The following is a 57,671-nucleotide window of genomic DNA, read 5'->3' on the forward strand; positions in this document are numbered from 1 at the left end:
GCGTCCGTGGTGGCGCTGCGTTTTTCCGATGTGTTTGGCCAATTCAAGATGGCGATGGAGTTGCCGATTCTATTCGCCGCTCCGTTTTGGGTGGGCATGTATTGGCGACGGGCAACGCGAACGGCGGTTTGGGCAACGATGGCTTTTTCGATCCTGTTCTTTTTTGTGCTGCCGCCGATCGTCCCAAACCTAATGCCAAGCTTGGCACAACAAGAATCACTTGCCGCGACAACCGAGGTAGTCCGGACGACGATTCGTCGAAAAGCCACTGAATCCGACGTTGCCCGCCACGAAGCGTTCATCGCAGCCAAAAAATCTATCGAAGAATCCGGTGGCGACATCACTGTCCTTGGTTCAGAACCTGCCAACGCGAGCGTTGGCCAACCCATCACAGTAGTCTCCCAAACGGGCGGCAAATCCATTTTCTGGACCGACAGTGGCTCGCTAAATCTCGACTTTCTGGTCTACGACGCGATCGGAATTGATTTATCGGGTGCCTCCAAAGCGACGCTGGAAACGTTGCGTTTGCCGTCGCGAGTACTATTACCGTTTGCGATCTTGGTGTTAGTCAGCTTGGTGACGCGGCGAGGAACCGACCAGACTCTGCACCGATACTTTGCCAAGATGAATACGCCGGTGCTTGCCGACCCGATCGCCGATCGCGAGCGACTCGAAGCGGCCTACGCGGGTGAGCAATCGATTCGCAAAGTTTTCCCCAACAGCGATCTAGAATTTACCTGGCCGACGATCAAGGACGTGATTGGATTCACTGCCTGCTGCGGCATTTGCGCCATCATCATCGGACTGCTCGTTTGGTTGGCCAGCATCGGTGCAACAACCGTTTAAAACATCTTTATTCGTACTGGCAGGCGAAGGCCCGACGGCATTTCCGATCGGCAATCTTTTGGCCAACCATTTCTGTTCAACGCTTTTTCTCACTCACCCAAGGTCTCGCCATGCGTTCCGCTCTCATTTGTTTCTTCGCCCTGTTCGCGACCTTGGCCATCGCCGATTCGCCTTCGTTTCCACTCGCTGCACAACGCATTCTGGTTCTTGGTGACTCGATAACGTATTCCGGGCACTACATTGACGTGATCGACGCGACGGTGCATGCCAACGGTTACTCGCCCGAGATCATCAACTTGGGATTGCCCAGCGAAACCTGCAACGGATTGACGGAACCCGACCACCCCTTCCCACGCCCCAACGTTCAAGAACGTATCGATCGAGCACTCGCAAAGATCAAGCCGGACGTTGTCGTGGCTTGCTACGGAATGAACGATGGCATCTATCATCCGTTCAGCGAAGACCGTTTCGAGGCCTACAAAAGAGGCATCGGCCAAATCATCGACAAGGTTCACGCCAGCGGCGCCAAGCTGGTCTTGCTGACGCCGCCACCTTTTGATGCGGTGCCAGTTCGTGCCAAAGGAAAACTTGCACCGATCACCGCCGACGAGTTTGGCTTCAAGACGGTCTACGAGAACTACGACCATGAGGTCATCAAGAAATACGCCGAATGGATCATGCAGCAATCTGACCGCGTTGAAATGGTGATCGACTTACACAGCCCGATCACGTCGTATCTAGAAGCCAATCGGGCTATCGACCCTAATTACACGGTCGCCCCCGATGGAGTCCACGCGTCGACCGAAGGTCACCAAATCATCGCCGACGCGATCCTGGATGCCTGGGGGCTAGCGGATCGTGAAACGGCGGACGAGACAGACGTCAAAAACAGAGCCAAGCGTCAAGCAATCATGAAGGCAGCTTGGTTGACCGAGGTCGGCCATGATCGCCCCGGCATCAAAGCCGGCCTGCCAATCGCCGAAGCACAAAAACAGGCGGATCAGATCAAGTGATTTTTTCCAGTGCCACCGCGACGTCAGTGCCCATCGAAACTCTTGAGGACGTTACGAACTAGCGCTGCGGTAACTCAGCAGCGCCCGCCGGAATACCCATCGGCTAACAACGAGGCTCAAGACCGTTGCGACCAAGGCCCAGGCCAGCAACATCCATTCTTCGTTTGTTCTAGGACTGATCGGCTTTGCGATCAAACGCGCTGGTACGTTGACGACCAACAACACGGGAATCACAAACGTGAAGAACCCATACATCGGCGTCCCCCATCCACGGTTGTACATTTCCATCGGATAGCGACTGAAGTTGGTGATGTAGAACCAAAAATTGTAGAGCGTCTGGTTTCGTCCTAACCAAATACTCGTTGCACTTAAACAGATCATCAAGCTGTACATCATCGCGACACCGCAACCTAAAAAAATGACGTACAACACCAACGACAATACTGTCGGAACCATCGGATCAATCTCTCGGGTCGCCAACTGGTAAAGCGAAACGCCTGCGATCAACAGGCCCGCAAAGAAGTTCGAAAGTGCACTCCAGTCGATTCGCCGAAACGAGATCAAAAACTGCGTATCGATCGGTTTCAAAAGTGCAAAGTCCAAACCGCCCGTACGAATCAGCTCGCTGAATTCTTCGGCATTGGGCATGAAGAATGCCTGGACCAGACTGTTGATGAACCAAGTCGTGGCAATGAACAAAAAGAACTTTGGTTCATCCCAACCGCTGTCTTGGCCAATCGTTTTGGTGTGCTGAAACAGGATCAAATAGAACCCGACGTTCATCGCTGTCCATCCGATACTGCTGACGCACTGCAGTACAAAGTTAGTCCGAAACGTCATGTCGCGAACCATGCTGTTGCGAGCGAACGTTAAAAAGACTTTCCGATAGCTGGGGTTTACGTTGCTCAACCGATCAGCCTCCGTATCCGCTGTAACGTCGGATGCCACGCACATAGGCAACCCGACAAATGATGATGAAGAACGCCAACCAAGCCGCCTCGATGGCCAATTCCATCGGCAACTCGTCTTCGGGAATTTTCCCCAAGAAAACAGCCGCCGGAAAATACGCCAAGTACTTGAATGGCAAAAAATTGACGAATGACTCAATCCCGGGCGGCAACATCGAGAGCGGAAACATGTGCCCCGACAAAAAGAAGCTGAACAACATGTAGACAAACAACAGCGACGAGACTTCCAAGAACCAGAAACCAATCATCCCGATCGCGGCTTCCAGGAAGAAGCCAATCAGGAATCCCATCACCAGCGAACCAGCAAACGCGACAACGATCGCCGGCGAAGGCCATCCGGCCACGAAGTAACTGCGGCATAGATAAAACACCAACGCAAACGGCAACGTGGCAACGGCATAGTACGCCAACTTGTGGGCGATCCGTGTCAGCAACAAGAATCCGATCAGATCGATCGGCTGGATCAGATACCGTTTGATCTCGCCTTCGCGGATCTCTTTGGCGATTCCCGACGCGAGTCCTGGCATGCTTGAAAAAGCACGGCTGATCATCGTCAACAAGTAGTACGCCACGATCTCGCGAAATCCGAAACCGCCAATCGATGCCGCGTCTTCACCTTCGGCTTCACCGATTGAATCAAAGACGGCGTACCACAAAAAGATCTGAGTAATGATTGGCAGAAACCGCATCAACGTGCCGAGCGCAAAGTCACCGCGATAGACCAGACGCTCACCTAGCGCTGTTGAGAGTATCGTTCGCCAAAGCGAAAGACGCTGCTGCACCCCAAATCGCTGCGGAACAGATGCAATGGCAGAAAACAGCATGGCAAGAAGAATGAAGGTTAGAAAGGTGCGCTACAATGTTGTCAACGATACGCTGTTGATACTCGTTTGCCGACCTTTATGCGATCCCCAACCAGGCCTCCTTCGCACACAGAGTGGCTCCACCCAAGCAACAAATCACGTCTGCATCAGATAAACTGAGGGTTCGACGCGTGACGAACAAACGCCGCCAAGCAAGGTCTCACGCGACCGTTTCCCATCTGTGTCGTCCTGAATCGCGGCGCATTCCCCGCCCTACCCTCCGAAGAAACTCACCATGAAATTCAATTTGGCTTCTATCCGCATTCTGTTTTTTTGTCTGTGCATGGCGTCCGTTGGAACAGCCGCCGAACCAGTGACGCTGCGGCTTTGGGCGAACGGTGCTCCCGATGTCACCGCCGACCAGGATGGCGATACGCCTGACTTGATCATCACCAAAGTCGAATCCGACGTGCCGACGGCGGGCGTGATCATTTTACCGGGCGGCGGCTATGGCGGTCATGCGATGGACCACGAGGGGCATCAGTTCGCCGCTTGGTTCGAATCGCTTGGCGTGTCATCGGCAATTTGCACCTACCGGCTTCGCGGCAAAGGAAACGACGGCAAGGGATACGGTCACCCAGCGCCGATGCTGGACGCCCAGCGGGCCATTCAAACCATGCGAACCAACGCACAGCAGTGGAACATCGACCCGAACCGTATCGGAGTGATTGGATTCTCGGCCGGCGGGCATTTGTGCTCGACAGTATCCACGCAATTCCATGACGCGAATGCCGATGCGAACGATCCCATTGACCGAGTGTCCTCGCGTCCCGACTTTTCCATTTTGTGCTATCCGGTGATCACGATGGATCCGTCATTCACCCACGGCGGAAGCCGCCGAAACTTGCTAGGCAAAAATCCTGACTCCGATCTGGCCAAGTCATTGTCCAACGAGACTCGCGTGACCTCGCAAACGCCACCGACGTTCCTGTTTCACACGGTCGAAGACAAAGCCGTTCCGGTCCAGAATAGTCTGCGATACTTTGACGCCCTGATCGAGCATGGCGTAGCATCGGAGCTACACGTCTTTCCGCACGGCCACCACGGATTGGGGCTAGCCGCCAACACACCAGGCGCGTCCCAGTGGCCAACACTTTGTGAAAATTGGCTTCGAGAATTGGGTGTAGTTACCGTCAAGTAGTCCGGCGGCCGCATCGCGACGAGACGCTATGCGGTTGTCGAAAACAAACGGCCTCGCGAACGAGGCGTTTCAGCCGCAGGCGTTTGGAACGACTGCGGCTCGCTGGTAAAACCTGGTGTGGCAGGTTCTTTTTCGATCGACTGCAAGGTGCTGGCAAAGTTGCGTTTGGAATCGCCCAAACACGCAGCCGTCAATCGGCGAACTTCCTCGGGATCGGTAATTTCCGATAGCTGACGGACTTCGGTGGCCGTTTGCGACAGCACCAAAATTCGGCTGCCACATCGAATCATGGTCAAGCGAGTCCGCGCGTCGATCGGCGAACTTCCAAGATGTTCGACAACGTCACGAGGAATCGCGCCCGGCGCGATCGAACGCGACCCGAACTTCCGAGTCAACCAAACCATTGCGGCGAACAACCCCAGCACAACGGCCAGACTCGACGTCACGGTCACCGCAGGAATGGCAAAATGATTCTTGGGCTCGTCAGCCGATTCGCCCTCCGCTTTGGTCAATTCCGATTGCGGATGGAACGCGGGAAACTTGGTGGGCTTTCCATCGAGCATTCGCGTTGGCGGATCAGCTGAAATTGGCCCTCTGGTCGAGCCAGAGTTTGAAACAGTCATCGCGCTGCCACGAGCGTAGACCGATGCGGTCCCCATTTCCTGGGCACTGACTGTCCGATGGCTGATCCCGATCGAAATCGCGACCAGCAGAAACAGCAACGGAAATCGAGAGGAATTAGACATCATGGACACGACTGGGTAGAGGCACAACGTCGGTCAAGAACGCGAGATTTCGGATCAGGCGCCGACCAGTTCAGTGACTCGTATACAGAAATTGTCGTTCATCACCAAGACTTCTCCGCGAGCGATCAATCGGCCGTTGACAAAGATGTCGACCGGATCACCCGCTAATTTGTCCAACGCAACCACACTGCCGCTACGAAGCTGAAGAACTTCTTCCAGACGCATTTGCGTGCGGCCAAGCTCAATGCGCAGATCCATCTCGACTTCGCCGAGCAATTCGATTGGCGCACGTTCAGCCGGTGAAGAATCGGCAGCGAGATCATTGAAACTGAACGGTGACGGCTTGGCTTCGGTCGAAACATTTCCGCCGACCGCTTCATCGAGCGACTCGGAAGCTTGATTGAGCAGTTTTTCGATATCGTCGGTGTTGAGATGTTTCTTATCGTCGGCATCAATGGGTTTGGGCGCATCGGCGACGTCGGCTTTTGCTTCGCTAGCGGTGGGTTCACCAGCTTGGAGTGCGCCGTCTTTAGGCTCGTCGGTCGGATCAGCCATGTTCATACCCTTCCTTGGACGATTGATTCATCGAAAGTGAGGCTGCAGTTTCACGCGTGAAACGGCAGCAATCGACTTCCGTTACTGTTCGATCAGTTGATAGGACTTAAACCCGACGCCTAGCAACAGGTCTTCTTCGAGTAAGTGGTTACATTTCGTCAAAATCCCACGTTCGAGCAAGCCCAAATTGTTTTCGCCCAGTTCTTCCATCGAGCTGTTTCGAATTTTCATACGAATGACGTTGCGAAGCCGGCCCTCTTTGGTTCCGAACTCTTCTTTCATCGTATCTTCGTTCTTTTTGCGGATCAGTCCGTACAAATCCAGTTCGACCCGGTAGGTTCGTTCCGTATCGTGCGGGCTGAAGATTTCGCCGTACATTCCCAATTGAAATTCAACGACTTTATTCTCGTCGGACGCTTGTTCTTCCGCTTCGACCTCACCTTCTTGGACCGATTTGATCAGCTTTGCTTCGGCCAGAGCGCTAACATCTTCGGCGCTTGGAACGAAGAAAAAGAACATTGCGGTTTCTAACAAGATCACGACCGCGACGAACGCAATGATCAGCGTTCGGCCACCGCCACCGCTCGCCGGTGCACCAGCTTCCGATTCGGTTGCTTCTTCGGTTACGTTTGCTTCATCTGCCATTACTGTTTCTCCTGGCTTGAATCGCCAACTTTGATGGTCGCGGCGTTACGCTCATCTGCGGTCCCGGCCAAGTCGTCCACGGTCTCATCGAGCATGAAGACTTCGACCCGAGCATTTTTGGAAATCGACTTACCTTGTCCACCGCGACTCATCGGTTCGCTATCGGCGGCGGAAGAAATTCGAAATCGGTGCGGGTTGATTCCCGCCTGATTGATCAAGTAACGCTGCACAACTGAAGCTCGTCGGATGCCCAGCATCACCGCCTCGTCCGATCCCTCGGTACGTGCGGCGAACTCAGCCGAAACGTGACCGCGAACTTCAATTTTTTGTGGTTTGCCGCGCAACTGCGAGGCGAGGTCTACGAGTACCGCTTCGGCAGATCGGGAGATCGTGTCCGAACCGATTTCGAAAAACACAACCGATCCCACGGCGGTGACTTGCCCTGGACGGATAATGCGAACGAGTGGTTCTTCGCCTGTGGGTGCCTTTTCAGGAACACCACCGTTGGCGGTGTCCTTTTTCTTGGCTCGACCGGTCGTTGCCAGCGGCTTGAATGCGGTACTGCGTGGCCGTGCATCGCCAGGCGCTAGAGCGTCAAGCGTTTTCGCATAGCCGAATTGTTGCTGCATTGAATCGACAAGCGCCTGGTACGTTTCCTCTTCCTTGATCTCGCTAAGCGACACCAACATGATGAAGAACGTCAACAACAGACTCATCATGTCGCCGAACGTCACAACCCATTCCGGGATGCCGATGACATCTTCTTCTTGGTCCATGATTTACTCGGCTTCGCGTTGTTTAGGAGGCAGGAATGTGCGCAGTTTTTGGTCGATCGCTCGTGGACTTTCGCCCGACTGGATCGCCATGACTCCACGAATCGCGATTTCAAGACTGATGACTTCGTTGCGGCTGATCAGTCCTAGCTTTTCGGCAAATGGACAACAAACCACGTTGGCGACGATAGCGCCGTAGAGCGTCGTGATCAACGCGACCGCCATACCAGCACCGATCCCCGAGGGGTCCGACATGTCTTGAAGCATCATGATCAGCCCCATCAGAGTCCCGATCATCCCGTAGGCAGGTGCAAACCGGCCAAGTTGGTCCATGATGCCTTTACCTTCGCGGTGGCGACACTGGATTGCCTCGACTTCGGTCCGCAGCACCTCTTCGACAATCTCAGGCGTGCTGCCGTCGACAGCCATTTGGATGCCGGTTTTTACCAAAGGATTTGAAATATCAGCAACCTTGGACTCCAGTGCCAACAATCCGTCGCGACGAGCCGTTTCGGCAAGTTCGACGATCTGCTTGATCAGGGCCAACCGGTCTTCGCCTTTGTTGAGCAAGACCTTCAACATGATCATCGGCGACTTCAACATGCTGCCCAGCGGGAATGCGATCAGCGCGGCTGCGACTGCACCACCACACACCACCAAGAACGATGGAATGTCAATGAACGCAGAAAATGGTGCGTTACCCATTGCAATCGATCCGACGATCAATCCGACGGCAAGCAGCACGCCGACGAGGCTAGCGATATCCATGGTTCGTTATCTATCTGTTCGCGAAATACGTCTTAGAGGGATGATGTTTCAACGCTGTGATGCATATTTGGCATCGGCATGAAGTGTTTTTTCTGCTGATAGTCGACGGCTCGTTCAATCACGTCGTCCATCGATTCCTTCACGACAATTCGATCGCCCGATGTCAACGTAATGAACGTGTCGGGGCGGCGTTCGACGTATCGAATCAGTTCGGCATTGAGCACGAAAGGTTCGTCATCGAGTCGAGTGAGCTTGATCATCAAAATACCCCGGTGCTTCGACGCAAACGCTTGTTTGCGTGGCAGCCACCGATCACTTGACAACGTGTCAACGAACGGTCCGCCAATGAATGCTAGGACACGTTGCGCGACGGAGACGGATGAGGCGAAAAAGAAACACCATCTTCCCTGTTTGTCCGGACCGGGCGATCCGTTACAGACCGCACAACCAAATCAACCCGTATCAAAGCTGAGATGATCAGCGACGAAAGACTCGATTGCACTGCAGAACCAACACGATTAACCTCGCGATGGCCGGTACAGATCAAGACTCGATCGGCCCGCCAGGCTGGCGTAGATGGCAACGATCTCTTTCAATCCCAGCAAAAATGACTTCTCCGTCATTGGCTCGCCAGCAGACGATGTTCCGATCGCAAAGTAATAGTCCGCTGGAATCCCGAACGCCAATTCGATTTCCGACAAATCGTCTGTCGCAACGATGACTGCTTCGACATCGACGGTTTGCGTTTCGCCATACGGGGTCGCGTAGGTGATTCGAAAATCGGGGGGGATGTCACTGGTGTCTTCATCCGGTTCGTCAGCCTGAACATCCACCGTTTCGATGCGAGTCACTTTGGCGGGACAACGCAAGCGGTCTCGAAGCAAATCAGTCTGCATCAACGGTTCCAGCGCACCGCCGATCCATTCCTTGTATGTCATCGGCAGTGTCGAGATTGTGTCGGACTGCTGAGCAGCGAGCGCTGAAACCGCCAAGGGTGACAACGATCGATCGGGCAGCATCGGCAGCGGATCTTCGTCGTGCCCGCGATGCGAATTCGCGATCGAGGTGGCTTCGATGATCGTGACGTCATACCCCATGAAACGACCATACAACGCAGCTTCGATCCCCAGCGGTCCTGCGCCGATGACCGCAATCGAACCCGGCGGATCTAATGTCGCAGCATCGTCATCAAGTTCTTCATCAGGCATCGGTTCAGCGTCGTTCGTCATAAAAATGGACAGCAAAGAGTAAAAGTGTCGTAGAAGAATATCGTTTTAATTCGGTTGCGTCTGCTGTTTGCCGACGCGAAAGGCATCCAAGTTGATCGCGGGTTCTTTACCCGTGATTAAGTCGGCAATCACCACCGCAGTACCGGGCGACAAGTGGATGCCGCTGCGAAAGTGACCGGCCGCGACGTACACGTTTGTGGTATCGGGAACTCGTCCGATCATTGGGAAACCGTCAAAGGTCAGCGGCCGCAATCCGGACCACTGAGCGAGACGATCAGCTGACTTCAATTCAGGAATCAACGAAACGGCAAAATCCGACAACGAATCTAGCATCGCTTCGTCAGTCCCCAACTGGAACCCGACCTCTTCTTCGCAAGATCCAACCAAAGTCGCCCCGTCGTCGCGGCACATCACATACCGATGCCCGACGTTCACAACGCTTCGCACCAATGGCTTGTCCGTTTTCAGCAACAGGACTTGTCCGCGAATCGGCACGATCGACTGCTGCAGTTGCAAGGCGTCAGCAATTTGCCCAGTCCATGTTCCTCCGCACATCACAACCGCATCCGCTTCGAACCAATGATCGCCGCTGCGTACCGCGGGCGGTGACGCCAGCACCGCATTTACCGGTGACATTCGAATCTTGTCGACAGGTGCATCTTCAATCACAGAGACTCCGGCGCTACGGCACGCCACCGCAAGAGCCTGCAAGAAACGCGGTGTTCGAATTTGGTACTCGTCTGGCACCCACCATGCCGACGCCATCTGTTTTCCAGTGGCATCAACACGGCCAACCCAATCTCTGATCGCCGGCTCGCGCCGCGCAACCTCATTAACATCCACCGATTCGCACACGATCCCCAGTTCGTCCCAGTAACCTGTCATCCCGACCATCGCAGCACGCTCGCCAGGCGTATCGGCCAAATACCATCCGCCGCAACGGTGAAAACCGATGTCGATCGACGAGATATTGTTTAGCTTTGCGATCCAATCTGGAAACAATCGATGCGACAGCCCGCGTAGTTGATCGATAGGGTCGGTCGCCGAATCAAAATTTGCCGGCGGCAAGATCCCAGCTGCGGCCCATGATGTACCACGACCGAGCTTGTCGCGATCGATGACCGTGACTCGCAAGCCACGGTTTGCCAATTCCCACGCGATACTCAATCCGACCGCGCCGCCGCCGACGATTAGAATGTGCTGAGTCATCGCTTGTTTCCGAGTCTGTCGAGCGGGATTTGAGGATACGATTCGCCGCGAAGGATGCGTTCGACTTGGTCGCCTAGACCGCTGGTCGCGAACTCGCCGATAGAAGCCTTGCTGACTGAGCCACTTCCAATGCCGGACGGCGTCTGGTCACCTGCCAACGACTGACGCAGCCGATTGAGCTCAACGATGGTGTCGATGTCCTCGCGTTGGTCCACCAGCGCCAGTTTCAAACCGGCCCTGGCGACTCGATCGACCGTGATCGACAACACGTCAGCGGTGCTCCAAGGCATGTCGCAAAAGATTTTACCCAGTTGATTTGAGGCGGCGTGATGCCTGCGCATCCCGATTAAATAGTATCCGCCATCGGCCGCCGGTCCCAACACCACGTCATGATCCAACATCGCCAGTGCAGCTTGTTCGACGTCGGCCTGCGTCAATGTGGGACAGTCCGCGCCGATCAAAATCACGCTGCCGGCCTTCGATTCCTTAGCTTCCTTGTCCTGGGCACCCAATGAACGCTCGCCCATGTCGCGAAACCAGTGATTCATCCGGTCTCCCAAATCACCGTGACATTGAACTGAATAAGACCAATCGTCTTGAATTCCCCACGACGCCAACTCGTCTAGCAGCAACCTTTCAGCGTTCGGGGGTGAGAAAACCAGCGACCGCGAATCACCGGCATGACGAAGCGAGAGACAAAGCTGTTGAACGAACAAACGATGTATGCGTGCTGCTTGATCTTCGCCAATTGATGCCGCCAAGCGTGTCTTGACGTCACCGGGACGCCAATACTTCATCATCACTCCCAGATGAAAACGAGCTTCGTTCGATTCGGATTGTACGGCTTGCAACGAGAGGTCATGCAAAGGAACGCCAGCTAGCCACAGAGAAAACAAAGGATCGGGAAATACGTCGCAAGATTCGGCGTAGACGATTAAACTAGAGGCTCAAGCAAAATGAATTGGTGGGTTCCAAGGGCGGAATTTTCCTTATTCGCTTAACTCGTCCCTTTAAACTTGTTATCTTCTCACAACTCCAACCTACTCTCCATGGGGTCACGGCCGGCAGCCCATGACACAGCAACAGCTAACCTCGCAACGATTCCTCGAGATCGTCGCCAAGAGCGGCCTCGTTGACGCGAAAGCTACGGACCGGTTGGTCGCGAAGGTCAAGGAAAAGCTAGACGGAGCGCTGCCGTCTAACCCCAAAAAGTTGGCGGGGCTGTTCAAAAAAGAAGGTCTGTTGACGAGCTGGCACATCGAAAAGTTGCTGGCCGGCAAATACAAGGGATTCTTCCTGGGCAAGTACAAATTGCTCGGGCACATCGGCACTGGCGGAATGAGCAGTGTTTATCTGGCCGAACACGTCCGCATGGGCGATAAGCGGGCAATCAAAGTGTTGCCCAAGAGTCGCGTTCGTGACGCGACTTATCTGGCCAGATTTCAGTTAGAAGCCAAAGCGATCGCGTCTCTCAATCACCCAAACATTGTGATGGCGTATGACATCGACAACGAGGGCGACGTTCACTACATCGTGATGGAGTATGTCGACGGGCTGGACCTGCAACAGTTGGTCAAGCGAGACGGCGCCATGGACTTTTCGACAGCCGCCAGCGTGCTTGGGCAAGCAGCACGCGGGCTCGAACACGCTCATCAGAATGGCGTCATCCATCGAGACGTCAAACCGGCAAACCTGTTGATCGATCCCCATGGCATCGTGCGGCTGTTGGACATGGGACTGGCCCTGGTTGCCGCCAGCGACGACGAATCGTTAACGGTCGCTAACAACGAAAACGTGTTAGGCACAGCCGACTATCTAGCGCCCGAACAGGCTCTCAACAGCCACAAAGTCGATCACCGCGCCGACATCTATGGACTCGGCTGTACACTATACTTCTTACTGACTGGCAAGGCACCGTTTAGCGACGGAACTCTTGCCCAACGTATCGCTAAACATCAAACCGAAATGCCAACTTCGATCCGCCAACTGAGGCCCGATTGCCCCGGCGAACTCGAAGGTATCTGCGTCAAGATGATCCAAAAGGATCCAAAGTACCGATACCAGACCGCCGCAGATGTTGCCGAAGTCTTAGAAAAGTTTGCAGTCGCCGTTCCCAAGGGAACGGCAGTTATCGCTGGACTCGGTTCGCGTCCCGGATTTGACGATACCGGTTCATCATCAATCTCGCTGGACGATCTTAATCGTTCATCTATCGGGCATGGTGACACGATCAGCAACAAGAACGACGACACATTGACCAGCGCTCGCAGCAAACTGATCCGCGAAGGGATTAGTTCCGGTGACAGCGGTCGCTTGGTCGATGTCAAACAGCGACACGACATTGTCGACGGTAGTTTTCTGGATCTGCAACTAGAATCTGGCTATCGCCCGAATTCCGAAGTGGGATCAAGAGGGAACCACGATGGTTCATCCGGTGGACGATCGTCTGGCTCTTCGTTGAGTGGAATTTCAGGGGCCTCGGATGTCCACGACCAGCGACATCAATTCTCGAACTCTCGCCCGCCAAGCGACCGACAGCGCGGTGGAAAAGACAGTCATGGCAAGGACAAGAAAGGCATCGACCCCATGTTGATCGGCGCTCTGGTGACTGCGCTGTTCATCGTCGCCTTATCGATCGGCTTCTTCTTGGCTCGCGTGACGAGCTAGCCGCCCATGACCGTGGTCCTTGACCGACCCTACCAGTTCATTCCGCCTCACCGCGGCAACTGGTGGCCATCCTTTATCCAGACATTTCGACTGGTCGACTTCTATTTAAAAAAGAAGGAGGGCGTTGTCGATTACGAGTGTCGTGGACTCCATCACTGGGAAGCCTCGCTGAAACGTGGCGACGGTATCCTTTTAGCGCCCAACCATTGCCGTACTGCCGATCCGTTGGCACTAGGTTGGCCAGCACGCGAATTAAAGCATCACGTGCACGCAGTTGCATCATGGCACTTGTTCAACACCGGACGTTTCGATTCCTTCGCCATCCAGAAAATGGGCGGCTTTAGTCTCAATCGCGAGGGGACCGATCGCGCGTCCCTTGAAATCGCAATTAGCATCCTTGTTGATGCGAATCGACCTCTGATCTTGTTTCCCGAAGGCACGACCAACCGCACCAACGATGTTCTTAAACCGCTACTCGACGGCGTCGCCTTCATTGCCAGAACCGCCGCCCGACGCCGCGCCAAAGACTCGGGTGGACAAGTCGTGATGCACCCGATTGCCCTAAAGTACTTGTGCGTTGGCGACACGCGTGACTGGTGCGATCAACAACTTTCCGAGTTAGAAAATCGCTTAGGCTGGGCACGCAGCACGACCTTCTCAATCCTGCAGCGGACAACTCGTTTGGCCGAAGCATTGTTGTCGCTCAAAGAGATCCAGCACATCGGCACTGTTCAACCAGGTAGCCTGCCAAGCCGACGCGATCACTTGATCGAAAGAGTGCTCGACGTAAGTGAAATTCGGTTAGGAGTCTCGCGCGATGCCGATGGAATTCGCGGCCGGGTTAGAGCGATTCGCACCGAAATCGTCGCCCAGCATTTCGCAGCTATTAAAAACGGCAAAGAACCGCTTGCTAGCCGAGATCGACTTGCCCGTGACGTAGATGCATCCGACTTAGCCCAGGATTTGATGTCATACCCCAACTGCTACATGCAACCTGACCAAGCGACCGACACGCGTATCGTCGAAACGATTCAACGGATGCAAGAAAGTTTCCTCGGCCGCTCGGATATTGGCGTTCCATTAAAAGTAGTGATTCAGTGCGATGAGCCAATTCTGATTCCTGCTGAGAAAGCACCTCGAGGAGAAAGAGACCCACTGATGAACCGGCTCCAAGAAAGACTGACCATCATGCTGGAAAGTCTTTCAGCCGAAGCTCGAAATGCGGCCGACGCAGGCCTTTCCTAACCACGATTGGTCTCCATTGGACGCCTTGCAACATAGTTTCATCACGGAAGCTCACCAACCGACCGTTTCCCGATTTCATATTGTCATCAACCAGCAAGACCAACATGATCATTGGCGTCCCGCGTGAAGTGAAAATCGACGAGTACCGTGTCGCGATGCTGCCTGTCGCGGTCGAAATGCTTACTCAAAAAGGTCACAAAGTCTTAATCGAATCGGGTGCCGGTTTAGGCAGCGGACTTGCCGACCATGACTACCTTTGCGCAGGCGCTGAAATGGTTGCCACGGGTGCCGACGTTTTCGCCCAAGCAGATTTAATTGTCAAAGTCAAAGAACCGCAGGCTGCTGAATACGAGCACATTCGGCCCGGCCAAATGCTATTCACCTATTTTCATTTTGCCGCAAACCGAACGCTGACCGATGCGATGGTCAGCAGCGGCTCAACCTGCTTGGCATACGAGACATTGCGTGATGAAAAAGGTCGGCTGCCGCTGCTAACACCGATGAGCGAAGTGGCGGGGCGAATGAGCATCCAAGAGGGTGCCAAGTACCTTGAAAAGCCACAAATGGGACGCGGCATCTTGTTGGGCGGCGTCCCCGGCGTCGCACCCGCGCACATCACCATCCTCGGTGGCGGGATAGTCGGTGCGAACGCTGCAAGAATCGCAGCGGGATTTCAAGCTGACGTAGCAATCCTGGACGTCGATCTCGATCGACTTCGCTACCTCGACGACGTGATGCCGGCCAACGTCAACACTCTGTACAGCGACCGCCACAACATTCTTGAACAGATCGAACGAGCCGACTTGGTGATCGGAGCAGTGTTAATTCCCGGTGCCAAGGCGCCGCAATTGGTTCGCGCCGAAGATTTGAAACGAATGAAACCTGGCAGCGTCATCATCGATGTTGCCGTCGATCAAGGTGGCTGTATCGAAACCAGTCACCCGACCACGCACAGCGAACCGACCTACGTGATCGATGAAGTGGTCCACTACTGTGTCGCCAACATGCCGGGTGCCGTCGGTCGCACCAGCACCTTTGCACTCTGCAATGCAACGTTGCCATGGGTGCTACGCTTAGCCGAAATGGGTGCATCCGAAGTCATCAATTCAACCAATCCGTTACGCAGCGCGATCAACATTCACGCCGGCAAGATCGTCCACTCCGGCGTCGCGTCTGCGTTTAATCAAGCGGCGTCACCACTTATCTAATCGCGGGCAAGGGACGTAAGTTGTCGCTCGCCAACGACCTACACCGGCCAGGGTCTGCCAACCCACAGCAACTTGCCCCAACTCGTTTCACACTGCTGCGTCTCAAAGTGCTTTTCAAAACTTTGCATCAAGACATCCGGCATCCCTAGCCACTGGTAATACGTTTCCGCTTCATGCTCGGTCATCGTCGCCAACGCATCACCCTTCGGATAAAGTCGGCGAACGATCGGCTGATTGGTGATCGCATGAGCCAACTGCAGGAATGTGGTCATCCAAGGCTCGACCACATACAGTCGGCCCTCTGGCTTCAATATTCGACGCATCTCAGATAACGACTCATCCAAGTCGGCGGGCAAGGTTGGCAAGTGATGCAGACCACCTTGCACGATCGCAATGTCATAAACAGAATCGTCCATCGGCAGCGATCGACAATCCGCTAAATGAAGCTGGGCTGGTCCGTCGTATCGCTCCAACAACGTATCCGACAAGTCAACGCCTTCGACGTTCGTGAACCCCAATCGCTGTAGCGCAACCAAACCGCCGCCGCGACCGCAAAAAAGTTCAATCACGGACGACTTCTTGTCCGCCTTGTCCAATCCAAACCTGCGAAGCCGTTTCAGAAATTTCTCGATTTCTTCCTCCGGCGTTTCAAATCGTTCATACGCAGCTTCCCATTGCGGGTCACAGCACAACTGCCCCGCAGCGACATGACGAACGATGTTCGCCGTTGATTGAGCGTCACTCATGCGCGTGCTCCCTGGTTTTCGCTAGCCGGGTGGCGATTCGCAAAGTTACGACGGTGCATTTTCAACACTCCCGCCATCAATGCCGCCATCGCTGTTTGAAATCCGATCGCGACCAAGGTCACCCCCGGAACGACCAATCGCATCGTCTGCGGATAATCAAGACGTCCGAAATCCACGCGATACCACTGCACGATAACCGCCGCGATCAAGACAACGCCGATTGCCGCAGCCACCAAACCGAACACCAAGCCGCGTTCGACGGTTAGCTTTTCCAATCGATCGTGAGGCGGCATCATGCCTTCGCGTGCGGCAAAAATTCGAGCCAAAGTGGCAAGCAACACACATTGCCAACCCAACAATCCCGCCAGACTTGCCACCAACAGTGTGTGAACGTCCAGCGCCGCACCGCCAATTCGAACTTGCGGAATCGCCAGCGCGTAGCCGATCAGAGCAATCGCAATCAAAACCAAGCCGGGTCTAAAAAAGGTCCATTTCGGGCTGAAGACCAAGAACAATCGCAGCGTCCGCCAACCATCACGAAACGTTCGCAGATGGGGACCATGTATCTTGCGTCCATCCGGATGAAGCGTGATCGGCACCTGTGACATCGTCGCGTGATGCAATCCGCTTTTGATGATCATCTCGGTCGCGAATTCCATTCCCGGCGATCGCAAATCCAATCGATCGTAAAGGTCGCGAGTAAATCCTCGCATACCACAGTACACATCGTTGATCGGAATCCGGAACATCAAACGCACTAACCAAGACAGCGCTGGATTTCCAAACCAGCGGTGCAGAAACGGCATCGCCCCAGGCATCACTCGACCACCCCCGCGAGGCAACCGACAACCTTGCACCAAGTCAAACCCTTCACGCAGCCGTTCGACGAACGCCGGTATTTCAAGAAAGTCATAGCTGTCATCGGCGTCACCCATGATCACGTACTTGCCGTGCGCCGCCTCGATGCCGTGCATCAGCGCCGCGCCATAACCTCGCTCGACAACGTCAACCGTTCTTGCGCCCAAGCCTTCGGCGATTGACTTTGATGCATCCGTACTGCCATTGTCCGCGATCACGACTTCGCCGCGGATCCCAGCTTCGTCCATCGCCCGGATTGCTTTCTCGATGCAAATGCCGAGCGTGTCAGCTTCGTTGAGACATGGCATAACGACCGAAAGTTCTAAGTTGTCGATCAATGCCCTGCCTTCGTATCAACGGTTCGGTGACAATGAAAAATAGTCGCTTTAAGCAATCATCGATTTGATTCGAAACTCAAAATCGCTCAACTGAAGCTCTCGCTTGATATCGACTATTTTATATAGCGGCTTCCCACCGTAAAACGCCGACCATTCCGTGAATGAACTGGGCGGACCAATCAAACAATCACAACCCGCTAGAGTATACATGTCAACTTGAGGCGATTCTTGACTGATCCGAACGTTGACACCACTAAATTCATCGGCGGAAAATTTTGCATCAGAGCAAACGACAAACTCGATCGTTTGGTCCGGATAGAGTCTCGTGACTTGACGCATGATAGCCAAGTAGGCAGACGCAGGGTAAAAGTATTTGCCATCGAGATACGTTCTATAGTCACCATGGCGAATGTGGACCCCTACCACCATCGAAGCCCGTGACCGCGCGGACTCAAGAACCGAATCAACTCGCTGTTGGTCCGACAACGTAGGTTGAAAGAAGTCGCGGACTTTCTCGACATGCTTGACGACTAATTCCGAACAGCGATAGCGGTACCCGCGAACCCATACATTTCTCTGTTGCGCAAGCGTTAAAAAGGGATCCTTGTTGATCTGGCACGATTGCCCCAGGTCAATCGAATGAATCGTCATCGGCCAGTGTTTCAGCCCAACCGTCGTTGACGTTTCCAGCAAGGCGTGCAACGATTGATACAGAACTCCCCTGCTCCACTGCGGTATCGCCAGCCGACGCATACCCTGGCTGGTGGCATCAATCTTATCCGATACTCCTGGTAAATACCGACACCACAAATCGCTGTGCTGCGTGCCACGAAATAGGTGTGCGTACTTATAGAACGATGGGTTCGCGATTGGTATTTGGTGTTCAACCGAAAACGCGATGAAGTGTGAAAACAGCTTCAGTCGGTTTCCCAACCGACCTGTTTTCCGAGCGATGATAATCATGTTCGTTAATCGCAACCATCAAGAATGATGAACCCGGCATCCAAACCGGTGCCTTCAACTGATCGGTCGAGCAGCTCGAGTCCGCTTTGACAACACAATTGCGAGACCGGCGCCGACGACCAGGGCAGCAACGGGCTCCAGCACCATTCGATACCGATACGCTGGAATCTCGAAACTGCCTGTGATGACTGTGAAGTAACCGAAACACATGGCAAGCCACAAACCCTGCAACCGGGTGGGCCTGTGAACCACCATCGATAGTGTGGCTATTGCGATCAGGATCATCAATCCCGTATTCGCCCAAAGCAAATTGCTAGCTCGATAACGCAGAATCCCGTCGACCAACGGGATCGATTTTTGCCACTTGGTCTGGCCAAAAAACTGTCCAGTGTCTCCCTGTGTCGGCAAATCAGTCGCGCGTGTTCGCCAGACGTTGACGTAACGACGCACCGCCTTTGCCGCGAACACTCGCGGCGACTTCTTGATCGCTTCAATCGCGACTGCTTTCATCAACTGATCCGCTTGTGGATCACTAAGTCCCGATCGAGTTAACCCATCCGAAACCAACCAAGTCGCATCGCGTCCCTCAACCACTCCCACTCGATCGAGCCGAGCCTTCAGCGACCGGCCGGAAACCGAATCGGGAATGGCCAGCCCCGCCCCCGACCCGTCTTGAAACGTGACGACCCACAGGTTCCGACCGACAAACTCCGTCAGAAACGGTTTTCCAAACATCACCTGATTTCGCGCTAGCCAAGGCATCACCATCGCAGCGATCACGCCGCCGGCGATCAAGACATGTAGCACTCGGCTACGCATCTTCAACCCGTATGACTTCAACCCCAAAGCCGCCGAAGGGCGACGCATCGATCGGCGACGAAGATGAACCATCCCCAAAAAGATCACGTGAGGAATCCAAAGCAACAAGACGATCGGACGAGTCAACAACATCAGCGCAAACGTTACTCCCACCCAAACAGCTGACGTATTGGTCTCTCGTTCAAAGTAAGATTGAGTTGCCGATAAGTTCAGCATCAGCGCAAACACGAACAGCGACTCGGACAGCAACGTGGCGCTAAAGACAATCGCAGAAACCGCCGGCAATGAAACCAACAGCGTCAGCGGCAATGCCAACGGCAAACGAGTGATCCGCTTCGCCAACCGGGCAGCGATCCACAACGATGCCACCCAAAGCAGCCCTTGGATGACCACGATCCAAAGCAGAGCTTGCGAACCGGCGACCGACCGCACCGTCGCGACGAACCACGGATACACCGGCGTCCGATAAGCGATCGGCTGATCCATCAACAACAGATCCCCGCCCATCACGCTGGTGCTCAGTCGCCAATAGCCGGCCGCATCCATTTCAATAGAAACCGGCCCACGCGCAAGCACCGCTGCCGTCTTCACCGCGATCAGTACCAGCAACAAGACAACAACGAATTTACGCAAATGACGACTCAAACTAGGAGGGCAATTAAAACAACCATCCTAGCGGATCATCTGACCCAATACCGATAGCGGCAATCGTCACGAACGAAATCCCGAAAGACGACTGAAGTCTTTAGTTTGCAAGCTTCGGCAGGTAACTACTTCGCCTTGCCGAGGGTCGATCCAGTCGGCGGACCGTGTCGATGTGGGTTGGATTTTCAACATGCAAGATAAATTCTTCGACGAACAACTGTCGCGCGTACAAGACACGCTCGAATTGACCGATCAAATCGTGGTGCGGCGTGTATTTACCAAAAATCGCCGCCTCGGCTTGCGCTTCCAATTTCGAAACCGCTTGCCATTGGTGAAATAGCCGATTGAAGTGCCGAGGGTTCTTGGCAGCCAACGAAAGCCTCGCCGTTTCGTCGTCCCAGCGATCGACCAGACGTTCGTCAAAACGATCGATACCACGGATCTGAATTACAGTTTTTTCAAATGCCTTCACTTCACCGTGATACTGTGCCGCCAAACGGGCAAGCGGTGTTGAGTCAGCGGCCTGGGAAACGACCGGCATGCACACGACGATGAACAAAAACGCAGTAACGTAACGTGACATATTGGCGAGCCCAAATGAGTGGTTGGTAATCCGGGATTAGGTGCTGCATGGATCATGCCAATCGTGACAAAACTAGCAGGCTGTGCTTTTCGGCGGTTTTTATTCGTGCCTGCGGTCGTTCCGACCACCACTGCAACCGTATGGTGATCATTCGACGATCATCCGATCGACGACACCAATGTCGTCTCAACGATTCTTGCGTTTCTTTTTACCGCGCCGTTCCGCCTGCCTTTTCGCCTTGTATTTCGGTTTCGAAGAACTCGTCTTGGCCAGCGGTTTCGACTCACCACGGGCTGTCTGGTTCTTGATCACTTCGAGGTACAGTTGCCGATCCTGCAAATCGACCTTGGCAATTCGAACGGTCAGCAGATCTCCCAGACGGTATCGATTGCCTTCCTTGTGACCCTGCAAAATGTTGCCACGACGTTCGAACCGATACTTGTCGTCCGGCAATGTCGTAATCGGCACAAAACCGTCGACGGGCAACTTGATGCATCTTGCGTGAATGCCGTCGGCAAAGACTCGGCTGATCACCGCTTCCATCGTTTCGCCGATGTGCTTTTTCAAGAAGTGCAGCAACTTCAATTCGATCAAATCACGTTCGGCTTGGGCCGCATTGCGTTCCATATCGCTGCAGTGGAACCCGAGTTTTACCAGCGATGTGAACGGATCGTCCGGTGTCTTCACGCCATCGAGCAACTTCTGAACCAAGCGGTGAACCGTCAAGTCAGGATAGCGGCGAATTGGGCTGGTGAAGTGACAATAATGTTCCATGTCGAGCGCGTAGTGCCCATCGGTTTGCGGGCCATACACGGCCTTGTTCATGCTCTTGAGCACTGCAAAGTTAACCGCGTCTTCAAGTGGCGTCCCCGCAACCATGTCCAAGACGGCTTGAATCTCGAAACGACTTTCGACGTTATCGACTTTCAATCCCAAGTCTTTACAGAACATGCTCAATTGTCGCAGCTTGCGACGCTCGGGCGATGGGTGAATTCGATGAAGGTATCCAAGTCCAAGTCCATCCAGCCATGTCGCAACAGCTTGGTTGCCAGCCAACATGAACTCTTCGATGATCTGATGGCTTTCAGTATTCTCGGTTCGAAACGCGCCTTTGACTTTGCCGGAACGATCAAATTCCAATTTGATTTCGGGCATGTCCATCGATAGCGCGCCACGTTTGAAACGGGCCTTTCGCATTTGCATGGCAAGCTTGTGCATCCGCAGCAACAAGTCGCAAACCGGTTCGCCCCATTTCTCAGGAAACGTTTCGGGCGCCGCCAAGAACTGATCAACTTGTTCATAGTTCAAACGCATGTCGCTGTGGATGGCGGCGTTATGAACCTCGATGTGCGTGATCGTCAAATCATCGAGCATTTCGATCTCGACCGTTTTGACCAACCGAATTTTATCGGGCTGCAAACTGGCTAAGTGATTGCTGATGATTTCCGGAATCATCGGTATCACACGGTCGGGCAAGTAGACACTGGTCGCTCGGTGCTTGGCTTCTTCATCAAGCGCGCCGCCGATCGGAACAAAGTGGCTGACGTCGGCAATGTGGACCCACAACCGCCAACGGTTTTCTTCGCGTTCTAACGAAATCGCATCATCAAAGTCGCGCGCATCAAATGGATCAATTGTAATCGTAAGTAGCTTGGTTAAGTCCTTACGTCCGTCTGGGACAACACCGTCTTCGAATGCGTCGGCTTGCTTGCGAGCATCATCCAGCACCGCTTCGGGGAACTCATCCGGCAGCGCGTACTGACGCATGATGGTCAGAGTATCGATCGCCGGATTGCTGCTGCTGCCCAGTCGTTCCAAGATCACCGCTTCGCCGCCCGATCCATCGTCGAGCGGGTACTCGACCATTTCGACGAACACCTTGTCATCGTTTTCAAGTGGCAACCCACGAACGTCACCGACCGACACAGGTTGTTCGTAGGGTGTCCCATCAAGGAACACGAAAGGCTTTCCGCTGATCAACCGAAACGTACCGGTGAACTGCCGGCGTGCACGCTGCAGCACCTCGGTGACCGCCGCTTCGTTGCCGCCTTTGCGACTCGGGCGGACTTTGGCTTGGACCAAATCACCTTCCAACGCCCCACCAGTCGAACCGGGTGGCACAAAGAGGTCTTCAACCAAATCGGATCCGGCATCACCGGAATGATTCGGACGCAGAAATCCAAATCCGCCGCCCATCGCACGGCGAAATGTTCCGCGGACGGTGTCCTGGGGACCGCCAATACTGCCGGTGCTGAAAACCAGATGATTCGATCCGTAGACGAGACGGCCCTCGAGGACCAATTGTTTGACCACACGCCTGAGTTCACGATAGCCATCGCCATCGAGATTCATCAAAGCCGCGATTTGTTTGGGTTTGCTCGGCTTGTAGTCTGCCGAGACGACCAATCGCATCAAGCGATCGGCCAATTCATTTGAGATATCCATTGCTGAAGGATATCCGATTTCGCAGCAAGCCCTAACGGGCCATCCTATCCACGACGGCCGTAGGACAGGAATCTCCCACAAGAATCTGGCTGCAACCCGAAGTTTTTTGCGTTTCGAGCGCCTCTAGGAGCTAAGTTTCGGTGCCCGTAGATCCGGGGGGTGTTCCTCTAGAGTTTCTTTCGTAGTGCTAGAAAGCGATCAAATGTCGGTAAATTTCGATAACTCCAGTCAAGCTGAGGCGTTGCGGCGACTGCGACGAGCCGGCAGTTTTGGCGCCATTGCCCTGGTCGGGATCGGCGGATTAGTGGGACTGACCCTTTGGGTTTTCATGTTCTGCCAGATCGAAGTCCCCAGCGGAAAGATCGCAGTCTTGACCAAAAAGACCGGTCAAGAGATTTCCAACGAAATGGAAATCGTGCCCGAAGAACAATCCGGCAAGTTCAAAGGCATCGAAGAGAAGGTGCTGACCGAAGGCCGCTATTTCTATAACCCCTGGAATTGGGACTGGGACGTCGTTAGCCAGGTCGAAGTCCCCGAAAACCGCCTTGGCGTTCGCATTCGACTTTACGGTGACGACCTAGGCTATGGCAATTTGATCGCCGAAAAGCAAACCGAAAAAGGCATCTTCGGCGAAGTCCTTCGACCTGGACGCTACCCGCTTAATGCGATCGTTTACGAAGCCAACACTCAGCCGAAACCGAACCGCAACAACTTCATCGAACTGGTCGAACTGCATCAACCCGTTGTGATCCCTGCCGGGTTCATCGGTGTGGTGACGCTGCTGTCGGGACCGCCCGCTGATGACCCCAATCAATTGATCGTCGAAGCCGGCAAGCGAGGTGTTCAGAAAGAAACACTCGATCCGGGCGTTTACTACATCAACCCCTACGTCAAACGAGTCAACCTGGTCGATTGCCGGAGCCAACGATTCAATTTGTCCACCGGCGGCGAAATGGGCTTCCCAAGCCGCGACGGTTTCTGGGTCAAACTTGATGGTCGAATCGAATTCCGAGTCGACCCGGTTCGCGCCGCAGAAGTCTTCGTGACCTACAACGATGGGTTCAATGACCGCGGGAACGATGCCGTCGTCGAAGAAGAGATCATCCAAAAAATCATTCTGCCCAACGCCCGTTCATTCTGTCGTTTGCGTGGCAGTGACAACTCGGGACGTGACTTCATCCTGGGCGAAAAACGACTGGAATTCCAACAAGACTTTCAAAAAACGCTGGAAGAGCTTTGCGAAACTCAAGGTATCGAAATTATCCAAGCTTTGATCACGCGAATTTCGCCGCCGCAACAAATCGCACTGCCCGTTCGCCAACGTCAAATCGCTGCGCAACAATCGGAACAGTACGTAAAAGAAATCGAGCAACAGCTTAGCGAGCAAAACTTGAAAGTTGAGCAAGAACTGGTCAAGCAAAAGCAAGTCTTGATCGCCGTTGAACAAGAAGTCGTCAAACTGACCGTCGAAGCACAACGCCAACAGGAAGTCGCTGTCATTGGCGCCGAACAACGCCGGAAGGTTGCCGAAGTCGAACTGTCTGCGGCAAAAGATCAGGCCGATGCAATCACCGCACGCGGGAACGCAGCGGCAGAAGTCATCAACTTTGAAAACGAAGCAGAGGCGGCCGGATGGAAAAAGTCAGTCGAAGCCTACGGCGATAGCGGCGACGAGTTCGCGCGATGGGTCCTGCTGAAGAAGCTGGCGCCAAGCTACCGCCAACTGATGGTCAACACAGCCGACAGTCCTTTGATGGACATTTTTAGCGAATTCAATCCTGAGGTTGAGACGGCAGACAAGCTTGAAATCAAACCAGAAACGAAGCCAACTGAAGACAAAAACGCACGATCCGACAACCAAGATTCGGGAGCCCAGGAATGAGTTTGACACGAAACAAATCGCTCGCCGGACTGATATTCAGCTTCGTTTGGGTCGCCGTCTTTATGTATCTCGGATTCCTGTGGTTCCTCTGCCGCGTTTACGTGCCAGACGGTCACAGCCTGTTGCTGCGTTACAAAGGACCGCTGGTCATCCACACCGCAGGCGAACCCGAACCGGGACGTCTTGCACGCAAAGGTGAAATCGGCGTCATGGAAGAGATGCGCGGCCCCGGACGACATTTCTACAACCCGATCTACTGGGAACGCACAATCGTGCCGGACCAAATCGTCTATCCGGGCCAGATCGCAGTCGTGACCAGCAAGGTAGGTACTCCGTTGCCTGCCGGCGAGTTTCTGGTTGACGGTGACCTAGACGGTGATAACCGAGCCAACCAAAAAGGAATCTTGCGCAAGGTGTTTGGTCCCGGCCGATACCGTGCCAATCCCTATGCGTTTGAATTCAAAATTGTCGGTCGCGAAGTGACCACGATCGGTCGTCAAGAAAAGACCAGCGGCTGGGTCGAAATCCCGACCGGATATGTGGGCGTCGTGACGATGCAAACCGACAATCGGGCAATCGGTGTAAAAGCAGGTATCCAAGACAAGGTCATGCAGCCAGGCTTGTATCCGGTCAATCCCAAAGAGCAACAAATCGACATCATCAACGTCGGCTATCGCGAAACGAGTATCCAAGTCTCGGAAATGGTCGACAGCATGAAAAAGCCGATGTACGACGAACAGGGTGAACCGCTTGCCGTTGCCGGAACGGGGATTAACTTCCCGAGCAACGACGGTTTCGACATCCAGTTGGACTTCTCGACCATTTGGGGCGTGATGCCCATTCACGCCGCGGACATTGTACGGACGTTTGGAAACATCGACGCCGTCGAAGAAAAAGTGATCGAGCCGCAAAGCGAAAGTATCTGTCGCAACAACGGATCGAAGATGGGCGCCGTTGAACTCTTGATCGGCGAATCGCGAGAAGAGTTTCAGACATCAGTCAGTGACGAATTCAAATCCGTGCTAGCCAGCAAGAACATCTCGCTGCTGTACGGTTTGGTTCGCCACATCTACATTCCCAAAGAAGTCCGCGAACCGATTCAAAAGGGCTATGTCGCTGACGAACTGCGTCTGACACGCGACGAAGAAACGAAAACAGCACGGATTGAAGCTAAGCTTCGGGAAGCCGAAAGCAAGGTTCTGCTAGAAGCCGAACGGACTCGCGTCGATACCGATCGAATGCGAGCAGGTGTTGCAGCCGAAGGCGAAAAGAAAGCGAAAGAAATCGAAGCATCGACGACGCAACTGATTGCCGCAATCGATCGCGAAACCGCCGAACTTGATGCCCAAAAGACGGTTTTGCTTGGACGGGCCGAATCATCGGCTAAACAGGTCGCCGCGGAAGCCACCGCGGACATGTTTCGCTTGGCAGTGGAAGCGTTCGGATCACCCGCCGCTTTCAACAAGTGGGAATTTGCCGAACAATTGCCTAGCGACCTAGAACTAAAACTGTTTTACGCCGGCGAAGGCACCCTGTGGACGGACCTGAACAACATCCAACCGACCCTACCCCTGAAAAAGTAGTGTTTGTTCGAGGTTACGAAAAACGCCGCGTGTTTCGTCCCACGCGGCGTTTTCTTTTCAAATTCTCGGTGACTAAGTTGCCTTAGAACTGGGTTTGATACTGGAAGTAGAAGAAGTCAGCATCGTTGCTGCTTGCTACGCCCGGTGTCGTCTTGTAGTAGTCGCCCGCATTGAAGTGCGAGTAGCCGACCAACACGTTGTTCCGAGCGTTCAAGTTCACGTTGAACAACACGTCGATTTCTTGGCCAAGTTCTTTGTCACCCGCCGCATTGGCTGCGTTGTACGGCGCCATGGTAACACCGTACGGGGTGGTCGATTGGTCCAAGAAGAAGTGGTGGTACCACAACAGCAACGACACTTTTTTGCTGAACAACGGTGTGATGAACTGAGCATTGATGTCGTGCAAGTTGCGACGACCAAACAAGTCCATGAAACCGTTGTACTTGTGCGCAAGTGGGAACAAGTGATCAAAGCTGTCGTCACCGCGAGCTGCTGGGACGTCATCGCCACCCGATGCGTAGTCATACCAGAACCAAACGGTTGGCTTCCAATCGCCGAAGTCTAGCTTACGTCCCAAACCGCCCGTGATGAACTCGGCGCTGTGATCGCCAAATCCAGGACTGTTCGATCCAAATTGGACGCCGCCTTCGAACTCGTACAACAGTCCACCATCGGTATCACCCGCTACTCGAGTACCAATCGTGTGGTAGTCGAAGTCGGCATCATCGTTGTTGTAACCAAGGTAATAGGCGTCAACCGTTCCGATATCCAAACCCTTGCGAGTTGCGTAGACACCATAGAACTGTTGATTTTCGTTGGCATCGTCGATTTTGTCTTCGGTCGACGCGTTTCGGTTGACCGGGTTGGTCCAAAATCCGTCGACGTCCCAGTTATCGCCGATGTAAGTTCCGCGCACACCTTGGAACGTGCGGCGGGTATTAGCCCAATCGAGTGGAGAAACTAAGCGCTGAGCCCCAAGCAACAATTCTTGACGTCCAACACGAAGCGTTAAGTCTTCGGTCAACTTGGTGTCCAAGAACAAGTTCTGGATCTCACCACGGTTCTCTTCGATCGGGCGATTGTTAAAAATCTCGCCGCCCGAGTCGGCGTACAAATACTCACCGTAAAGTCGGAAGTATTCATTGACCCGATAGTTGGCAAAGAACCGCAAACGGGTCAGCCAAAAATCATCATCGCGGCCCGTCAAACCGAGGCCGCGCATGTTGTTTTCATCGTGGTAACGCACACGCGCTTCGCCACCAATGTCGAGCTTGCCGTCGTACATTCCCTTCAAAGAATCGCCCAGCATCGGCTTGCCGTCGTAGCAGGGGTCATTTAGATAGCTGAAGTCGTTCGCATAGAAGACGCCCTTGTAGGCACCCTTCATCTTGGCGGCAGCGGCCTCTTTCTTTTCCTTGGTGCAGCATGGCGTGTTGCAGCAGTTGCAAGGGGCCGCATCCATCAGAATCGGTTGCGAGTAGGTTTCGCTAGGGCTCGCGATGGGCGCGGGCATCACGTCGATCGATTCCTCGACCGGAGCGTCGATCGCAATCGGCTCGGGAATGGCAACCGACTCACCGCCATCCTGTAGCGGCGAGTAGACGGTGACTTGTTGGACTGATTCGCCCAGCGATAAGTCAACGATATCGGAAGGCGAGTCGGCGAAAGCCGCTTGCCCTGTCATGAGGCCGCTCAGCAGTAATCCTGCGAGCGCACGCCGGCGCGAATGGTAGAAAGTTTGCATAGGGACGAGGTTCCTTCCTCTAGTGAGATTGGTCGGGTCTGATGGCGAATAAACGAGACTGGGGCGATGGATTAAAGCCAAGTCGTTGCGATCCGCCTGAATCAACAACCTTTTGCCAACCGATCCATGGCGGCAACGCGACACTCTCCAACTCCGGCGTGCTGGTGTGCATCTTGGATCAGATATCGGCGTTCACGATTGAAATACGTGACGTCGTTTCGACTGACACAACATCCGAAACATTTGCTGCAATCCGAACAACCGATCAACTCGAAGTGCCCTGTCCACGCGCAATCGCTGCATCCCAGATATGCAGGAGCAGGAAACGGCTCAACCCAAAACCGGCGGTTTGGCTACCTGAGACGCAATTGCGTGGTGTTTAGCGGAGCCAATTTTGACTTAGCCCGTGTGAATCCGTGTTTCACAGGCAGGCGGTACGTCGGTTGCTTCTCGAGATCGATCGATATGCGTCGTTGATGCACAGGTATCGGTGTGTCACCGCGACGGTTCGCTAGGCGGAGCGATCCCTATAAAAATTCTACGAGGCTATTCCAGCCGCGTTGTTTGATTGCACCAAGGGAACTTCGCATTTGTCGATCGCGACCGAGAACAAGTCACTGCCGCCCACATTCGCCGCGAACACATCGCTCGTTCGAACGAGACTGCTGATCGTTGGTGGAGGAATGACTGCACATCAGCTTTGTCGGCAATTGGTTAACAGCGGTGCGATTAAAAACTTTGATGTCACGATCTTTGGCAGCGAGTCCAGGTTGGCTTATGATCGCGTCAACTTATCTCGGATGTTTGAAGGGCATGGCGAGACAGGCCTGCTGCTAGCCCGTCGCGATTGGTACGACGAACACGAAATCGAATTCAAAACGAATTGTGTCATCAAGCACCTCGATCGCTCAGCACGCAAGATTGTTGACGATCACGGCAACCACTATCCCTACGACAAGTTGGTACTGGCAACCGGCTCGCGAGCGTTCGTCCCACCGGTCCCAGGAAGTGACTGCGAAGGAGTGTTCGTTTACCGAACCATCGATGATCTAGAAAGAATTCATCACCACATCACTCAACGTAAAGCCACCGTTGGCGCCGTAATCGGCGGCGGACTACTTGGCCTGGAGGCCGCAAAAATCCTGCGAGATCGCGGGCTGCAAACATCCGTGATTGAAATGGCACCAGGGCTAATGCCCCGGCAACTCGACCGAGACGGTGCCGCCAGATTGAAACAGCATGTCGAGTCAATGGGCGTCGACGTCCATTTGGTTCGGCGTACAGAATCGATCAAGACCAATCAGATGGGGCAATTGACGATCCACTTCGGAAATGCGGACCCGATCAACGTCGATGTTTTGATCATCGCGGCCGGCGTGCGGCCGAACGATTCCCTCGCTCGTGAATCAGACTTGGCGGTGGGCCCCAGGGGCGGCATCGCCGTCGACGCGAGATTGCAAACGAAGGATCCCAACGTGTTTGCCATCGGCGAATGCTGTAGTTTTCGCGATCACATCTATGGGTTGGTTGCACCGTGTTACCGGATGGCCGATGTGTTGGCCAGTCGGCTAAGCGGTCAGGAAATCATGTTCCAAGGTGCCGATGAGTCAGCCGAACTAAAATTGCTAGGCGTCCAAGTCGTCACGCTCGGCCGCGTAATCGGCGAATCAACCAACGGTATCGTGCTGGCTCATCGTGACGATCAATCGTATCGAAAAATAATAATCGAACGAGGAAAGTTGGTTGGCGCCGCGTGCGTGGGACCATGGGAAAGCGTTCCGCAGATTCGTCAAGCAATCGCCAAACAGAAAATGATCTGGCCGTTGCAACGGTCACGTTTCCTGCGGACGGGATCGCCTTGGGCGCTCGGTGATGCGCTGCCGATTTCCCTTTGGCCCGCCGATGCAATCGTTTGTAGTTGCCTGGGTGTGACGCGAGGCCAGATCAGCCAAGCCGTCATCGACGACCAAACAGATGTCGACGAAATTGCTCGCGTCACCGGCGCATCAAGCGCATGCGGCAGTTGCCGATCGCTGTTATGTGAGATGACCGGAAGAGACTCGTCGTCGAAGCCGGCGGCGGGTTCGAAAACGATGTTAGCGGCTTCGATCGTGGCGGCAGTGACTGCACTGCTGTACTTCACAGTTCCTGCGCCAAAATTTGCCACCAGTGTCACCGATGCATGGCGTGACATTGATGTGCTTTGGCGAAACGACTTTCCTCGTCAAGTGACCGGATACACGACACTCAGTCTGACATTAGTCGGGCTGACGTTTTCTCTACGAAAGCGATTGCAGTGGTTTCAATTTGGAACCTACGCATTTTGGCGTTCAGTGCATGCCGTACTCGGTGTCTTGGTCATCATCAGCATCGCTGTCCATACCGGGTTACGAATGGGCGAGAACCTAAATTTCATTTTGGCGGCAACCTTCTTGAGCGTTGCCGCCGTTGGATCGCTCGCAGGATTTGCCAGCGGAATGGAATCGCGAACCACCGGTGCCACCGCCATGTTCATTCGGCGATGGCGCCCCAGGTTGACGCAAGTGCATACGTGGTTGTTCTGGCCACTGCCCGCTTTGGTGGTATTGCACATCGTTTCCTTCTATTGGTTCGCCGACGGTGGAAATTGAAATGCAGACAAGATGGTTTGCAGGACAGGTGAGTCAGTGGTGGTTGTGGTCGGGCCTCAATCTTGCGTTGATCGCGTATTTTGGCTACGCCTTCGTTGCCCCCCCGTCGTCGGTCAAAGCTTCATTACTGCCTGGCGAGACCACTCATGGCCACTATCAAATCGAACTGGATTGCAACGCATGTCATCTTGCGGCCGACGATCCCGAGCGTCATTCCGCCGGCAACGTGATGACGGATGCGTGCAACCGATGCCACGCCAATCAATTGACTCTCGTCAACGACACACACCCAGCGAAAAAGTTTCGCGACCCCAGCAATGCGGATTTGCTGGAAATCTTGGACGCGCAAGACTGTCTGACTTGTCACCGCGAACACGTGCCCGAACAGACCGTGTCGATGGGTTTGACACTTCCAACGGACTACTGCTGGCACTGTCACGAAGATATCGGCGACGCCCGCTCATCCCATGCTGAAATGAAATTCGATTCGTGCGCAACGGCCGGTTGCCACAACTATCACGATAACCGAGCTCTGTACGAAAAATTTCTAGATGTGCACTATGGCGAGGCGGATCATCTGGTATCGGCCATCGTTCCATCGAGAAATCTCAAGCAACAGTGGATAGAACGGCACCCAGACAAGAGCCAACTTTATATCGCCGACGCGGACGGCCCAAGCAACGAACCAGCGGGATCGACCATCGAAACCGATTGGGCCGAGACAGCGCACGCAGCTGCAGGAGTCAACTGCGGCGAATGCCACAATGAAAAAAAAGCCTCCGGTGAAACGTCCTGGAACGACCGAGTCGCGATGTCGGTTTGCGAGCAATGTCACAAGTCCGAGGTTGATTCATTTCAAACCGGAAAGCATGGGATGCGGTTGTCCATCGGAATGTCACCGATGCTGCCTTCGTTAGCACGATTGCCAATGCACGCTGGCGCTTCGCATCAAGAACTGAACTGCAACGCGTGTCATGAAGGCCATCGATTTGACACCCGGCATGCGGCAGTGGAAGCCTGCCAGAAGTGCCATGCCGATTCTCACTCTTTGGCTTATGCGGATTCCTCTCACGCCCAGCTTTGGCGATCCGAAATGGCTGGCGAATTGCCGACCGGAAGCGGCGTTTCGTGCGCCACTTGCCACCTGCCAAGGCTGACAGGCGACGACGGAATTTGGGTCAACCATGATCAAAACGCGGTATTGCGTCCAAGCGAGACGATGGCACGCGAAGTTTGTGGCCACTGCCATGGCCTTGAATACGCCCTTAGCGCGTTGGCCGACCCAGAACTAGCAATCTCTTGCTACGACCAACCGCCGCACATTCGAATCCGTTCCCTGCAAATGGCTCATGAATACTTCGAAGCCCGTCGTCAGAAGAGTTCCCGCTGACGACCAATCAATCCATTCCCTAGTTCCCTGCCCTACCCTTGGAGTTCTCTACGATGAAACGACACAATTGCCCGAACATTTCGGCGCGACCTCAACGCCGTCGCGCTAAATCAATGCTTTCCGCATTTGCAGTAACCGCGACTGCTGTTGCGATGCTTTGCACTACCGGATGTGGTGAACCTGCGGCTGCTTCGGCGACACCATCGGCTGGCATTACGCCGCAAAAGTTCGCTGATGGAGTCCACGCGGTGATGATGGCTGACCGAACCGTTTACGCCACGCACGTCGTCACCAACTTGAAAAAGCAATCGTCACCCGTTACAGCCGACGAATACTGGATGGACTCGACCAATGCGATTCCATTGCCGGCCCAAATGTTTCGCATGGGCGCCGAACTCGTCGACGAAAATCCCGAAGCGGGATTCACGTATTCATTGCGCAGTGAATGGCCACTCAACGAGCAGCACAAAGCCAAAAGCGAGTTCGAAACGGCGGCGCTTAAGTACATCACTGCCAATCCGGGCGAGAACTATTACGGCGAAGAAGAACTTGGCGGCAACAAGTATTTCGTTGCGGTTTACCCCGATCGCGCCGTCGCTGAGGCATGTTGGACCTGCCACAACGACCACCCCGATCGTGCCGCGGATTATCCCGAGTTCGGCAAGGACGATGTGATGGGTGGAGTTCTGGTACGTGTACCGATTCCATGACCTAGAGCCCTACTCAAATGCAAACTCAATCCATCACTTAGGAACATTCAACATGACACCACAGCAAATTACTCTCGTGCAGGACTCCTGGGCACAGGTGAAGCCCATCTCGGAACAGGCCGCCGAATTATTCTACGGACGACTTTTCGAACTCGATCCGTCGCTGAAAACGCTCTTTAAAGGCGATATGAAGGACCAGGGAAAGAAGTTGATGGCTACCCTCAATCTCGCAGTCACATCGTTGACGAAATTGGAAACGATTCTAGCGGCAGTGCAAGAATTAGGACGTCGGCACGTTCAATACGGTGTGCCTGATTCGAGCTACGCCACAGTGGGCGAAGCGCTGCTTTGGACGCTGGACAAAGGCCTGGGAGAAGCATTCACCGACGACGTCAAAGCCGCCTGGACCGAAACGTATTTGACGCTGAGCAACGTCATGCTTGACGCCGCGCACGACGCGCAGGCGGCAAGCTAGACCGCGAACGACAGCGCCGCAACGAGGTGCTGTTTTCTGAGGCAGGTGCATCGACACCTGCCATCTCGCTAAGCAGCTGCACGAGCTCCGCTGGGTGGCCGGCCCCCCAGACTCTTCAACGCCGCCACAAGCCTTGCGTGCGAATACGCACCATTGAACCAACTTACCGAAACGCTTGATGCACCTTGCGAGGGAATCCGAACGCGTGAAACCTGTTTGGCTCATCGGTTGCTTCACTTCGAATCCGACGAGAAGTCTAGTACTTCGCAGCTCATCCTCTTCGCACCTCATCCAATTTGATCCCGAATGCAAATGCTTCACATCGGACTCCGAGCGCCTCATCACTTGCTCCTGTTACTTCTGATGCTCGCATCGATTGCCGGTTGCAGCAGCAACGCAATCACGCTGGAAGATTTGGAGGCAGCGGCGGCAAAGCTGGAGAAAGCTGATGAAGAAAGAGTTGTCGCGGACGGCGAGACAGCTTCAAGTCCGACCGAAGAATCGGCCGTGACTGAGATTTTAAATATCGAAAAGCCGAACTTAAAGTTTGGCTTTATCAAGTTGACGGATTGCGCGCCGCTGGTCATCGCCAAAGAAAAGGGCTACTTCGAAGACGAGGGGCTCAGTGTTGAAGTCGAGGCACAATCGAACTGGAAAATTCTTCTCGACCGAGTCATTGATGGCCAATTGGACGGCGCTCATATGTTGGCCGGACAACCGATTGGAGCCACGATCGGTATCGGAACGACGTCACCGATCATCACCGCCTACAGCCTTGATTACAACGGGAACGGCATCACGGTCAGCAATGAAATCTGGACCAAGATGCAAGAGAACGACCCCGAGCTGAAAAAGCCGCAGCCCAAGCATCCGATCTCGGCTAACTCGCTTAAGCCGATTGTTGATCAATACAAAAGAGATGGTAAAGATTTCAACATGGGCATGGTATTTCCCGTGTCGACGCACAACTATGAAATTCGCTACTGGCTAGCAGCGTCGGGAATCCATCCTGGTTTCTACAACGAGCAAAACATTCAAGGCACCGTAGACGCAGATGTGATCCTGTCGGTCACTCCTCCGCCACAAATGCCGTCGACCTTAGAAGCCGGCACGATTCTGGGCTACTGCGTCGGTGAACCCTGGAATCAGAAAGCCGTTGTCGATGGAATTGGTGTTCCCGTCACAACGAACTATGACATCTGGAAAAACAACCCCGAGAAAGTGTTCGGGGTTTCCGAGCAGTGGAACGAGAAGTATCCGAACACGCACATCGCCGTCGTCAAAGCGTTGATCCGAGCCGGCAAATGGCTCGATGAAAAAGACGCAGATGGCAACTTGGTGAATCGCCAGGAAGCTTGTCAGATTTTGAGTAAGAAGGACTACGTCGGAGCTGACGTGGGCGTGATCGAAAAATCCATGTTGGGAACGTTCGTCTTTCAGAAAAGCGACGTTCGACCGATGCCCGATTTCAACGTTTTCTTTGACCACCAGGCAAGCTTCCCTCACTACAGCGACTGCGTGTGGTTTCTAACCCAGATGCGTCGTTGGGGACAGATTACCGAACCCAAGCCGGCCAGTTGGTACGCCGAAACGGCCAAGAAAATCTACAAGCCGTCTATCTACCGCAAAGCTTCGGCGATGCTGGTTGCCGAAGGCAAGGTCGACGCGGACGCGTTCCCGGCCGCCGACTACGACGGCTATCGCGAACCGACTTCGGAATTCATTGACGGCAACACCTACGACGCAAAAGACCCAATCGGCTACATCAACAGCTTTACGATTGGGAATAAAGAAGATAGCACGCTCGAGAAGCAGTAGCTCGAAAACAGCACGTGATGAGTCACTCGCTGACACTTCGACGGCAGCAAATGATCGCGACCGTCCATAGGCCGAACGTTCTCGATCGGTTGACCGCCTCAATCGGTCGAGTTTGTGAAGCGGCCATGAAGGGTCGGGTGCTGTGGTCCGGTGCCCGTCGCCCGGCCCGGCCGCGGATCGTTTTTTTTGAAACATACAAGGTTTGAGACTTATGAACTGGCGTGGTAAAGCTCTTCGATTTTGTGAAGTCACGGGTATGCCCGTTCTAGAACCCTTTGTCCGGCTTGCTGCGGGAGAGGATCCCAAGGAGCAATTGGCAGGTATCGCCAAGTATGTGCTGTTGCCAGCGGTTGCCGTCGCAATCTTTCTTGCGATGTGGTCAGCCGCAGCAAAAACGATCATCACCGAAAGTGGCGAATTGCCCAGCCCAACTGCCACTTGGCTGGCAGGTAAGGAGTTGTTCGCGATGCATCAACAACAACGCGCCGACGATGCGGCAAAGAAGCAAGACAAGTTAATGCAAGCTGTACAGTTCATGGTCGATGCCAAAAAGCTTGAACGCCGAGCGTCCTCGGCCAACGATACAGACAAAACAACTTTGCTTTCCAACGCTTTGATTTTAAAGAAAAAGGCCGTTCAAGCTGCCAACTATACGCCGACAAGTGCGCCCACATTTGTCGATCAGATCTTCACAAGTTTAAAGACCGTCTTCTTCGGATTCATCCTTGCAACCGTGATCGCGGTGCCCGTAGGCGTGCTTTGCGGCATGAGTTCTTGGTTCAATGCGGCGATGACACCGTTTATCCAAATCTTCAAACCCGTGTCGCCACTTGCATGGCTTCCGCTTGCCGCGGTCGTGATCATTTGGGCGTACCGAAATTCACAGCCGGGCGAGACCTTCTTTGACAAAGCATTCTTGATCTCGGCGGCGACAGTTTCTCTTTGCTCGCTCTGGCCAACCTTGGTCAACACGACGCTCGGCGTCGCGAGCGTTGACAAAGATTACTTGAACGTTGCTCGCGTCTTGAAATTGTCTTGGTGGCAGAAGCTCTACAAGATCATCTTGCCAGCAAGTCTTCCCCTGATGTTCGCGGGACTTCGAATCAGTTTGGGTGTTGGTTGGATGGTTCTGATTGCGGCCGACATGTTGGCACAGAATCCAGGACTCGGAAAGTTCGTTTGGGATGAATTCCAAAACGGCTCCTCACTGACCTACGCTCGGATCGCTTTCAGCGTAATCGTCATTGGAGTGATTGGACTGGTTCTCGATCGCACCATGATCTGTTTGCGAAACCTGGTCAGCTTTGGCAATCCGGCGGCCGCTTGAGAGATGCGTCTTTCACGGATGTAACTTTGCTTCGGATCTCGCATGAAGCGAGAAAGTGAGCGATCGCCAGGGACGGCGTTTTTGATTCAAATTTTTGCCTGTGAGTTCAAGATGAGTGTTGTAGTTCGACCATCGCCTTCCATTGAAACTCGTGTTGCCCCCCAACGCCCCGAAACGATCCTGTCGTTGAAAAATGTAGGTAAGGGATTTGGTAGCGGAGTGACTCGAACGGAGGTTTTAACGAACATCAATTTGAATGTCCGCGAAGGCGAATTCCTGGCCGTCGTCGGGTTCTCGGGCAGCGGCAAGTCGACCTTCATGAAGTTACTGGCGGGTTTGGAGACACCCGACACCGGCCAACTATTGATGAATGGTTTACCGATCGCCGGCCCCAGTCCTGATCGTGGACTGGTGTTTCAAAATTACTCGTTGCTGCCGTGGCTAACGGTGCGAGGAAACATCGCGTTGTCAGTCGATAGCGTGTTTCGAAGTTGGCCCAAAGCCGAACGACGCGATCATGTCGAAAAGTTCATTGAAATGGTCGGTCTGGGTCATGCCGCCCATCGTCGGCCGCATGAACTATCCGGTGGGATGCGACAACGCGTCTCCCTTGCCCGAACGCTGGCAATGAAACCCAAGATTTTATTGCTAGATGAACCGCTGTCCGCACTCGATGCGCTTACTCGATCGGTGCTGCAAGAAGAGATCCTGAAGATCTGGGAGGAAGAGCGGCAGACCTGTGTGATGATCACCAACGATGTTGATGAGGCGATCTTGGTTGCCGACCGGATCGTTCCGCTTAACCCAGGACCTAACGCGTCGCTGGGTCCGACCTTCACAGTCGAACTCGACCGGCCGCGACGGGCAACGGAACTCAACCACAACACGACATTTCGCGGACTACGTAACGCGGTAACCAACTACTTAGTCGCCGTACGCCAGAAAAACCGTGACGACGAAGCAGCCGCATCAACGGCACCAAAAATCGAACTTCCGGACTTACAACCACGCAGCCTGGCGCTGCCTCGCAAGTCAACGACGAACCGACCGATCGTCACCAGCTAAACACCTCAAATAGAAAGCATTCAATGGCCGGTTACGTCGAAATGTATCGCCTCGGAAAAACCTACGACACGCCCAACGGGCCTGCCGTGATTGTCGAGGACTTTAATCTGAACATGCAGCAAGGCGAATACATTTGCTTGCTCGGTCACTCGGGGTGCGGCAAGTCAACAGTGCTGTCGATGGTGGCGGGGCTCAACGAAATCACGGATGGCGGAGTCGTCGTTGCCAACCACGAAATTGACGGTCCCGGACCGGACCGTGGTGTTGTTTTTCAATCACCGTGTCTGATGCCATGGATGACAGCCATGGACAATGTGTTGCTGGGCGTCAATCAGGTTTACCCGCACGGTACGACGAGTCAGAAACGCGACATTGCAGGTTACTACCTGACGCTGGTCGGTTTGGGCAACAGTCTAGGCGTGCGTGCCAGTTCGCTAAGCCAAGGAATGCAACAAAGGGTCGGCATCGCAAGAGCGTTCGCGTTGAAACCCAAGATGTTGTTGCTAGACGAACCGTTCGGAATGCTGGATTCACTGACCCGCATGGAACTGCAAGAGATCCTTCTTGAGATCTTAAAAAGAGACAAGATCACGACATTGATGATTACGCACGATGTCGATGAAGCGTTATTCATGAGCGACCGTGTGGTCATGATGACCAACGGGCCACGCGCCCGAGTTGGAAAAATCATCGACGTTCCGTTTGACAGGCCACGAGTTCGTGCCGACGTGCTCGATCACCCCGAGTACTACGACTATCGAGCCGACATGATCCGATTCTTGGAAGACCAAGATCACAAAAAGCTAAAGGCTGACGCCGAAAAACTTGAGGCTCTCAAAGCCAAAAACGCCCAAGAATTGCAGCAACAAGCATGATCGCGCCACCCAACCTATTGAGTGACTCCCTTCTGGTCGATGCCCGAACTTACAAGGTCGATGAATCAAGGATTCTAAACCCTGATGATTCAGCACTGTGTCGGTTGGCGGTCAAGTCAATTGTCACCGGGATGGCAGAGGTACTGACCGGCGATGACCAGTCAGATCCTGTCGGCGCAGCGCTAGCGATTCCGATTTACCGCAATCATGCGATCATTAGCATTGCCGTTCTCGCGATTGCTCCCAAATCGGCCGGCACCGGCGTTTTCGAAATTTGGGAGCCCGTTGATCCGTACGAAGAACTGCGGCTTCGTGGCGGCTACTTCGCACAGCTCGAGAGGTTTTCAAACGTCAGTTCGTTTGTTCGATTTGAAAAGGGCAACGGTTTGCCGGGACAAGTTTGGTCGCTTGCAAAAAGCGTCATCCATGACGATCTACCCAACCATGTGGGATTCCTGCGAGCGGCGGGCGCGTCGGCCGGACTGCTTAGCACCGCAATCGGGATCCCTGTGATCAACCAGACGCTGTTATCGGCTGTCGTGATGATCAGCTCGTCCTCGAATCCAATCGCTAAAGCATTTGAGATATGGACGGTCGAAGAGGGCCGCTTCGTGCTTGATTCGTCGGCATATCAATCGGATGGAGAATCCGGCCGAATTGCGTTGGGTTCAACGCTGTCACTCGGCGAGGGTCTCCCCGGACTCGCTCGCCAACACGAGGGCGCCGTGACGACAGACAGCACCACCGCCCTGGCCTCCGGCCGAGTCGATGGTCAACCAACTTTTAGTGGCGGATTGGCTATTCCCTTCTATGTCGGCAACGAACTGAATAGTGTCGCAACGCTGTGCTTTTAACCTAGATGTCTCACAAATTCGGCACGTCCTCCAATCGACAAATATGTCTTCTTCGCTTCCCATTATCGATCCCTCGACGGACTTGATTGGTCAACTTTTGGCTGAGCAACAATCGTTGTCGGCCGTTGAGCAGTTTAGTTCGTTCCACGCGGGACTCGACAAGAGCGACGCCGCCAATTTGGTGCCAGAAGCCCCGGCACAAGAACGCTACTACCGAAACCTGCTACCCGCATCGCCACCTGGTCCAGACCAACAGTTTGCGTTCGAAGTCGATTTGGACAAATGCAGTGGCTGCAAAGCTTGCGTCGTCGCCTGTCACACTCTTAACGGTCTAGAAGAAGATGAAGCGTGGCGGCGTGTCGGTACGTTGACGATCGGCGAAACCCTGATTGACGACGAACTGTCTCCTACCCTGCCCGCGATCCAGCACGTCACGACGGCCTGTCATCACTGCGAAGATCCAGGTTGCTTGAACGGGTGCCCTGTCAAGGCGTACGAAAAAGACCCTGTCACCGGAATCGTGCGTCATTTGGACGACCAGTGCATCGGATGCAAGTACTGCACAATGATGTGCCCTTATGAAGTCCCCCAGTACAGCGACCGTCTTGGCATCGTACGAAAGTGCGACATGTGCCACCAACGACTTTCGGCTGGCGAAGCCCCTGCCTGTGTTCAAGCATGTCCAAACGAAGCCATTGCAATCACCGTCGTTCAGCGCGGACTGCAATTCGGCGACGACACTACGCTAGCCCCCGGCGCTCCGCTTTCCAGCATCACCCAGCCCACCACTCAGTACAAATCGTCGCGTAACGCAGCTGTTGAATCGGCGATGCCGCAAGATGCTAGTGTTGATCACGTTGCTGAAAGCCACTGGCCACTGGCGGTGATGCTGGTCGCAACTCAAGCTGCCGTTGGAATGATCATTGTTGAACGCCTGGTAACGCTGTCATGGCTGGTAACTGGCCACGACACGTCAATCGACGTCACACGCTGGACGGCACTTACCGCACTGTTGGTCGGTGGCATTGGTTTGAACATTGCTCCACTGCACCTAGGCAAGCCACTAAGAGCCTGGCGAGTCTTCCTGGGTTTAAGAACAAGCTGGCTTAGTCGCGAGGCCATCATCCTTGGCAAGTTCATGGGACTCCTCGGCCTGGCAACCGGATTGCTATGGATGCCAGTGCTTGCTGACTACGTACCCAGTCGCATCACCGAACTGATCCCGTCATGGGCAGGTAGTGCCGCGCTTGCGGGATCGATTCCTTTGGGAATCGCAGGATTGTTCAGCAGCGGGATGATCTACGTCGCGACCAAACGCCGACTGTGGCGGATGAGCCGAACCATGACCCGATTCTTTGGCTCGAGTGCACTGATTGGAATTTGCAGCGTAGCGATGATCATTGGGCCTGGCTCGACATCGATGGCCCTTGCAGCGATCGCGGCGATTTTGATGGCTGCAAAACTGGCATGGGAATGGAAGACGCACTTGGGATCACAATCCAAACGCAGCAGTACCGAGGACGCTCGCAGCCACCGTCTGGTGATCCGCGAGCTGAAGGAACTGGCGAGTGCACGAATTCTGACCGCAGCCGTGTCCATCGTGCTGTTGTTGGTTGGAAGCACTGACATGTTGAGTTCGACCTACGTCAGATTTGGCATCTTTGCTTTAGCCTCAATCAGCCTGCTGGCCGGAGAGCTTGTCGAACGCTTGTTGTATTTTTCAAGCGTCGTTTACGATCGCATGCCGGGGACATTTCGATAACGATGAGTACCGCAATCAAGCCTACCAAGGCCTCAGCGTCGCTAACGCAAACCACGAACGAAGCCGCGCGTCGGTCGCTGCCCCAGTTCCTGCAAGCACGCAGCGGCAAGATGACTCGAGAGCTGCTGCTAAGTCCTGGCCAACATGGCCTGGGTATGACGCCCGCGTCGTTGGTGGCTGACACGACAACGACCGCGGTGTGCGGATACTGCAGCACTGGATGCGGATTGCGATTGCATGTGCTTGATGGCGAAGCCGTTGGATTGACGCCCGAGACCAACTATCCCGTCAATCTTGGGATGGCCTGTCCTAAGGGCTGGGAAGCTCTTCGAGTCCTTGAATCCGACGACCGTGCACGCGTCCCCAAAGTCCGACGTGCCGATGGCCAGATGGATTCGGTTTCCTGGGATGATGCACTCAACCTGTTCACCGATCGGTTCAAAGCAATCCAAGCCGAGCATGGTAACGATTCCGTTGCATTTCTTAGCACCGGACAGATTCCGTCCGAGGAGATGGCATTCCTGGGAGCCTTGGCCAAGTTCGGAATGAACATCAAGCACGGCGACGGCAACACTCGTCAGTGCATGGCTACCGCGGTTGCCGCGTACAAAGAATCGTTCGGATTTGACGCACCGCCATTCACGTACGACGACTTCGAACAGAGCGATTGCCTTGTCTTTATCGGCGCGAATCCATGTATCGGACATCCGATTCTTTGGGAGCGAGTGCTTCGCAACAAAAACAACCCTGAGATCATTGTCATTGATCCGCGCCGCACGGAAACGGCCATGTCCGCGACCGAGCATCTGCAACTCAGTCCAAAGAGCGACCTGGCGCTGCTGTACTCGATCACTCACTGTTTGATCGAAGGCGGTTTCGTCGACCAAACATTCGTTGAAGCACACACTGATGGCTTCGAAGCGTTACGCAGCCACGTTTCACGTTTTGATGCCGAAACCGTGGCGGCATCATCCGGCATCTCGGCCGAACAAATCCGCCGGGTTGCAGCAAAGATTGGCAAGGGTGACGCAGTTTCGCTGTGGTGGACGATGGGTGTCAACCAAAGTTACGAAGGCACTCGAACAGCGCAAGCGATTATCAACATTGCGTTGATAACGGGGAACATTGGCCGGCCAGGTACGGGCGCCAACAGCATCACCGGCCAGTGCAATGCGATGGGATCTCGATTATGGAGCAACACCACCAACCTATTCGGACATCACAAGTTCGAAAACGCCGATGATCGTTCCAAGGTTGCCGAAGCACTGCAAATTTCCGTCGACACGATCCCAACCGAAGGAAGCTGGTCGTACGATCAAATCATGGAAGGCATCCGCGCGGGCGAGATCAAGGGACTATGGATCATCGCCACCAACCCGGCACATAGCTGGAGCAATCAAGAGGACGCACGGGAACTTCTTGACCAACTCGATTTCCTGGTTGTCCAAGACATGTACGACTCCACAGAAACCGCACATCACGCCGACTTGATCCTGCCCGCCGCCGCGTGGGGTGAAAAGGAAGGAACGTTCATCAACAGCGAACGCCGGTACGGACTGCTAAAGAAAGTTCGCAAAGCCCCCGGCGAAGCCCTTGCAGACTTTCAAATCTTTCGTGCGATCGCTCACTACTGGGGTGTCGGCGAAATGTTCAAACAGTGGACGCATCCCGAGGCCGTCTTTCGAATCATGCAACGTGCCAGCGCAGGCTCGCCGTGCGACATCACCGGAATTACCGGTTACGAACAAATTGACCGCAGCGGCGGTGTGCAGTGGCCATGGTCGGCCGCGGATGCCGAGAACTGCGGGGATGTGGATCCGCCGGTCCAACGGCGACTTTTTTCCGACGGAGAGTTTTGCCATCCCAACGGCAAAGCAAGGTTGATCGTCGATGAAATCACGCCCCCTCCAGAGGCGCCCGATGCTGAATATCCAACGATGTTGTTGACGGGCCGCGGAACCGTTAGCCAGTGGCATACACAAACACGAACCAGCAAGAGCCCGGTGCTTAGAAAACTCTATCCCAATCATTCCTACATCGAAATTCATCCCGACGATGCGACCACGATCGGCGTCGCCAATGGTGATCGCGTCCGTGTGACGTCTCGCCGAGGTTCGATCTTGGTTGATGCGATGATCACGCCGACCATTCGAACCGGACAAGCGTTCATGCCAATGCATTACGCAACCACCAACCAGTTGACGCTAAGCCATTTTGACCCGCACAGTCGTCAACCGAGCTACAAGAATTCTGCTGTTCGAATCGAGAAAGCGTAAACACAATGTCCAAAGAATCATTTACTGAAGAACAGAAACAATACTTGTCGGGATTCACGTTCGGCGCCGATGTGGCGCGTGCAGTGAGTGGGTTGCCGGTACTTAGCGGCAATGGCGGACACGCCAAAGCAATGCTGTCGATCGGCAACGGAAAACCGACCGTCAATGGTCAACCAATGCCGACCGGTCCTGAACGAATCGCTTTGCAGGCTCAAGCTGACACCGAAGCATCTGGACGAAAACTTTGCAAAGAGGAAATCGCAAAACGCGATAAAAACCCGCTCGACATGTGGGACGAAATCGTGGCGAGGTCCAAGTCGAATCAATTCCCCAAGGGCACAGATGTTTTCTTGACCAAATGGCAAGGGCTGTTCTACGTCGCACCGGCGCAGGATTCGTTCATGTGTCGGATGCGGATCCCCGGCGGATTAATGCATGCGTGGCAGTTTCGCGGACTGGCTGATTTGAGCGACGTTTCGGCTGGCGGATACGTGGACGTGACAACGCGAGCCAATTTGCAATTGCGTGAGATTCCTGCTGATCAAGCCGCCAACATTTTGTATGGTCTTCGCGAACTTGACATCATTACCCAAGGATCGGGAGGCGACAACATTCGCAATTGCACTGCAAGCCCTCTATCGGGAATCGATGACAGCGAGCTGATCGAGACCATTCCGTTTGCCAAGCGGATGCACCACCACATCCTGAACCATCGCGAGATGTTTGGGTTGCCGCGAAAATTCAACATCGCGTTCGATGGCGGTGGCCGCATCAGCGCGTTAGATGATACGAACGACATTGGATTCCACGCGGTGCAAGTGAATTTCGCCGAGGCGTCCGACGATTTGCCCGAAGGCGTTTACTTTCAATTGACACTAGGCGGGATCACCGGACACAAGGATTTCGCTCGTCCAACGGGTGTCCTGTTGCGTCCGGACGAGTGTGTCCAAGTTGCGGGCGCGATCGTGAAAGTATTCGTAAAAAGTGGCGATCGAACAGACCGCAAAAAAGCACGACTGAAGTATGTCTTGGACGACTGGGGTTTCGACAAGTTCATTGCCGCCGTCGAAGAAGAAATGCAAACGACGCTACGCCGAGTCGACGCAGCAAAGCTAACACACGCCCATGTTGAAGACCGATCCGCCCATATTGGGTTTCATCGCCAATCGCAAGCAGAACGCCAATACGTCGGCGTGGTGCTGCCAGTCGGACGCCTGACCAGCGATCAGACGCGAGGGTTGGCGGACATCGCCGAGTCGTTCGGAAACGGAGAAATCCGTTTGACCGTATGGCAAAACTTGATCATTCCGAACATTCGCGACTGTGACGTTGACAAGGTCAAGACAGCCATCGAAGCGATCGGACTTGGTTATCAAGCCAGTTCATTCCGCGCCGGCTTGGTCGCCTGCACTGGCAGTTCTGGATGCAAGTTTGCCGCCGCCGACACAAAATCCGACGCGATGAAAATTGCCATTGCTCTGGAAAATCAATTCCAACTCGATCAACCAATCAACATCCACGTCACCGGCTGCCACCACAGTTGTGCCCAGCACTACATCGGCGACATCGGTTTGATCGGATGCAAAGTCCAGCGCGGTGACGACATGATCGACGGCTACCACATTCATGTTGGCGGTGGTTGGGGCGATCGCCAAGGGATCGCCAAACTGCTGGTTGAATTTGTACCAGCCGATGACGTTGCCGAAGTGGTGGCGTCAATTATCGGCAGCTACCTGGACAACCGATCCGACGATGAAAGTTTCGTTGCATTTGTCAATCGTCAAGACATCGATGACCTGAAGACGCTGTTGGCCGCGCACGCCTAGTTCGGACCTGATCCCTGTAAGTTCTTGCGGATTCCATTTCCTCAACCTCCTTCGACAAGACTGTCATGAGTAGCTTTATTCCTGCAACGGCACCGTTCAATGAAGAACAGCGTGCATGGCTGAACGGATTTTTCTCGGGACTGATGGGCGTCCAAGGTGGTGCAACGACGAGCGATGCGCTTCAAGCTGCGGGTTTCGCTAACGACACGATTACTGGTCCGGCAGCGCCCGAAGAAGAGGATTTCCAGTGGCACGATTCGGCGTTACCGATTGTTGATCGCATGGAATTGGCTGCCGGAAAACCACTTGAACGAAAACTGATGGCGGCGATGGCGCAGCTTGATTGCGGATCGTGTGGTTACGTGTGCCAAACTTATGCCGAGGCGATCGCGTCAGGCGACGAAAGCAACTTGACGCTTTGCAGTCCGGGCGGCAAAGACACCAAACAAATGATCAAACGACTGCTCAAGGACGAAGGTGCCACCGAATCATCGGCAGCACCAGCGTCCACGAGCAACGGAAAAACAAACGGAATCGGCAAGACCAACGTCTATTCGCGTGCGAACCCGTTCACCGCCAAGCTGATTGAATCTCGGCCGCTCAATAAGGAAGGATCCGCCAAAGACACACGACACGTCGCGATCGACTTGGCAGGTTCGGGGCTGTCTTATCACGTCGGAGACGCTCTTGGTGTCTTCCCAGCGAATTGCGACGAGTTGGTCGCGAGTGTCATCGACCGGATTGGTGCGGACCCCAATTTGAATGTGACCACCGGCGCCGGTTTGACCAAGACACTGCGGGTTGCGATCGGCGAGGACTATTGCCTGAAAGACCCGACCGACGAACTGCTGTCCTTGATCATCGATCGGGTGGAAGATGAATCCAAGCGTTTGATGCTGAAGACGATGGCCGACGAAGGAGTGCCCGAGGGATTTGACGTGCTGGATGTGTTGGAAGTCGCCGATTGCCGATCGCTGACTGCGACAGAGTTTCTAGAAACGCTTGATCCCCTGAATCCTCGTTTGTACTCGATCGCTAGCAGCACCAAAGTTGTCGGAGACGAAGTTCACCTGACAATCGGCAAGGTGGTTTATGAACGCGAAGGACGCACTCGCAAGGGCGTGGCCAGCACGATGCTGGCCGACCGGGTCGAGTCAGGATCGTCCGTTCGCGTCTTCGTTCAGCCCAATCACGGCGGGTTCACCGTCCCGGCAGACCCCACCAAGCCGATCATCATGGTCGGACCAGGAACCGGCATCGCGCCGTTTGTTGCGTTCCTGCAAGAGCGTGCAGCCACAAAGGCGCCCGGTAAGAACTGGCTGTTCTTCGGCGATCAACACGAAGCCTACGACTTTTTGTACGAAGACGAACTGAAAGCAAATGTCGCCGACGGCCTTTTGACTCGGCTAGACACGGCGTTCAGTCGCGATGGCGAAGCCAAGGTCTACGTCCAGGATCGAATGCGAGAAAACGCTGCCGAACTGTGGCAATGGCTCAACGAAGATGCGTCGCTTTACGTTTGTGGCGACGCTTCACGTATGGCCGCCGATGTGGAACGAGCACTCATCGAAGTCGCAGAGGATCAGGGAAACCTAAGCACCGCCGACGCACAAGCTTTTGTGAGAAAGCTTGCCGCCGATGGCCGCTATGTTCGTGACGTCTATTGAGAGAAGCGTGTTAAGACAGAGAACGAAGGACAGGCTGGCAGCTTAGTCCTACGAACTAGGGCATGGCTCCTACTCGGGATCGTAGGCCAGGTTGGGCGATAGCCAGCGTTCGACTTCTCGGATCGGTTCGCCTTTCCGTTTGGCGTACGATTCGATCTGGTCCTTGGTGACGCGATCGACCGCGAAGTAACGTGATTCGGGATGACCGAAGTACAGACCACTAACCGAAGCCCCTGGATACATCGCATAGCTAGATGTTAGCTCGACCGATGTGTTGGCCGTTGCATCAAGCAATTCGAACAACGTCTTCTTTTCGGTGTGATCAGGACATGCAGGGTAGCCGGCGGCCGGCCGAATGCCACGATACTTTTCGCTGATCATATCTTCCGTAGACAGGTTTTCGCTTTGACCAAAACCCCAATCTTTGCGGGCTCGCTGGTGCAACATTTCAGCCAGAGCTTCCGCCAGTCGGTCTGCGACTGCTTGGACGATGATCGAGGATTCGTCATCCAGTTCGTCTTTGAACTTCTTTGCTAACGCTTCGGCGCCAATGCCAGCGGTGACGACAAATCCGCCCAGGTAGTCCTCGCGTCCGCTACCGACCGGCGCGATATAGTCGGCAAGCGATCGATAATCCGTTGTACCTTTGCGTTCCCATTGTTGACGCAAACAATGGAACCGTTTGGCTTCGGTTGCGCGTGTCTCGTCGGTATAGACGATGATGTCATCGCCATCGGATGCGGCTGGCCAAAAGGCATAAACCGCCTTCGCTTTCAACAGATCTTCCGCAATGATCCGATCAAGCATCGTGTTGGCTTTTTCGTAGACTTCCTTGGCGATTTCTCCCACCACTTCATCTTGAAAAATCTTGGGGTACTTGCCCTTCAATTCCCAAGTCATGAAGTAGGGTGACCAATCGATGAACGGTCGAATCTCGGCCAGCGAGATTTCATCCAAAACGCGAGTCCCAGTGAACGATGGCTTGTCGATGGCAACAGTTTTCCAATCTGTCGCAAATCGTTTTTCAAGTGCCTCGGCGTAGGGGACCAGTTTCTGTTGTCGATCGCGATAGCTTGCGACCAGCTTTTCTTGCTCGGCAACATTTGCTTTGACAAACGCATCACGAGTTTCATCGTTCAACATTTTTTCAACGACACCAACGCTTCGGCTGGCATCCAAGACATGCAGCACTGGGCCGTCATAGGCCGGTGCGATCCGAACGGCGGTATGTTTCGCGCTGGTAGTTGCACCACCGACCAACAACGGCATCGTCATTCCGGCGCGTTTCATTTCGCGTGCGACGTGAACCATCTCGTCGAGGCTAGGCGTGATCAGACCGCTCAAACCAATCATGTCAACGTTCTGTTTAACAGCCTCTTCAAGGATTTTCTCGGCCGACACCATCACGCCCAAATCGATGACTTGGTAGTTGTTGCACTGCAGCACGACGCCGACAATGTTCTTGCCGATGTCGTGAACGTCACCCTTGACCGTTGCGATCAAAAACTTGCCACGTGCGTCGTCGTGCTCGATCCCGGCGGCGCGTTTTTCTTCTTCCATGAACGGTTCAAGATAGGCAACTGCCTTTTTCATCACCCGTGCGCTCTTGACGACTTGCGGCAAGAACATTTTGCCCTGGCCGAACAAGTCACCGACAACGCTCATACCATCCATCAACGGACCTTCGATGACTTGCAAGCACTTGTCATAGTGCTGGCGAGCTTCTTCGGCGTCTTCGACGATGTACTTGTCGATACCTTTTATTAACGCGTGAGTCATCCGCTCGGCAACGGAGTTTTCTCGCCACGACAAGTCTTCGGCAGACTTCTTTTTGCCCGAGCCTTTGAAATTCTCGGCAAAATCGAGCATCCGGTCAGTTGAATCGGGTCGGCGATTCCAAAGTACGTCTTCGACATGCTCAAGCAGATCCTTAGGAATTTCTTCGTAAACTTCGAGCTGACCGGCATTGACGATTCCCATGTCCAGCCCGGCTTTGATGGCTCGGTACAGAAACGCACTGTGGATGGCTTCGCGAACGCCATCGTTGCCTCGGAAACTGAAACTGATGTTGCTGACACCGCCGCTTGTCTTGACACCGGGGCATTCTTTCTTGATCCGTGCGACGGCATTCACAAAGTCGATGGCATAGTTATTGTGCTCCTCCATCCCGGTTGCGACCGTCAAAATATTCGGATCGAAAATGATATCTTCGGGTGGGAAGTTGACTTCGCCTACCAGCAGGTCATACGCACGTTTGCAGATTCGAACTTTACTGTCTTCGTCAGCAGCTTGGCCTTCTTCGTCAAAAGCCATTACGACCGCTGCCGCGCCGTATTGGCGAACCAAACGAGCGCGACGCAAGAATTCGGCTTCGCCGTCTTTTAGCGAGATCGAATTGACGATCGCTTTGCCTTGAACGTTTCGCAGACCGGCTTCGAGTACTTCCCACTTGCTGCTGTCGATCATCACAGGAACCGATGCAGCGACTTCATCGCCCGAAATCAATCGCAAGAAACGCGTCATTGCTTCGGCGCCATCAAGCAGCGCGTCATCAAAGTTGATATCGATAATCGTGGCACCGTTTTGAACTTGCTCGCGGGCAACATCAACGGCTTCTTCGAACTTTTCGTTTCGAATCAAATTGGCAAACTTGCGACTGCCGGTCACGTTGGTTCGCTCGCCGACCATCGTGAACGGAATTTCGGGCCGCATCACCATGGGAAGCGTTCCCGACAATCGCGTCAGCGAGGGTAGCGACTTGATCTTCTTGGGTTTGACTTGGCGAATGCGGTCGGCCATCGCGGCAATGTGATCGGGCGTCGTACCACAGCAACCGCCAAGAACGTTGATCCAGCCATTGTCCGCGTACTCACCCACCTTGGCCGCCATCGCGGCGGGACCGAGATCAAACTGACCCATTTCGTTGGGCAACCCCGCATTGGGGTGGCAACTGATCGGAATTCCAGCGACCTTGGACAGTTCTTCGATATGAGGACGCATCACGTCCGGGCCGAGCGCGCAGTTCATCCCGACCGACAAAAGCGGAAAGTGATTGATCGCGGTCCAAAATGCTTCGACAGATTGTGCGCTGACGAACGTCCGACCACCGTCGGCGAACGTGCCGGATGCCATCACCGGCACACGGCGTCCGCCGGCGTCAAAGTAATCTGAAATCGCGAACAGACATGCTTTCAGGTTCAACGTGTCAATCGCGGTTTCCGGCAGTAGGATATCGACGCCAGCTTCACACAACGATTTGACCTGAGCCCGATAGCTGTCGACCATCTCCATGAAAGTGGTCCCGCGGTGCGCGGGGTCTTCCGTCGTGCTGATCGCCAGTTGGCGGGTGGTCGGGCCGATCGATCCGGCAACGAAACGAGGTTTGTCGGGAGTCTTTTCGGTCCATTTGTCCGCAGCAATCCGGGCACACTGGACGGCGGCATGGTTGATCTCGTCGACCATTTCGATGGGTAGGTCGAATTCGAGCATGCCGACCGGGCTGGCACCGAACGAGTTGGTTTCGACGATATCGGATCCGGCCGCGTAGTAGGCGTCGTGGATATCGGTGATTTTGTCAGCGTGGGTCAAACAAAGAATGTCTGAAAAGTTCTTCAGATCCTTGTGGTGATCCGCGAACCGCTCGCCTCGGACACCCGCTTCATCAAGCCCCAGACGCTGAATCATTGTCCCCATCGCTCCGTCGAGCAGCAGAATTCGCTCGCGGATCAGTTCGTGCAGTTGAGTGGCGGTCGTGTCGGCTTGCGGCATGGGAGAGCTGTTTCACGCGAGTCAAAAAACGGATTTGATATTACTTAATGGCCTAATCTTCGTTCTGAATCGGCTTGATCACAAGCCGATCCCCACAGAATTGACGTTTAGTCTTGCCTGATCGTTCAACTTTGGCTATTCCGCAGAAACCTAAAGATCCGGAAGCTCGCTTCCGATGAATAAGAACGGAACCAATTGGTTCGGGTTCATGGCATTATCAGAGAGCGTGTGAATCACTACCCGTTTGCCGATGCAATCACCGGCGGGCGGTGATTTTCCGTTTTACCTCGACTGTAGGAAGAATCGTATGACCGTCTCGCCAAAGCGGCCTTCAGACGGCTATCGCCAGCCTCAATCCGACCAGCGTGTGGCTCACCCGCTGAAGCAGAGTGTCGGTGCGGAGCAGCGAAACCCTAGGGAACAAGAATCAATGAACTCTGATTCCGAATCACCGGACCTGCCGCCAGTTTTGTTCAAATTGCCGAATCTGGCTCCCACAGCGGCCGCCAAACCGGCTCGGTCGGCGGTAACGCACGACCCAACTGCGGCAACGGCAATTCCCGAAACGGCCGTGGCCCGACCAGAAATCGCGATCGAGTCGAACAGTCAACCGGCACAGGCTCAACACAAATACGCTGCCAACGAAGCTGCCTTCGCCGCCCCAGAGCTGATCGCCCGCGAGCCAATCTCGTCAGCGCGAGTCGAAGACACCGACGTCCATCCGTCGATCCTGCGGATTCCTGGACTCGATGAGCCCACGCCAACTCGGCACGAAGACACGTCGCGATCCCAAGAAAGATCGTCGCAGGGACCAGCCCTGCGCACCGATCCGACATCGCAAGATGAAGAAAACACATCCAGCCCTTCGCAGCGATCGCTCGAAAGCCGACCGGCCAGGGACATCAGAGACACTCGGCCAGCCGGCCGAACCTGGATGGAAGCCGCCGTGGCTCACCGCACCGTTTTGGTGCTGCTCGGTGTCGTGATTGGCGCAGCATTTTGGACCAGTCGTCGACCGTCGACACGATCCGATGTGGACTCGTCGATCGCTAAAGTCGACCAGGCTCTCGAGCTTGACTCGGACAACTTGATCACCGACTTTTCGATTGGCGACAAAGTCGATGATCTGAAAGAAAACGCATCGACCAAAATTAGCGAACTCAACCAATCACTTGAGTCGACAATCGAAAAAATCTCTGACCAAATCGATGATCAGTCGATCGCCGTTTCACTCAACGCTCCGACGCCGACGGTATCACCAGCGACTTCGGCATCAGAGCCTGCATCGCCAGGTGCTGAGGCAGCGGAACAATTCGCGAGCAATTTGGACTCGCCAGCCGTCCCAAGCTTGGGCGTCGATGCGATGATGGTATCGAGCCAATCCTCACGAAGCACGTCGATCGATCTGCCGACACTTGAAGTCCTTGCGTCTGACCCCACGGTGGTGGACGGAGTCTCCGATCTCTCGGCACCAGCCAATGTCAACAACTTTTTCAGCGGACCAAAGCCGTCGGCAACTCCCGCAGCGGTGAGCGATTGGCTGCAATATCTGCCACCTGTGCAAACACAGCCTGGCATGTAGTGGTTGATTACAGCGCCATTTAAATTTCCCACGATTCCATTCGTTACTCTCTCTTCAGCGTGTTGCCATTATGAGCTTGTCTGACCAGGCTTTCGTCAAAGCATTCGCACGACGCAATCGACACAACGACAAATCGTCGAAAACCGTCACCGAAACCAAGCCGACCCCCATCGATGAGATGACGCTTGACCGACGAGTGGCGGATACGGCATCGATGTGGATCGATTCGTCCGAAGGCGTCGTCGCTCGCGGTGATTCTGCCCAGGCCGAGGTACCTCGTCCGCACATCGAACCCGCTGCCAATACAACACGGCCCACACCGGTAAAGCCGGCAACCGCCGTAAAAGACACTCCGGCACCGACCGTCGCCCGAAAAGAAGTCACCCGCCAAGATGTCGCTGCGCCGCTTCCTAGCGAAACCGACACGGTCGACGACATCGCTCGCCTCGTTGCATCGCTGCAACAAATCCACACAACCTATGGATCAATCGACGCGTCATCAACCGACTTCTCGTGGGATGAAACGGTTGATCTACGAGCTAGCGAGTCTGTCGCTCCGAAAGCTTCTCAAGACACGTCGTCTGCCTTGGCCGAAGAAGCCGAACCATCGATCGCACCGGAGCAAACTCAACAAGCGGATGTGCAACCTGCAAAACGAGCATCAACGCCGTTTCAGGCAGCTTGGGAAGTCGATGTGTTCGACGTTCCCAAAACGGTTGCGGATTTGTTCTTCAACGAGAGCTTATTTCAGGACCTGACCGATCGCATGGGTGAGGCGGTCAAGGCCGGCTTGCGAACGATGCTTGTTACTAGTGTCAACAAAGGCGAAGGACGCAGCAGCGTGGCAATCGGCATGGCAATGGCTGCTGCCGCGTCTGGTGCACGAGTCGCGTTACTAGACGCCGACATCGACGACCCCACACTGGCCGACGACCTGCGACTGGAACTCGAACACGGCTGGCTCGATACGCTGCGAAGCGGCCTGTCGGTCAAGGAAGTTGCCGTCTACGCGGTCGAGGATGCAGTTACCCTGATTCCGTTGATCGGCGTTAACGCACAACGTCCGGCAACCGCCAACGAAATCGCTCACTTGGTCGATTCGCTGCGAGAGCGATTCGATCTGGTCGTCATCGACGGCCCAGCCGGCGATTCAGTGAGCTTGCAGCCGTTTGCGACCTCGATTGACAGTGCCATCATTGTTCGCGATTCGCTTCGCACGACGTCGGATGATGTCGAGAGCTTTGCTGGTTGGCTAACCCGATCGGGCGTTCAAGGCGTCGGCATGGTCGAAAACTTTATCTCCTAGCAACAGCCATCGGTTCCGCAGCAATCATCGCCCAAAACGGTCATCTTGATGGACCGTTTAGGTGTCGACGGTGAAGGCGAATCTGCGGACGGGTCGTCCGAACGGTCTGAAACCAGCCCGATGAAGTCAGCTGCATAAGGTTCCGTCGTCATCCGATTGACGGTCGCCCGCGATGCCGGGATCCGCACACCTCGATCGTAACAGTAACCGTGGTCATCGATTACGTGCTGATAGGGGCCACGGTAAATCACCGCGTCGTTTTCGATCGCGTTGTCATAGTCGACCTGAACTGCTTTATAGGCAATCACGGTCGCCGAACGAAACTCGATTCCCTGGACCGTTTGCCAAGGTTCTTTTTGCAGAACCGGCATCTCGACGCCGTGAAATCCGGCTCGAACGAACGCGTCCATGAACTCGTGCTCTTCGAACGCGCCCGAGATGCAACCGCTCCAAAGAGTTCCGTCCTGTTGCATCGCCATCGGCACGGGTTGGTCGCACACAATGTCACTAATCACCGCTCGCCCGCCCGGCTTCAAGACTCGGTAAATTTCATCGAACAACCGTTCCTTTTCGGCGGGATCAACCAAGTTCAATACGCAGTTGCTGACCACGACATCGACCGAGTCATCAGCGACCATCGGCTTACGGCTTCTCATGTCGGCGATGAAGGACTCGAGTCGTTGCAGATCGACTTCGCAGGCCACCGGATGCTCGACCAAGTATGCATCAACGGCGTCACGGTCGACGGCCAAGTCTTGTATCTTGCCTTTGCAGAAGTGCACGTTGTCAAAGCCGATCGCCGCAGCAACAGCGGACTGACTTGATCGTGCTAACGCCAGCATCGTATCATTCATGTCGACGCCAAGCACTTTGCCTTCGGCGCCAACAACCTGAGACGCGATGAAGCATATTTTGCCACCACCACTGCCAAGATCTAAAACCGTTTCTCCCGGGCGCACCCACTTCGACGGATCACCACATCCGTAGTCGCGATCGATCACTTCCTGAGGGATAACCTTCAAGTACTTAGCATCGTAATCGACCGGGCAGCACAGTTCGACTTCACGTTCTCCTGCTGCGGCCGAGTAACGATCGCGAACGGCTTGTTCAGTATCCATCATGAGAACTATCTTCAGGTTTCAAGTTTTAGGGAAGGAATTGTTTTTCAAATGACCGCACCACTGCAACTGCTGCCCGCACCTGCGGTGCAACCGTAACAGTGATCCGCAACGGCGATTTTTTCGCTCGCAAACGTTTCGAACGAATCGATATCCCAAACGGTGGTTCGCGACTTGCCACCGACGGGTATCTCGAGCATCTGGTTGAAGTCACAGTCGTAAACTTCACCTTGCCATCCGATCGAGATCAGCGAACGACACATCACATGATCCGCAGTCACCGGATTGAAGTTGTCAGCCAACAAACGCATGTAGTCATCTAATTTGCCGCGTTTATTTAAGTACGTCGCATAGCGTTTGATGGGAATGTTGGTGATGCACAACAAACTATCAAAACAAATCCCGTAACGAGATTTCAATTCACGTTTATAGTCGACTTCAAGCTTTGATTGATCGGGTGGCAAAGAAGGCCCGGTGGGGTTGAAAACCAAGTCGAGCTTCCGGCGAGAGTCTCCACTGCCGTAACCTCGCCGATTCAATTCCCGAAGCCCGTCAATGCTGCGAGCAAAAACGCCGTCGCCACGCTGGCCGTCGACGTTGTCTTCCAAGTAACACGGCAACGACGCGACGACATCGACATCGTATTCCGCCAGAAAATCGGCCACCCAGTCGAATCCAGGCTCGGACAAAATCGTCAAGTTGCAGCGATCAATCACTCGCAAGCCTCGGCGACGAAATGACTTCACCATGTCACGAAAGCTGGCGTTCATCTCAGGCGCACCACCGGTCAAATCGACCGTCCGAATCGACTCACAACTCTCGGCAAGTTCTACGATCCGAGCAGCCGTCTTCGCATCCATATTCTCGCGTTTCTTCGTCGGGCCAGCCTCGACATGACAGTGCGTGCAGGTTTGGTTGCACAGTTTGCCGAGGTTGATCTGCAACTCCGAAATCGTCTTCCGCACCAGCGACCGGTTCTCGCGGTGCACTCGGTCGGCAAACGGCTCCACAATGCCGGTCGGCAATCCAGCATCGATAATCGGTAACAGCGAAGACATTTGACCTTTGTGATTCAAAGAGTTTGAGGCATTCGAGTCTCTATCGTATCATCGATGACCAAATGCCGGACCTATCCGCTCATTTCATTTCGGTCGTGATAGCGATGACAGCAAACAACCTCGGACCAAGCCGCCAACGCCAGGGACCGTGAATCGCTGTCGACGCGGCCCGATCATTCTCGGGTGGCGAAAGCTTGTGCATCAGCACCGCAGGATTCAGCCCGGTAAAGAAGTTCTGAGACTCAACCGCCGCACGCACAAGCTTTGGCAACTTAAAACGACTCACGCGATCTAACTGGGGAAGCGTGTCGGAAGAAACCATGTCCGTGATCAAAATCGCCGTCCCGCCCGGCTTGGTCAATCGCGACAACAGATTCAAGTGACCATCACGAACGGCCAGCATGGCATCGGCCAATTGCGGATGATCCGGTGGCAGTCCGCAGATGACGGTGTCAAGCAGCTGGCTGATCAAACAGGTTGATACCACAACGTCGCCCATCGGCACGCTACCGGGGTCAGGATTCCGAGCCTGCTGCAACCACGTGTCCCACTTTGATTTTGATGCGTTTTCATCACAGGCCGGCAACCGACCTAGAACACCCGACAGATCAACGGGCGAGGCCGTATCAACCACGGCCGAAACATCTGCAGGCAAACGCGATCGACAGTACTCGATCGCTTCGACATCCAGATCCACTAACGTCGTTGAACGATAGCGACTGATCAACGACGGCAAATCAAGGTCATTGCCATTGCCCACCCCCAGAACGACCAGGCTCTCATCGTCCGACTTCGCATTGGCGTCTCGCCGCCGACCGACCGCTTGGATCAGCCCGGTCACGCTTGCCCGGTGATCGGCAAAAGAATCCCAATCATTGCGAGACTGCCGGTTTCGATCGAAATGAACCGTAGCGGCCGAGCTGTTCATTGAATCCATTCCAATCCGCCGGCGGGTGATGAAAAGAGGCTAGGCAAAAAGATCAGTGCAGTCGAAGTAGAACGATACGACCACACCAGCAAGAACACTAGAAGTCCTCGCTCCCTAGCCGATGATCCCGCTTCGGCATTTCGCTATGTTGGCCATCGGGTGTCAACAACGATTGATACACACGGTAATCGATGCTGTCTTGAATGAAACGTGTAGCGCCGTCAGCAAACGCAGCGTTGACTCCGTCGACATGAAACGACGACGGACGAGCCAAGTCTGACAGACGGGGTTCACCTTGAAAAGCTCCGTTGATCCGGTGAATGCTTTGCACTGGCATCGCAGTGCTTACCGCGGAAATCATGGCGTTGTCACGTACTTCGGAATCCTCCCCCTGCGAATCCTCATAGTGCCACACCATGCCATGAATGTATCGGGATGATTCCGGATAGAGAAACGGTTGCTCGACAGCAACGAGCGCCTCTACAATCGCATCGGCACTGATTCGATGCCAGGGCAGCGCATCGGTGCTTTCGGAAAACAACATCGTCAGCCCTTGCCCGTCACGAAAGTCATCCAGCCGTACACGCGGTCCGATCGCCACCGGTTGTCCCGTTTCATCGACGGCTTGAGCCTTGTTATTGAAGACTCCGTTTGCCACGGACATGGAGCGAGCAAAATCGACATTCACGGACTCACCATCGTCACGAACAATCGTCCATTCGTTTTCGTGACGGGGTCCGCGATGACACATTCC

46 protein-coding genes (2 of these 46 only partly in view) are annotated in these 57,671 nt (G+C 54.4%); 23 read left to right on the plus strand and 23 right to left on the minus strand.

Annotated features, from left to right (window positions below; translation table 11 throughout):
- Together Poly59_RS01645 and Poly59_RS01650 are read left to right on the plus strand one after the other, a co-directional pair.
- Window positions 1–846, plus strand: the final stretch of a protein-coding gene (locus Poly59_RS01645; RefSeq protein ID WP_146532335.1) for a sodium:solute symporter family protein. 1,197 nt of this gene lie to the left of the window's left edge; 846 of the gene's 2,043 nt are visible here — the last part of the coding sequence; the start codon falls outside the window, past its left edge; its stop codon occupies window positions 844–846.
- A 110-nt stretch (window positions 847–956) separates the two neighbouring features.
- Window positions 957–1,859, plus strand: coding sequence for a DUF459 domain-containing protein (locus Poly59_RS01650; RefSeq protein ID WP_146532336.1), 903 nt, complete (start codon window positions 957–959; stop codon window positions 1,857–1,859).
- A 51-nt stretch (window positions 1,860–1,910) separates the two neighbouring features.
- Here Poly59_RS01650 and Poly59_RS01655 read toward each other — a convergent pair whose 3' ends face one another.
- Both Poly59_RS01655 and Poly59_RS01660 read right to left on the minus strand, forming a co-directional pair.
- Window positions 1,911–2,711 carry an ABC transporter permease gene (locus tag Poly59_RS01655; protein ID WP_246151426.1) on the minus strand — a complete coding sequence of 267 codons (801 nt, stop codon included), beginning with the start codon at window positions 2,709–2,711 and terminating at the stop codon, window positions 1,911–1,913.
- 61 nt (window positions 2,712–2,772) lie between these two features.
- The gene (locus Poly59_RS01660; RefSeq protein WP_146532338.1) at window positions 2,773–3,651 is read right to left on the minus strand and encodes an ABC transporter permease; all 879 of its coding nucleotides are present in this window, start codon (window positions 3,649–3,651) and stop codon (window positions 2,773–2,775) included.
- A gap of 274 nt (window positions 3,652–3,925) precedes the next feature.
- Between Poly59_RS01660 and Poly59_RS01665 the strand changes: the two genes are divergently transcribed.
- Window positions 3,926–4,831 carry an alpha/beta hydrolase gene (locus tag Poly59_RS01665; protein ID WP_246151303.1) on the plus strand — a complete coding sequence of 302 codons (906 nt, stop codon included), beginning with the start codon at window positions 3,926–3,928 and terminating at the stop codon, window positions 4,829–4,831.
- A 26-nt stretch (window positions 4,832–4,857) separates the two neighbouring features.
- Here Poly59_RS01665 and Poly59_RS01670 read toward each other — a convergent pair whose 3' ends face one another.
- From Poly59_RS01670 to Poly59_RS01710, 9 genes are all read right to left on the minus strand, one after another.
- Window positions 4,858–5,580, minus strand: a complete 723-nt coding sequence (locus Poly59_RS01670; protein WP_146532339.1) for a FliO/MopB family protein — start codon at window positions 5,578–5,580, stop codon at window positions 4,858–4,860.
- A gap of 51 nt (window positions 5,581–5,631) precedes the next feature.
- Window positions 5,632–6,132, minus strand: a complete 501-nt coding sequence (fliN, locus tag Poly59_RS01675; protein WP_146532340.1) for a flagellar motor switch protein FliN — start codon at window positions 6,130–6,132, stop codon at window positions 5,632–5,634.
- Window positions 6,133–6,213: 81 nt separating this feature from the next.
- On the minus strand, window positions 6,214–6,777 hold the full coding sequence (locus Poly59_RS01680; RefSeq protein WP_146532341.1) for a dihydrolipoamide acetyltransferase: 564 nt from the start codon (window positions 6,775–6,777) through the stop codon (window positions 6,214–6,216).
- Window positions 6,777–7,553: an OmpA/MotB family protein gene (locus tag Poly59_RS01685; protein WP_146532342.1), complete on the minus strand. Its 777-nt coding sequence runs from the start codon at window positions 7,551–7,553 to the stop codon at window positions 6,777–6,779. The genes Poly59_RS01680 and Poly59_RS01685 overlap by 1 nt, the downstream gene beginning before the upstream one ends.
- 3 nt (window positions 7,554–7,556) lie before the next feature.
- Window positions 7,557–8,318: a motility protein A gene (locus tag Poly59_RS01690; protein WP_146532343.1), complete on the minus strand. Its 762-nt coding sequence runs from the start codon at window positions 8,316–8,318 to the stop codon at window positions 7,557–7,559.
- 32 nt (window positions 8,319–8,350) lie between these two features.
- Entirely contained in the window at window positions 8,351–8,578 is a 228-nt protein-coding gene (locus Poly59_RS01695; protein ID WP_146532344.1) for a flagellar FlbD family protein, read from the minus strand.
- Window positions 8,579–8,836: 258 nt separating this feature from the next.
- Window positions 8,837–9,547 (minus strand): NAD(P)/FAD-dependent oxidoreductase, encoded by a 711-nt coding sequence (locus tag Poly59_RS01700; protein ID WP_146532345.1) that lies wholly within the window; start codon window positions 9,545–9,547, stop codon window positions 8,837–8,839.
- A 45-nt stretch (window positions 9,548–9,592) separates the two neighbouring features.
- Window positions 9,593–10,756, minus strand: coding sequence for an NAD(P)/FAD-dependent oxidoreductase (locus Poly59_RS01705; RefSeq protein WP_146532346.1), 1,164 nt, complete (start codon window positions 10,754–10,756; stop codon window positions 9,593–9,595).
- On the minus strand, window positions 10,753–11,607 hold the full coding sequence (locus tag Poly59_RS01710; protein WP_186775962.1) for a TIGR04282 family arsenosugar biosynthesis glycosyltransferase: 855 nt from the start codon (window positions 11,605–11,607) through the stop codon (window positions 10,753–10,755). The genes Poly59_RS01705 and Poly59_RS01710 overlap by 4 nt, the downstream gene beginning before the upstream one ends.
- 220 nt (window positions 11,608–11,827) lie before the next feature.
- Between Poly59_RS01710 and Poly59_RS01715 the strand changes: the two genes are divergently transcribed.
- From Poly59_RS01715 to ald, 3 genes are all read left to right on the plus strand, one after another.
- A complete protein-coding gene (locus Poly59_RS01715; RefSeq protein WP_146532348.1) occupies window positions 11,828–13,423 on the plus strand; it encodes a serine/threonine protein kinase in 1,596 nt (531 codons plus the stop codon).
- A gap of 6 nt (window positions 13,424–13,429) precedes the next feature.
- On the plus strand, window positions 13,430–14,668 hold the full coding sequence (locus Poly59_RS01720) for a 1-acyl-sn-glycerol-3-phosphate acyltransferase (protein WP_146532349.1): 1,239 nt from the start codon (window positions 13,430–13,432) through the stop codon (window positions 14,666–14,668).
- A 104-nt stretch (window positions 14,669–14,772) separates the two neighbouring features.
- Window positions 14,773–15,876, plus strand: coding sequence for an alanine dehydrogenase (ald, locus tag Poly59_RS01725; RefSeq protein ID WP_146532350.1), 1,104 nt, complete (start codon window positions 14,773–14,775; stop codon window positions 15,874–15,876).
- A gap of 38 nt (window positions 15,877–15,914) precedes the next feature.
- On the opposite strand, the gene Poly59_RS01730 is transcribed toward ald, so the two are convergent.
- From Poly59_RS01730 to Poly59_RS01755, 6 genes are all read right to left on the minus strand, one after another.
- A complete protein-coding gene (locus Poly59_RS01730; RefSeq protein ID WP_146532351.1) occupies window positions 15,915–16,622 on the minus strand; it encodes a class I SAM-dependent methyltransferase in 708 nt (235 codons plus the stop codon).
- Window positions 16,619–17,788 carry a glycosyltransferase family 2 protein gene (locus Poly59_RS01735; protein WP_146532352.1) on the minus strand — a complete coding sequence of 390 codons (1,170 nt, stop codon included), beginning with the start codon at window positions 17,786–17,788 and terminating at the stop codon, window positions 16,619–16,621. The genes Poly59_RS01730 and Poly59_RS01735 overlap by 4 nt, the downstream gene beginning before the upstream one ends.
- A gap of 78 nt (window positions 17,789–17,866) precedes the next feature.
- Window positions 17,867–18,781, minus strand: a complete 915-nt coding sequence (locus Poly59_RS01740; protein ID WP_146532353.1) for an alpha-1,2-fucosyltransferase — start codon at window positions 18,779–18,781, stop codon at window positions 17,867–17,869.
- Between the two features lie 54 nt (window positions 18,782–18,835).
- Window positions 18,836–20,233, minus strand: coding sequence for a glycosyltransferase family 39 protein (locus tag Poly59_RS01745; RefSeq protein WP_146532354.1), 1,398 nt, complete (start codon window positions 20,231–20,233; stop codon window positions 18,836–18,838).
- A gap of 112 nt (window positions 20,234–20,345) precedes the next feature.
- Window positions 20,346–20,828, minus strand: a complete 483-nt coding sequence (locus Poly59_RS01750) for a hypothetical protein (protein WP_146532355.1) — start codon at window positions 20,826–20,828, stop codon at window positions 20,346–20,348.
- Between the two features lie 186 nt (window positions 20,829–21,014).
- Entirely contained in the window at window positions 21,015–23,273 is a 2,259-nt protein-coding gene (locus Poly59_RS01755; protein ID WP_146532356.1) for a ribonuclease R family protein, read from the minus strand.
- Window positions 23,274–23,475: 202 nt separating this feature from the next.
- On the opposite strand from Poly59_RS01755, the gene Poly59_RS01760 reads away from it, so the two are divergent.
- Both Poly59_RS01760 and Poly59_RS01765 read left to right on the plus strand, forming a co-directional pair.
- Window positions 23,476–25,155 (plus strand): SPFH domain-containing protein, encoded by a 1,680-nt coding sequence (locus tag Poly59_RS01760; RefSeq protein WP_146532357.1) that lies wholly within the window; start codon window positions 23,476–23,478, stop codon window positions 25,153–25,155.
- Window positions 25,152–26,738, plus strand: a complete 1,587-nt coding sequence (locus tag Poly59_RS01765; protein ID WP_146532358.1) for an SPFH domain-containing protein — start codon at window positions 25,152–25,154, stop codon at window positions 26,736–26,738. Before Poly59_RS01760 ends, Poly59_RS01765 begins: the two co-directional genes overlap by 4 nt.
- An 82-nt stretch (window positions 26,739–26,820) precedes the next feature.
- Here the strand turns inward: Poly59_RS01765 and Poly59_RS01770 are convergent, their stop codons facing one another.
- Complete coding sequence (locus Poly59_RS01770) at window positions 26,821–28,482, minus strand: alginate export family protein (RefSeq protein ID WP_146532359.1); 1,662 nt, start codon at window positions 28,480–28,482, stop codon at window positions 26,821–26,823.
- A gap of 560 nt (window positions 28,483–29,042) precedes the next feature.
- Between Poly59_RS01770 and Poly59_RS01775 the strand changes: the two genes are divergently transcribed.
- From Poly59_RS01775 to Poly59_RS01835, 13 genes are all read left to right on the plus strand, one after another.
- Window positions 29,043–31,112 (plus strand): FAD-dependent oxidoreductase, encoded by a 2,070-nt coding sequence (locus Poly59_RS01775; protein WP_246151304.1) that lies wholly within the window; start codon window positions 29,043–29,045, stop codon window positions 31,110–31,112.
- A 1-nt stretch (window position 31,113) separates the two neighbouring features.
- On the plus strand, window positions 31,114–32,502 hold the full coding sequence (locus Poly59_RS01780; RefSeq protein WP_146532360.1) for a cytochrome c3 family protein: 1,389 nt from the start codon (window positions 31,114–31,116) through the stop codon (window positions 32,500–32,502).
- 53 nt (window positions 32,503–32,555) lie between these two features.
- Window positions 32,556–33,212: a Tll0287-like domain-containing protein gene (locus Poly59_RS01785; protein ID WP_246151305.1), complete on the plus strand. Its 657-nt coding sequence runs from the start codon at window positions 32,556–32,558 to the stop codon at window positions 33,210–33,212.
- A gap of 52 nt (window positions 33,213–33,264) precedes the next feature.
- The gene (locus Poly59_RS01790) at window positions 33,265–33,687 is read left to right on the plus strand and encodes a globin family protein (protein WP_146532361.1); all 423 of its coding nucleotides are present in this window, start codon (window positions 33,265–33,267) and stop codon (window positions 33,685–33,687) included.
- A 306-nt stretch (window positions 33,688–33,993) separates the two neighbouring features.
- Window positions 33,994–35,505, plus strand: coding sequence for a CmpA/NrtA family ABC transporter substrate-binding protein (locus tag Poly59_RS01795; RefSeq protein WP_146532362.1), 1,512 nt, complete (start codon window positions 33,994–33,996; stop codon window positions 35,503–35,505).
- Between the two features lie 256 nt (window positions 35,506–35,761).
- Entirely contained in the window at window positions 35,762–36,832 is a 1,071-nt protein-coding gene (locus Poly59_RS01800) for an ABC transporter permease (protein ID WP_246151307.1), read from the plus strand.
- A gap of 111 nt (window positions 36,833–36,943) precedes the next feature.
- The gene (locus tag Poly59_RS01805) at window positions 36,944–37,897 is read left to right on the plus strand and encodes an ABC transporter ATP-binding protein (protein ID WP_146532364.1); all 954 of its coding nucleotides are present in this window, start codon (window positions 36,944–36,946) and stop codon (window positions 37,895–37,897) included.
- 23 nt (window positions 37,898–37,920) lie between these two features.
- Entirely contained in the window at window positions 37,921–38,772 is an 852-nt protein-coding gene (locus Poly59_RS01810; RefSeq protein ID WP_146532365.1) for an ABC transporter ATP-binding protein, read from the plus strand.
- Window positions 38,769–39,626 carry a GAF domain-containing protein gene (locus Poly59_RS01815; RefSeq protein WP_146532366.1) on the plus strand — a complete coding sequence of 286 codons (858 nt, stop codon included), beginning with the start codon at window positions 38,769–38,771 and terminating at the stop codon, window positions 39,624–39,626. The genes Poly59_RS01810 and Poly59_RS01815 overlap by 4 nt, the downstream gene beginning before the upstream one ends.
- Before the next feature lie 43 nt (window positions 39,627–39,669).
- Window positions 39,670–41,388, plus strand: a complete 1,719-nt coding sequence (locus Poly59_RS01820) for a DmsC/YnfH family molybdoenzyme membrane anchor subunit (RefSeq protein ID WP_146532367.1) — start codon at window positions 39,670–39,672, stop codon at window positions 41,386–41,388.
- A 2-nt stretch (window positions 41,389–41,390) separates the two neighbouring features.
- Window positions 41,391–43,664 carry a molybdopterin oxidoreductase family protein gene (locus Poly59_RS01825; RefSeq protein WP_146532368.1) on the plus strand — a complete coding sequence of 758 codons (2,274 nt, stop codon included), beginning with the start codon at window positions 41,391–41,393 and terminating at the stop codon, window positions 43,662–43,664.
- Between the two features lie 5 nt (window positions 43,665–43,669).
- On the plus strand, window positions 43,670–45,490 hold the full coding sequence (locus Poly59_RS01830; protein ID WP_146532369.1) for a NirA family protein: 1,821 nt from the start codon (window positions 43,670–43,672) through the stop codon (window positions 45,488–45,490).
- 65 nt (window positions 45,491–45,555) lie between these two features.
- Entirely contained in the window at window positions 45,556–47,157 is a 1,602-nt protein-coding gene (locus Poly59_RS01835) for a sulfite reductase subunit alpha (protein WP_146532370.1), read from the plus strand.
- 69 nt (window positions 47,158–47,226) lie between these two features.
- Here the strand turns inward: Poly59_RS01835 and metH are convergent, their stop codons facing one another.
- Window positions 47,227–50,925, minus strand: coding sequence for a methionine synthase (gene metH / locus Poly59_RS01840; RefSeq protein WP_146532371.1), 3,699 nt, complete (start codon window positions 50,923–50,925; stop codon window positions 47,227–47,229).
- Window positions 50,926–51,355: 430 nt separating this feature from the next.
- On the opposite strand from metH, the gene Poly59_RS01845 reads away from it, so the two are divergent.
- Window positions 51,356–52,507 carry a hypothetical protein gene (locus Poly59_RS01845; RefSeq protein WP_146532372.1) on the plus strand — a complete coding sequence of 384 codons (1,152 nt, stop codon included), beginning with the start codon at window positions 51,356–51,358 and terminating at the stop codon, window positions 52,505–52,507.
- A 70-nt stretch (window positions 52,508–52,577) separates the two neighbouring features.
- Entirely contained in the window at window positions 52,578–53,813 is a 1,236-nt protein-coding gene (locus tag Poly59_RS01850) for a P-loop NTPase (RefSeq protein WP_146532373.1), read from the plus strand.
- On the opposite strand, the gene Poly59_RS01855 is transcribed toward Poly59_RS01850, so the two are convergent.
- The 4 genes from Poly59_RS01855 to Poly59_RS01870 all read right to left on the minus strand — a co-directional run.
- Complete coding sequence (locus tag Poly59_RS01855) at window positions 53,810–54,934, minus strand: methyltransferase domain-containing protein (protein ID WP_246151308.1); 1,125 nt, start codon at window positions 54,932–54,934, stop codon at window positions 53,810–53,812. The genes Poly59_RS01850 and Poly59_RS01855 overlap by 4 nt on opposite strands.
- A gap of 44 nt (window positions 54,935–54,978) precedes the next feature.
- Window positions 54,979–55,989, minus strand: coding sequence for an arsenosugar biosynthesis radical SAM (seleno)protein ArsS (arsS, locus tag Poly59_RS01860; protein ID WP_146532374.1), 1,011 nt, complete (start codon window positions 55,987–55,989; stop codon window positions 54,979–54,981).
- Window positions 55,990–56,068: 79 nt separating this feature from the next.
- Window positions 56,069–56,917 carry a hypothetical protein gene (locus tag Poly59_RS01865; protein ID WP_146532375.1) on the minus strand — a complete coding sequence of 283 codons (849 nt, stop codon included), beginning with the start codon at window positions 56,915–56,917 and terminating at the stop codon, window positions 56,069–56,071.
- 97 nt (window positions 56,918–57,014) lie between these two features.
- On the minus strand, window positions 57,015–57,671 hold the 3' portion of the coding sequence (locus tag Poly59_RS01870) for a DUF1559 family PulG-like putative transporter (protein ID WP_146532376.1). Its footprint extends 489 nt past the window's final position; the window shows 657 of its 1,146 coding nt (coding positions 490–1,146); its start codon lies off the right edge, out of view — the gene reads right to left on this strand; the stop codon is at window positions 57,015–57,017.

It is taken from the genome of Rubripirellula reticaptiva (assembly GCF_007860175.1).
Taxonomy (GTDB): Bacteria; Planctomycetota; Planctomycetia; order Pirellulales; family Pirellulaceae; genus Rubripirellula; species Rubripirellula reticaptiva.

Excerpts from the sequence above, each read along its gene's own strand:
- Poly59_RS01810 (WP_146532365.1), top strand. The coding sequence starts at position 37,921 with ATGGCCGGTTACGTCGAAATGTATCGCCTCGGAAAAACCTACGACACG.
- Poly59_RS01865 (WP_146532375.1), bottom strand. The coding sequence starts at position 56,917 with ATGAACAGCTCGGCCGCTACGGTTCATTTCGATCGAAACCGGCAGTCT.
- Poly59_RS01765 (WP_146532358.1), top strand. The coding sequence starts at position 25,152 with ATGAGTTTGACACGAAACAAATCGCTCGCCGGACTGATATTCAGCTTC.
- Poly59_RS01715 (WP_146532348.1), top strand. The coding sequence starts at position 11,828 with ATGACACAGCAACAGCTAACCTCGCAACGATTCCTCGAGATCGTCGCC.
- Poly59_RS01685 (WP_146532342.1), bottom strand. The coding sequence starts at position 7,553 with ATGGACCAAGAAGAAGATGTCATCGGCATCCCGGAATGGGTTGTGACG.
- Poly59_RS01805 (WP_146532364.1), top strand. The coding sequence starts at position 36,944 with ATGAGTGTTGTAGTTCGACCATCGCCTTCCATTGAAACTCGTGTTGCC.
- Poly59_RS01680 (WP_146532341.1), bottom strand. The coding sequence starts at position 6,777 with ATGGCAGATGAAGCAAACGTAACCGAAGAAGCAACCGAATCGGAAGCT.
- metH (WP_146532371.1), bottom strand. The coding sequence starts at position 50,925 with ATGCCGCAAGCCGACACGACCGCCACTCAACTGCACGAACTGATCCGC.
- Poly59_RS01800 (WP_246151307.1), top strand. The coding sequence starts at position 35,762 with ATGCCCGTTCTAGAACCCTTTGTCCGGCTTGCTGCGGGAGAGGATCCC.
- Poly59_RS01785 (WP_246151305.1), top strand. The coding sequence starts at position 32,556 with ATGAAACGACACAATTGCCCGAACATTTCGGCGCGACCTCAACGCCGT.
- Poly59_RS01670 (WP_146532339.1), bottom strand. The coding sequence starts at position 5,580 with ATGATGTCTAATTCCTCTCGATTTCCGTTGCTGTTTCTGCTGGTCGCG.
- Poly59_RS01790 (WP_146532361.1), top strand. The coding sequence starts at position 33,265 with ATGACACCACAGCAAATTACTCTCGTGCAGGACTCCTGGGCACAGGTG.
- Poly59_RS01855 (WP_246151308.1), bottom strand. The coding sequence starts at position 54,934 with ATGATGGATACTGAACAAGCCGTTCGCGATCGTTACTCGGCCGCAGCA.
- Poly59_RS01655 (WP_246151426.1), bottom strand. The coding sequence starts at position 2,711 with ATGGTTCGCGACATGACGTTTCGGACTAACTTTGTACTGCAGTGCGTC.
- Poly59_RS01820 (WP_146532367.1), top strand. The coding sequence starts at position 39,670 with ATGTCTTCTTCGCTTCCCATTATCGATCCCTCGACGGACTTGATTGGT.
- Poly59_RS01690 (WP_146532343.1), bottom strand. The coding sequence starts at position 8,318 with ATGGATATCGCTAGCCTCGTCGGCGTGCTGCTTGCCGTCGGATTGATC.
- Poly59_RS01735 (WP_146532352.1), bottom strand. The coding sequence starts at position 17,788 with ATGCCATGTCTCAACGAAGCTGACACGCTCGGCATTTGCATCGAGAAA.
- Poly59_RS01740 (WP_146532353.1), bottom strand. The coding sequence starts at position 18,781 with ATGATTATCATCGCTCGGAAAACAGGTCGGTTGGGAAACCGACTGAAG.
- Poly59_RS01695 (WP_146532344.1), bottom strand. The coding sequence starts at position 8,578 with ATGATCAAGCTCACTCGACTCGATGACGAACCTTTCGTGCTCAATGCC.
- arsS (WP_146532374.1), bottom strand. The coding sequence starts at position 55,989 with ATGTCTTCGCTGTTACCGATTATCGATGCTGGATTGCCGACCGGCATT.
- fliN (WP_146532340.1), bottom strand. The coding sequence starts at position 6,132 with ATGGCTGATCCGACCGACGAGCCTAAAGACGGCGCACTCCAAGCTGGT.
- Poly59_RS01705 (WP_146532346.1), bottom strand. The coding sequence starts at position 10,756 with ATGACTCAGCACATTCTAATCGTCGGCGGCGGCGCGGTCGGATTGAGT.
- ald (WP_146532350.1), top strand. The coding sequence starts at position 14,773 with ATGATCATTGGCGTCCCGCGTGAAGTGAAAATCGACGAGTACCGTGTC.
- Poly59_RS01825 (WP_146532368.1), top strand. The coding sequence starts at position 41,391 with ATGAGTACCGCAATCAAGCCTACCAAGGCCTCAGCGTCGCTAACGCAA.
- Poly59_RS01760 (WP_146532357.1), top strand. The coding sequence starts at position 23,476 with ATGTCGGTAAATTTCGATAACTCCAGTCAAGCTGAGGCGTTGCGGCGA.
- Poly59_RS01660 (WP_146532338.1), bottom strand. The coding sequence starts at position 3,651 with ATGCTGTTTTCTGCCATTGCATCTGTTCCGCAGCGATTTGGGGTGCAG.
- Poly59_RS01750 (WP_146532355.1), bottom strand. The coding sequence starts at position 20,828 with ATGTCACGTTACGTTACTGCGTTTTTGTTCATCGTCGTGTGCATGCCG.
- Poly59_RS01770 (WP_146532359.1), bottom strand. The coding sequence starts at position 28,482 with ATGCAAACTTTCTACCATTCGCGCCGGCGTGCGCTCGCAGGATTACTG.
- Poly59_RS01780 (WP_146532360.1), top strand. The coding sequence starts at position 31,114 with ATGCAGACAAGATGGTTTGCAGGACAGGTGAGTCAGTGGTGGTTGTGG.
- Poly59_RS01815 (WP_146532366.1), top strand. The coding sequence starts at position 38,769 with ATGATCGCGCCACCCAACCTATTGAGTGACTCCCTTCTGGTCGATGCC.
- Poly59_RS01835 (WP_146532370.1), top strand. The coding sequence starts at position 45,556 with ATGAGTAGCTTTATTCCTGCAACGGCACCGTTCAATGAAGAACAGCGT.
- Poly59_RS01755 (WP_146532356.1), bottom strand. The coding sequence starts at position 23,273 with ATGGATATCTCAAATGAATTGGCCGATCGCTTGATGCGATTGGTCGTC.
- Poly59_RS01795 (WP_146532362.1), top strand. The coding sequence starts at position 33,994 with ATGCAAATGCTTCACATCGGACTCCGAGCGCCTCATCACTTGCTCCTG.
- Poly59_RS01720 (WP_146532349.1), top strand. The coding sequence starts at position 13,430 with ATGACCGTGGTCCTTGACCGACCCTACCAGTTCATTCCGCCTCACCGC.
- Poly59_RS01700 (WP_146532345.1), bottom strand. The coding sequence starts at position 9,547 with ATGACGAACGACGCTGAACCGATGCCTGATGAAGAACTTGATGACGAT.
- Poly59_RS01845 (WP_146532372.1), top strand. The coding sequence starts at position 51,356 with ATGAACTCTGATTCCGAATCACCGGACCTGCCGCCAGTTTTGTTCAAA.
- Poly59_RS01665 (WP_246151303.1), top strand. The coding sequence starts at position 3,926 with ATGAAATTCAATTTGGCTTCTATCCGCATTCTGTTTTTTTGTCTGTGC.
- Poly59_RS01730 (WP_146532351.1), bottom strand. The coding sequence starts at position 16,622 with ATGAGTGACGCTCAATCAACGGCGAACATCGTTCGTCATGTCGCTGCG.
- Poly59_RS01650 (WP_146532336.1), top strand. The coding sequence starts at position 957 with ATGCGTTCCGCTCTCATTTGTTTCTTCGCCCTGTTCGCGACCTTGGCC.
- Poly59_RS01830 (WP_146532369.1), top strand. The coding sequence starts at position 43,670 with ATGTCCAAAGAATCATTTACTGAAGAACAGAAACAATACTTGTCGGGA.
- Poly59_RS01850 (WP_146532373.1), top strand. The coding sequence starts at position 52,578 with ATGAGCTTGTCTGACCAGGCTTTCGTCAAAGCATTCGCACGACGCAAT.